The sequence below is a fragment of the Phenylobacterium sp. LjRoot219 genome, from assembly GCF_964252995.1.
Taxonomy (GTDB): Bacteria; Pseudomonadota; Alphaproteobacteria; order Caulobacterales; family Caulobacteraceae; genus Phenylobacterium.
Genome location: NZ_CAXUQI020000002.1, coordinates 1,023,911 through 1,079,080, shown reverse-complemented (window position 1 = coordinate 1,079,080; position 55,170 = coordinate 1,023,911). Strand labels below are relative to the sequence as shown.

55 protein-coding genes (2 of these 55 only partly in view) are annotated in these 55,170 nt (G+C 69.3%); 27 read left to right on the top strand and 28 right to left on the bottom strand.

Annotation, left to right across the window (positions count from 1 at the left end):
- Both ACSQ14_RS23025 and ACSQ14_RS23020 read right to left on the bottom strand, forming a co-directional pair.
- On the bottom strand, positions 1-973 hold the 5' portion of the coding sequence (locus ACSQ14_RS23025; RefSeq protein WP_436016904.1) for a glycosyltransferase family 4 protein. It extends 110 nt beyond the left edge of the window; only the first 973 of its 1,083 coding nucleotides appear in the window; the start codon lies at positions 971-973; its stop codon lies off the left edge, out of view.
- Positions 970-1,854 (bottom strand): glycosyltransferase family 2 protein, encoded by an 885-nt coding sequence (locus tag ACSQ14_RS23020; protein WP_436016902.1) that lies wholly within the window; start codon positions 1,852-1,854, stop codon positions 970-972. The genes ACSQ14_RS23025 and ACSQ14_RS23020 overlap by 4 nt, the downstream gene beginning before the upstream one ends.
- A 583-nt stretch (positions 1,855-2,437) precedes the next feature.
- Between ACSQ14_RS23020 and ACSQ14_RS23015 the strand changes: the two genes are divergently transcribed.
- Positions 2,438-4,648 carry a GumC family protein gene (locus ACSQ14_RS23015; protein WP_436016900.1) on the top strand — a complete coding sequence of 737 codons (2,211 nt, stop codon included), beginning with the start codon at positions 2,438-2,440 and terminating at the stop codon, positions 4,646-4,648.
- Positions 4,649-4,684: 36 nt separating this feature from the next.
- On the opposite strand, the gene ACSQ14_RS23010 is transcribed toward ACSQ14_RS23015, so the two are convergent.
- On the bottom strand, positions 4,685-5,572 hold the full coding sequence (locus ACSQ14_RS23010) for a LysR family transcriptional regulator (RefSeq protein WP_436016898.1): 888 nt from the start codon (positions 5,570-5,572) through the stop codon (positions 4,685-4,687).
- A gap of 119 nt (positions 5,573-5,691) precedes the next feature.
- On the opposite strand from ACSQ14_RS23010, the gene ACSQ14_RS23005 reads away from it, so the two are divergent.
- Positions 5,692-6,486 carry an alpha/beta fold hydrolase gene (locus tag ACSQ14_RS23005; protein WP_436016896.1) on the top strand — a complete coding sequence of 265 codons (795 nt, stop codon included), beginning with the start codon at positions 5,692-5,694 and terminating at the stop codon, positions 6,484-6,486.
- Between the two features lie 36 nt (positions 6,487-6,522).
- Here ACSQ14_RS23005 and ACSQ14_RS23000 read toward each other — a convergent pair whose 3' ends face one another.
- Positions 6,523-7,122, bottom strand: a complete 600-nt coding sequence (locus tag ACSQ14_RS23000) for a TetR/AcrR family transcriptional regulator (protein ID WP_436016894.1) — start codon at positions 7,120-7,122, stop codon at positions 6,523-6,525.
- 63 nt (positions 7,123-7,185) lie between these two features.
- Positions 7,186-7,605, bottom strand: a complete 420-nt coding sequence (locus ACSQ14_RS22995; RefSeq protein ID WP_436016892.1) for a nuclear transport factor 2 family protein — start codon at positions 7,603-7,605, stop codon at positions 7,186-7,188.
- A 138-nt stretch (positions 7,606-7,743) separates the two neighbouring features.
- Between ACSQ14_RS22995 and ACSQ14_RS22990 the strand changes: the two genes are divergently transcribed.
- The gene (locus ACSQ14_RS22990; RefSeq protein WP_436016890.1) at positions 7,744-8,403 is read left to right on the top strand and encodes a carboxymuconolactone decarboxylase family protein; all 660 of its coding nucleotides are present in this window, start codon (positions 7,744-7,746) and stop codon (positions 8,401-8,403) included.
- 108 nt (positions 8,404-8,511) lie between these two features.
- Here the strand turns inward: ACSQ14_RS22990 and ACSQ14_RS22985 are convergent, their stop codons facing one another.
- A complete protein-coding gene (locus ACSQ14_RS22985; RefSeq protein WP_436016888.1) occupies positions 8,512-9,153 on the bottom strand; it encodes a carboxymuconolactone decarboxylase family protein in 642 nt (213 codons plus the stop codon).
- Positions 9,154-9,323: 170 nt separating this feature from the next.
- Between ACSQ14_RS22985 and ACSQ14_RS22980 the strand changes: the two genes are divergently transcribed.
- Both ACSQ14_RS22980 and ACSQ14_RS22975 read left to right on the top strand, forming a co-directional pair.
- Positions 9,324-9,488, top strand: a complete 165-nt coding sequence (locus ACSQ14_RS22980; protein ID WP_436016886.1) for a hypothetical protein — start codon at positions 9,324-9,326, stop codon at positions 9,486-9,488.
- Positions 9,489-9,495: 7 nt separating this feature from the next.
- Positions 9,496-9,678, top strand: coding sequence for a DUF3606 domain-containing protein (locus tag ACSQ14_RS22975; protein ID WP_436016884.1), 183 nt, complete (start codon positions 9,496-9,498; stop codon positions 9,676-9,678).
- Between the two features lie 4 nt (positions 9,679-9,682).
- Here the strand turns inward: ACSQ14_RS22975 and ACSQ14_RS22970 are convergent, their stop codons facing one another.
- The gene (locus tag ACSQ14_RS22970) at positions 9,683-10,132 is read right to left on the bottom strand and encodes a winged helix-turn-helix transcriptional regulator (RefSeq protein WP_436016882.1); all 450 of its coding nucleotides are present in this window, start codon (positions 10,130-10,132) and stop codon (positions 9,683-9,685) included.
- 104 nt (positions 10,133-10,236) lie between these two features.
- Between ACSQ14_RS22970 and ACSQ14_RS22965 the strand changes: the two genes are divergently transcribed.
- Positions 10,237-11,514 (top strand): MFS transporter, encoded by a 1,278-nt coding sequence (locus ACSQ14_RS22965; RefSeq protein WP_436016880.1) that lies wholly within the window; start codon positions 10,237-10,239, stop codon positions 11,512-11,514.
- Here the strand turns inward: ACSQ14_RS22965 and ACSQ14_RS22960 are convergent.
- From ACSQ14_RS22960 to ACSQ14_RS22945, 4 genes are all read right to left on the bottom strand, one after another.
- Complete coding sequence (locus ACSQ14_RS22960; RefSeq protein WP_436017604.1) at positions 11,471-11,683, bottom strand: alkylphosphonate utilization protein; 213 nt, start codon at positions 11,681-11,683, stop codon at positions 11,471-11,473. The two genes, ACSQ14_RS22965 and ACSQ14_RS22960, sit on opposite strands and share 44 nt — an antisense overlap.
- Positions 11,684-11,867: 184 nt before the next feature.
- A complete protein-coding gene (locus tag ACSQ14_RS22955) occupies positions 11,868-13,223 on the bottom strand; it encodes an aromatic ring-hydroxylating oxygenase subunit alpha (RefSeq protein WP_436016878.1) in 1,356 nt (451 codons plus the stop codon).
- Positions 13,224-13,486: 263 nt separating this feature from the next.
- The gene (locus tag ACSQ14_RS22950) at positions 13,487-13,954 is read right to left on the bottom strand and encodes a hypothetical protein (RefSeq protein WP_436016876.1); all 468 of its coding nucleotides are present in this window, start codon (positions 13,952-13,954) and stop codon (positions 13,487-13,489) included.
- Positions 13,951-15,348, bottom strand: a complete 1,398-nt coding sequence (locus tag ACSQ14_RS22945; protein ID WP_436016874.1) for an aromatic ring-hydroxylating oxygenase subunit alpha — start codon at positions 15,346-15,348, stop codon at positions 13,951-13,953. The genes ACSQ14_RS22950 and ACSQ14_RS22945 overlap by 4 nt, the downstream gene beginning before the upstream one ends.
- Positions 15,349-15,567: 219 nt before the next feature.
- Here ACSQ14_RS22945 and ACSQ14_RS22940 point away from each other — a divergent pair, with 219 nt between their 5' ends.
- A complete protein-coding gene (locus ACSQ14_RS22940) occupies positions 15,568-16,224 on the top strand; it encodes a TetR/AcrR family transcriptional regulator (RefSeq protein WP_436016872.1) in 657 nt (218 codons plus the stop codon).
- 666 nt (positions 16,225-16,890) lie between these two features.
- On the opposite strand, the gene ACSQ14_RS22935 is transcribed toward ACSQ14_RS22940, so the two are convergent.
- Positions 16,891-18,093 (bottom strand): patatin-like phospholipase family protein, encoded by a 1,203-nt coding sequence (locus ACSQ14_RS22935; RefSeq protein WP_436016870.1) that lies wholly within the window; start codon positions 18,091-18,093, stop codon positions 16,891-16,893.
- Between the two features lie 415 nt (positions 18,094-18,508).
- Complete coding sequence (locus ACSQ14_RS22930; RefSeq protein WP_436016868.1) at positions 18,509-20,353, bottom strand: flavin-containing monooxygenase; 1,845 nt, start codon at positions 20,351-20,353, stop codon at positions 18,509-18,511.
- Between the two features lie 198 nt (positions 20,354-20,551).
- On the opposite strand from ACSQ14_RS22930, the gene ACSQ14_RS22925 reads away from it, so the two are divergent.
- From ACSQ14_RS22925 to ACSQ14_RS22895, 7 genes are all read left to right on the top strand, one after another.
- On the top strand, positions 20,552-21,364 hold the full coding sequence (locus tag ACSQ14_RS22925) for a TauD/TfdA dioxygenase family protein (protein WP_436016866.1): 813 nt from the start codon (positions 20,552-20,554) through the stop codon (positions 21,362-21,364).
- A complete protein-coding gene (locus tag ACSQ14_RS22920; protein WP_436016864.1) occupies positions 21,364-22,122 on the top strand; it encodes an SDR family NAD(P)-dependent oxidoreductase in 759 nt (252 codons plus the stop codon). The genes ACSQ14_RS22925 and ACSQ14_RS22920 overlap by 1 nt, the downstream gene beginning before the upstream one ends.
- Positions 22,123-22,182: 60 nt before the next feature.
- Positions 22,183-23,880, top strand: a complete 1,698-nt coding sequence (locus tag ACSQ14_RS22915) for an FAD-binding protein (protein ID WP_436016862.1) — start codon at positions 22,183-22,185, stop codon at positions 23,878-23,880.
- Positions 23,881-23,890: 10 nt separating this feature from the next.
- A complete protein-coding gene (locus ACSQ14_RS22910) occupies positions 23,891-24,454 on the top strand; it encodes a CoxG family protein (protein WP_436016860.1) in 564 nt (187 codons plus the stop codon).
- Between the two features lie 17 nt (positions 24,455-24,471).
- A complete protein-coding gene (locus ACSQ14_RS22905; protein WP_436016858.1) occupies positions 24,472-24,903 on the top strand; it encodes a nuclear transport factor 2 family protein in 432 nt (143 codons plus the stop codon).
- A gap of 258 nt (positions 24,904-25,161) precedes the next feature.
- Entirely contained in the window at positions 25,162-25,818 is a 657-nt protein-coding gene (locus tag ACSQ14_RS22900) for a TetR/AcrR family transcriptional regulator (RefSeq protein ID WP_436016856.1), read from the top strand.
- Between the two features lie 73 nt (positions 25,819-25,891).
- The gene (locus ACSQ14_RS22895) at positions 25,892-26,806 is read left to right on the top strand and encodes an SDR family oxidoreductase (RefSeq protein WP_436016854.1); all 915 of its coding nucleotides are present in this window, start codon (positions 25,892-25,894) and stop codon (positions 26,804-26,806) included.
- 206 nt (positions 26,807-27,012) lie between these two features.
- Here ACSQ14_RS22895 and ACSQ14_RS22890 read toward each other — a convergent pair whose 3' ends face one another.
- Both ACSQ14_RS22890 and ACSQ14_RS22885 read right to left on the bottom strand, forming a co-directional pair.
- Positions 27,013-27,306 (bottom strand): hypothetical protein, encoded by a 294-nt coding sequence (locus ACSQ14_RS22890; RefSeq protein ID WP_436016852.1) that lies wholly within the window; start codon positions 27,304-27,306, stop codon positions 27,013-27,015.
- 194 nt (positions 27,307-27,500) lie between these two features.
- The gene (locus tag ACSQ14_RS22885) at positions 27,501-27,815 is read right to left on the bottom strand and encodes a hypothetical protein (protein ID WP_436016850.1); all 315 of its coding nucleotides are present in this window, start codon (positions 27,813-27,815) and stop codon (positions 27,501-27,503) included.
- A 918-nt stretch (positions 27,816-28,733) separates the two neighbouring features.
- Here ACSQ14_RS22885 and ACSQ14_RS22880 point away from each other — a divergent pair.
- Positions 28,734-30,134 (top strand): selenium-binding protein SBP56-related protein, encoded by a 1,401-nt coding sequence (locus ACSQ14_RS22880; protein WP_436016848.1) that lies wholly within the window; start codon positions 28,734-28,736, stop codon positions 30,132-30,134.
- A 13-nt stretch (positions 30,135-30,147) separates the two neighbouring features.
- A complete protein-coding gene (locus tag ACSQ14_RS22875; protein WP_436016846.1) occupies positions 30,148-30,807 on the top strand; it encodes a hypothetical protein in 660 nt (219 codons plus the stop codon).
- Here ACSQ14_RS22875 and ACSQ14_RS22870 read toward each other — a convergent pair whose 3' ends face one another.
- From ACSQ14_RS22870 to ACSQ14_RS22860, 3 genes are all read right to left on the bottom strand, one after another.
- Positions 30,808-31,929, bottom strand: a complete 1,122-nt coding sequence (locus ACSQ14_RS22870) for a CaiB/BaiF CoA transferase family protein (RefSeq protein ID WP_436016844.1) — start codon at positions 31,927-31,929, stop codon at positions 30,808-30,810. It lies immediately after the preceding gene.
- Positions 31,930-31,931: 2 nt separating this feature from the next.
- The gene (locus tag ACSQ14_RS22865; protein WP_436016842.1) at positions 31,932-32,270 is read right to left on the bottom strand and encodes a nuclear transport factor 2 family protein; all 339 of its coding nucleotides are present in this window, start codon (positions 32,268-32,270) and stop codon (positions 31,932-31,934) included.
- A 72-nt stretch (positions 32,271-32,342) separates the two neighbouring features.
- Positions 32,343-33,602, bottom strand: a complete 1,260-nt coding sequence (locus tag ACSQ14_RS22860) for an amidohydrolase family protein (RefSeq protein WP_436016840.1) — start codon at positions 33,600-33,602, stop codon at positions 32,343-32,345.
- 216 nt (positions 33,603-33,818) lie between these two features.
- Here ACSQ14_RS22860 and ACSQ14_RS22855 point away from each other — a divergent pair, with 216 nt between their 5' ends.
- From ACSQ14_RS22855 to ACSQ14_RS22830, 6 genes are all read left to right on the top strand, one after another.
- Positions 33,819-34,454, top strand: coding sequence for a hypothetical protein (locus ACSQ14_RS22855; protein ID WP_436016838.1), 636 nt, complete (start codon positions 33,819-33,821; stop codon positions 34,452-34,454).
- 95 nt (positions 34,455-34,549) lie between these two features.
- Positions 34,550-34,984 carry a nuclear transport factor 2 family protein gene (locus tag ACSQ14_RS22850; RefSeq protein ID WP_436016836.1) on the top strand — a complete coding sequence of 145 codons (435 nt, stop codon included), beginning with the start codon at positions 34,550-34,552 and terminating at the stop codon, positions 34,982-34,984.
- A 56-nt stretch (positions 34,985-35,040) separates the two neighbouring features.
- A complete protein-coding gene (locus ACSQ14_RS22845; protein WP_436016834.1) occupies positions 35,041-35,970 on the top strand; it encodes a DUF7065 domain-containing protein in 930 nt (309 codons plus the stop codon).
- Between the two features lie 35 nt (positions 35,971-36,005).
- Positions 36,006-36,698, top strand: coding sequence for a phosphotransferase-like protein (locus tag ACSQ14_RS22840; protein WP_436016832.1), 693 nt, complete (start codon positions 36,006-36,008; stop codon positions 36,696-36,698).
- A 96-nt stretch (positions 36,699-36,794) separates the two neighbouring features.
- Positions 36,795-37,742 (top strand): helix-turn-helix domain-containing protein, encoded by a 948-nt coding sequence (locus tag ACSQ14_RS22835; RefSeq protein ID WP_436016830.1) that lies wholly within the window; start codon positions 36,795-36,797, stop codon positions 37,740-37,742.
- A gap of 38 nt (positions 37,743-37,780) precedes the next feature.
- Complete coding sequence (locus tag ACSQ14_RS22830) at positions 37,781-38,251, top strand: DUF1801 domain-containing protein (RefSeq protein ID WP_436016828.1); 471 nt, start codon at positions 37,781-37,783, stop codon at positions 38,249-38,251.
- Positions 38,252-38,308: 57 nt separating this feature from the next.
- On the opposite strand, the gene ACSQ14_RS22825 is transcribed toward ACSQ14_RS22830, so the two are convergent.
- Complete coding sequence (locus tag ACSQ14_RS22825) at positions 38,309-39,169, bottom strand: DMT family transporter (RefSeq protein WP_436016826.1); 861 nt, start codon at positions 39,167-39,169, stop codon at positions 38,309-38,311.
- A gap of 121 nt (positions 39,170-39,290) precedes the next feature.
- Between ACSQ14_RS22825 and ACSQ14_RS22820 the strand changes: the two genes are divergently transcribed.
- Both ACSQ14_RS22820 and ACSQ14_RS22815 read left to right on the top strand, forming a co-directional pair.
- Complete coding sequence (locus ACSQ14_RS22820; protein WP_436016824.1) at positions 39,291-40,688, top strand: PLP-dependent aminotransferase family protein; 1,398 nt, start codon at positions 39,291-39,293, stop codon at positions 40,686-40,688.
- A 91-nt stretch (positions 40,689-40,779) separates the two neighbouring features.
- Positions 40,780-41,598: an NAD(P)-dependent oxidoreductase gene (locus ACSQ14_RS22815; RefSeq protein ID WP_436016822.1), complete on the top strand. Its 819-nt coding sequence runs from the start codon at positions 40,780-40,782 to the stop codon at positions 41,596-41,598.
- A gap of 114 nt (positions 41,599-41,712) precedes the next feature.
- Here ACSQ14_RS22815 and ACSQ14_RS22810 read toward each other — a convergent pair whose 3' ends face one another.
- The 6 genes from ACSQ14_RS22810 to ACSQ14_RS22785 all read right to left on the bottom strand — a co-directional run bounded on the left by ACSQ14_RS22810 (position 41,713) and on the right by ACSQ14_RS22785 (position 48,918).
- Positions 41,713-42,576 (bottom strand): SDR family NAD(P)-dependent oxidoreductase, encoded by an 864-nt coding sequence (locus ACSQ14_RS22810; protein WP_436016820.1) that lies wholly within the window; start codon positions 42,574-42,576, stop codon positions 41,713-41,715.
- Between the two features lie 120 nt (positions 42,577-42,696).
- Positions 42,697-43,350 (bottom strand): DsbA family oxidoreductase, encoded by a 654-nt coding sequence (locus ACSQ14_RS22805; RefSeq protein WP_436016818.1) that lies wholly within the window; start codon positions 43,348-43,350, stop codon positions 42,697-42,699.
- Between the two features lie 69 nt (positions 43,351-43,419).
- Positions 43,420-44,979, bottom strand: coding sequence for a transglycosylase SLT domain-containing protein (locus ACSQ14_RS22800; protein ID WP_436016816.1), 1,560 nt, complete (start codon positions 44,977-44,979; stop codon positions 43,420-43,422).
- Between the two features lie 148 nt (positions 44,980-45,127).
- Entirely contained in the window at positions 45,128-46,015 is an 888-nt protein-coding gene (locus tag ACSQ14_RS22795; RefSeq protein ID WP_436016814.1) for an amidohydrolase family protein, read from the bottom strand.
- A 30-nt stretch (positions 46,016-46,045) separates the two neighbouring features.
- Positions 46,046-46,600 carry a carboxymuconolactone decarboxylase family protein gene (locus ACSQ14_RS22790; protein WP_436016813.1) on the bottom strand — a complete coding sequence of 185 codons (555 nt, stop codon included), beginning with the start codon at positions 46,598-46,600 and terminating at the stop codon, positions 46,046-46,048.
- Between the two features lie 2 nt (positions 46,601-46,602).
- Entirely contained in the window at positions 46,603-48,918 is a 2,316-nt protein-coding gene (locus ACSQ14_RS22785) for a xanthine dehydrogenase family protein molybdopterin-binding subunit (protein ID WP_436016812.1), read from the bottom strand.
- Positions 48,919-49,096: 178 nt separating this feature from the next.
- Between ACSQ14_RS22785 and ACSQ14_RS22780 the strand changes: the two genes are divergently transcribed.
- Positions 49,097-50,077 (top strand): TauD/TfdA dioxygenase family protein, encoded by a 981-nt coding sequence (locus ACSQ14_RS22780; protein ID WP_436016811.1) that lies wholly within the window; start codon positions 49,097-49,099, stop codon positions 50,075-50,077.
- A 64-nt stretch (positions 50,078-50,141) separates the two neighbouring features.
- Here ACSQ14_RS22780 and ACSQ14_RS22775 read toward each other — a convergent pair whose 3' ends face one another.
- Positions 50,142-51,614 (bottom strand): Nramp family divalent metal transporter, encoded by a 1,473-nt coding sequence (locus tag ACSQ14_RS22775; RefSeq protein ID WP_436016810.1) that lies wholly within the window; start codon positions 51,612-51,614, stop codon positions 50,142-50,144.
- A 166-nt stretch (positions 51,615-51,780) separates the two neighbouring features.
- Positions 51,781-52,308: a CinA family protein gene (locus ACSQ14_RS22770; RefSeq protein ID WP_436016808.1), complete on the bottom strand. Its 528-nt coding sequence runs from the start codon at positions 52,306-52,308 to the stop codon at positions 51,781-51,783.
- Between the two features lie 580 nt (positions 52,309-52,888).
- Here ACSQ14_RS22770 and ACSQ14_RS22765 point away from each other — a divergent pair.
- On the top strand, positions 52,889-53,983 hold the full coding sequence (locus ACSQ14_RS22765) for a phosphotransferase (protein ID WP_436016806.1): 1,095 nt from the start codon (positions 52,889-52,891) through the stop codon (positions 53,981-53,983).
- 298 nt (positions 53,984-54,281) lie between these two features.
- On the opposite strand, the gene ACSQ14_RS22760 is transcribed toward ACSQ14_RS22765, so the two are convergent.
- Positions 54,282-54,515 (bottom strand): hypothetical protein, encoded by a 234-nt coding sequence (locus ACSQ14_RS22760; RefSeq protein WP_436017624.1) that lies wholly within the window; start codon positions 54,513-54,515, stop codon positions 54,282-54,284.
- Between ACSQ14_RS22760 and katG the strand changes: the two genes are divergently transcribed.
- Positions 54,408-55,170, top strand: the beginning of a protein-coding gene (gene katG, locus ACSQ14_RS22755; protein WP_436016804.1) for a catalase/peroxidase HPI. Its footprint extends 1,427 nt past the window's final position; only the first 763 of its 2,190 coding nucleotides appear in the window; the start codon lies at positions 54,408-54,410; its stop codon lies off the right edge, out of view. The genes ACSQ14_RS22760 and katG overlap by 108 nt on opposite strands.

The window sequence follows — 55,170 nt, the reverse complement described above, 5'->3', positions numbered from 1 at the left end:
CGCCGGCGAGCGCGCCGATCGCCGCGGCCCACGCGGCGGCGTCGTCCGGCGGCGCATAGCTGGCCGCCGCGCCGCAGACCTCCGGCATGGCGCCCGCCGGCGCGACGACCGCCGGGCAGCCGAGGATCATCGCCTCCAGCGGCGGCAGGCCGAACCCCTCGGTGGTCGACGGACAGGCCAGGCAGACGGCGGCTTCCAGCAGCGCGCGGATCTCGCCGTCAGTGAGCCGGCCGGCGAACAGCACGTTGCGGCTCGGCGCGATCTCGAACGCCTGCTCGACGGCGGCGGAGTCGAGGCCGCCGCTGACGACAAGCCGCAGGCCCCGCAGTTGCGGCCGGGCGAAGGCGCGCAGCAGCACGCCGAGATTCTTGTGCGGCTGCAGGCTGCCGAAGGCGAACACGTAAGCCGCCCCGGGCGGCAGACCCAGGCGGGCGAGCGCCCCGGGTTCGGCGGCGACCTCGAGCATGTGGTCCGCGCCGTTGGGGACGACCTGGATGCGCTCCAACGGCGCAACCCCGAACCGCGCCAGCATGGCCTTCGAGAACTCGGAGACCGTGACCACGCAGCGCGAACTCGCCGCGAGGCGCGGCAGGGCCAGCCGATACCAGTGGGCGAAGGCCGGCGAGTAGGACTGCGGCGAGAGATAGACCTGGGCGTCGTGGATCAAGGTCAGCGCGCTGGGCGCCATCAGCGGGCCGATATTGCAAAGGTTGATCAGCCCGGCCCGGTCCGCCGACAGCGGCAGCTCGAGCTGTTCCCAGGCCTGGCCCTTGAGCAGACTGTCGCCCTGGAACCGCATCGCGCGCAGCGGTAGCCGCCGGTGGGTCCCGCGCGGAGCCTGCAGCACCCATTCGCCGGCCGCGCCCCGCTGCTCGGCGAGGAGACGGTCGAGGCCCAGGATGAGGTTCGAGGCGACCCGCTGCACCCCAGTCTGCGGCGCGCCGAGAAAGCGGCCGTTGATGACCCGCCTCACGCGCGGATCTCCGCAATGCGCTCGGGCTCGAGCCGGCCGCTCGCCAGATGCAGGATCCCCGCCCAGTTTCCGGCCAGTCGGCCGCGGCGATCGATGTGCGGCTCCGGCGTCAGCGCCTTCAGGTGGTTGGCGATGAAGTTGCCGCCCATGATCCGCGCCGCATGGGCCGGCCGCATGGTCCCCTTGCGGACGAGGTAGACCGGATTGACCATCTGCGAGAAGCCCAGCCGGGCGCCGGGCGTGCGGCTCTTGGCGACGCCGAGGTGCACGCCGGCGAAGGCGTTGGTCTTCACCACCCGGCCGCGCTGCGCGACCTGGCCGGCGAAGTCCACGTCCTCCTGCCAGCCGTAGAGCGGCAGGCGCTCGTCGAAGCACAGCCCGTCGAGGGCCCGGCGGCGGAACGCCATGTTGCAGCCGTAGGCGGTGCGCAGGTCGGCGAGGATCGCGGGCGGCTCGGGCGGCGCGCGGTCATAGGCCTCGACGATCGCCTCGCCCGCCGCAGCGGCGATGCCGCCTTGGCAGACGCCGTCGGCCAGCACCAGGCCGGTCGCGCCGGCCACGTCGTCGTGCGCCGCGAACAGCGCGCCCAGCCCCTCGAGGCTGCGCAGGCTCGGCAGGAAATCGTCGTCGTAGAAGACGACCACGTCGCAGTCGCCGTCGAGGCAGGCCATGCCGCGGTTGCGCTGGGCGCAGAGCCCGCGCGGCCCGAACACCGCCTCGACGTCGTCGTCCGCGGCCGCCGCGAGCGGCGGGAGATCCGTGGGCTTCTCGACCGAAAGGACGATCCGCGCCGGCGGCAGGGACTGCCGCCGCAGCCGTGCGAGCAGCAATGCGGCTTCAGGCGCCCGGCCGATCGTCGCGATCACCACGCCGATCCTCATGCTGCCCCTCCGTTGGCAAGCGGGAGATGCTGCGACGAGGCTCCGCGCGGCGATCCGGCGCAACGCCGGCCCGGCCGCGCGGCGATTTCCAGGGGGCGAGACGCTCCGGATCGGGCAGCGACCGGCGGCTATGCCGACATCCGGGCTTTTCACGCCGAGGCCCCATGCACGCGCCATCCAGGCGGTGGCCAAGGCCAGCAGGTCGCGGCCTAAAGAGTGCGCGACGCTGGTGATCTCCACCGAGCGTCGAGAGCAGACGCAGGTGTCCTCCGATGATGGTCCTGGTGCTGACGGCCAGCCTGGCGATGATCGCCTTCCTGCTCATCGACCCGGTCAAGCAAACGCTGCAACGGCGGCGCGGCCGCGGTTGGCACGGCTACTTCCGGAACTGACGGCCGAGCCGGTGCGGCCCGCGGCCCGCGGCCCGCCTGATCCGGCAGATGCCGAGGACGCAGCATGGAGCGCAAGCCAGCGCCCTGAATCCAACAACCGGCCTCAAGCCGTCGGCGGCGCTGCCCCGCCGCTTGGCCGATCCCGCGACCTGAGCGCCGACTGGCGCCAACGCCACCTGCGGAGATCAGGCATGTACTTGGTTCCGAACGCCACGCGCGCCGTCGCATCGCCGGAGCAGATCCTCGATCTGCCCCGCGTCATGAGGGTCGCCCGCCGGCATTTCCGGCTGATGGCCATCATCTTCCTGGCGGTGGTCGCCGCGGCGGCGGCCGTGACGATGATGATGACGCCGGTCTACTCGGCGAACGTCGAGCTGATGATCGACAAGCCCGGCGGGTGGCTGCTCGCCCGCGGAGAGAACCCGGGCGAAACCAGCCAGGAGGCGCTCGACGCCAGCACCGTCGAGACCGAAGTCGAGGTCCTGCGCTCGCCGGCGGTGGCAGAAACGGTCGTCCGCCAACTCAGGCTCGACCTTGATCCAGAATTCAACAGCGCCCTGCGACCGCCGGGCCCGCTCGACCGCCTGCGGGGCTTCCTGTCCTCGCTCGGCGAGGCGGCGGGCGGGACGTCGGAGGCCGAGCGGCGCAATCCGATCGTGAATGCGGTGCGCAGCCACCTGAAGGTGGGCCGCGTCGGCGCCAGCTACATCATCCGCCTCAGCTTCGTCAGCCGCGACCCCAGGAAGGCCGCGCGCATCGCCGACGCCTTCGCCGCCAACTATCTGCGGCTGCAGCGGGAGGCGAAGCTGGAGGCCTCGCGGGACGCCAGCGCCTGGCTCTACGGCCGCATCGGCGAAATTCGCCATCGGGTGGTGACCGCCGAGACCGCCCTGCAGGCCTACCGGATCCAGAACAACCTGCTGAGCGCCCAGGGCGCGACCCTCACCGAGCAGGAGATCTCGAGCCTCAACCAGCAGGCGGCGCTGACCCGCGCCCAGCAGGCCGAGGCCCAGGCGCGGCTCAGCACCGCCATGAGCCAGCTCAAGAACGGCAGCCTGGGAGACGATGTCGGCGAAACCCTGACCTCGCCGGTCATCCGCGACCTGCGCGAGCAGCGCGCCGCCGTCAGCCAGCGGCTGGCGAACATGACGAGCCGCTACGGCCCGCGCCACCCCGACCTCGTGAAGGTCAAAAGCGAGCTCGACGATCTCGACGAGCAGATCAGGGCCGAGATCAAGCGGATCATCTCCAACCTGCAGGCCCAGGCGAACGTCGCCCGCGAGCGCCACGCGTCGCTCGGCCAGAGCGTGGCGGAATCCCGTCAAGGGCTGGCTGACAGCAATCGTTCGCTCGTCCGGCTCAACGAGCTGAAGCGCGACGCGGACGCCGAGCGCATCCTCTACGAAAGCTTCCTTGGCAAGTACAAGGAGCTGAGCGCCGAGGCCGGCCTCGTGCGGACCAACGCCCACGTCGTCTCGCCGGCGCGAACGCCGGCCATGCCGAGCTCCCCGATGAAGTCGCTGAACCTGGCGCTGGGCGCGGTCCTCGGCCTGGCCGCGGCGGTGACCGCGGCCTTGGTCAAGGAGATCTCCGAAAAGGGGCTGATCGACGCCGTGAGCGTCGAGCGCGAGCTCAACATCCCCTATCTCGGCTCGATCCCGAACCTGGATTCCATCGCCGCGGCCGACGATCCGTTGCGCGAGCGGCCGATCGACTACCTGGTCGACAAGCCGCTTTCGGGCTTTGCCGAGACCTTCCGCAGCCTGCGGGCGGGCATCGAGTTCTCGCGCCTGGGCTCGAAGGTGAAGGTGCTGGCGGTGACCTCGTCGGTGGAGGACGAGGGCAAGACCACCACCTCGCTCGGCCTCGCCCGCAGCGCCGCGCTCGCCGGCGTGCACACCGTGGTGGTCGACTGCGACCTGCGCCGGCAGACCGTCAACCACTGGCTCGACGCCCCGCCGGCCGTAGGCCTGGTCGAAGTGCTGCGGGGCACGGCCACGCTCGACGAGGCGCTGACGCCGGATGTCGCGAGCGGGGCGATGATCCTGCCGCTGGCGGACGCCCACTTCACGCCGGAAGACCTGCTCGACTCCCGCGCAATGCGCGAGTTGCTCGGCGATCTGCGGCGCCGCTTCGACCTGGTCATCCTCGACACCGCGCCGGTGATCCTGGTCACCGAGACCCGCACCGTGGCCCGCCAGGCCGACGCGGTCCTGCTGCTGGTGCGCTGGCGTCGCACGCCGCGGGCGCTGGCGCAGACCACCGTGCAGCTGCTCGCCGCGGCCGGCGCGACCCTGGCCGGCGTGGCGCTGACCCGCGTCGACCTGCGGCAGCAGGCCAGCCTCCACCCCGGCGACCCGACCGCCCACTACCTGGGCCACAAGAAGTATTACCAGCAGTGACGGACTTCGGAGCCGGCCCGGAGCTGTCGTCTGGATTCAGGCCCCGGACGGGTCCTGCAACCAGACCCAGAGCCGTTCGGCGACGGGCCCGTGCGGCCGCTCGCCCAGGCGCGCGGCCGCCACCGCCTCGACGCGCCCGGGCAGGCGCGGACCGGCGAGCGACTGCAGCCGTCCGTCGCGCAGATCGGCCTCGATCAGGAAGTCCGGGAGGTGGCCCCAGGCCAGCCCCTGAAGGATGAGTTCTCGCTTGATCAGATGATCCGGCGCCGAGCACTGATGGGCGCCCTCGATCAGGAAATGGCTCTCCGCCCGCGGCCGTCGCGCGGTGTCGCGGATGACGCACTGGGTGTAGGGCCGCAAGGTGTTCGGGCCGAGGTCGGCGGGCGGGACCGTCAGGAGCCCTGGCGCGGCGACGGGAACCAGCGCGACCTCGCAGAGCGTCACGAGTTCCAGCCGCGGCTCCGCCGTCTCGACCCGATGCAGGATCAGATCCGCCTCGCCGTCGAGCAAGCGTTCCAGCGGCCCGCCGACAGTTTCATAGCTGAGGTGAAGACGTGTCGCGGCGGCCTGGAGGCGGAAGAAGTTGCTGAGCCGCGCGAGCAAGGGCGGCGGGCAGAGGTCGCCGACGACGACCCGCAGAATCGGCTCCTCGCCGGTCGCCAGTTGCTCGGCGAACGCTTCGAGATGGTCCAGTTCGCCCAGCGCTCGCCGGGCCTGATCGTGAAAGGCGCGGCCAGCGCCCGTCAGCCCGACGCGGTAGCCGCTGCGGTCCAGCAAGCTGAGGCCCAACCGCCCCTCCAGCCGCGCCACCGCCGCGAACACCGCCGGGTGGGAGCGATGGAGGGCCGTCGCCGCCGCCTGAAAGCCGCCCTCGCGCACGACGGCGTCGAAACAACGAAGATCATGCAGGGTGAAACCCGACATTGTCCTCCCTGACTACAATGACCATGCAAGATCTGTAATATATTTGGCTGATCCCGGCGTCTAGCTTCGTCCTTGCCGCCGCCGCCCGGCGGAGCGTGAGACCAGAAGAGCGCAGTCAGATGAGCGAGATCTCCCATTTCACCGCCGGCGACGGCGCCCGCATCGCCTACCGGCTCGACGGCCGGCCCGACCTCCCCGTGCTGGTGCTGTCGAACTCCATCGCCACCGACCTGCACATGTGGGATCGGCAGGTGGCGCCGCTGAGCGAGCACTTCCGCTTGCTGCGCTACGACACCCGCGGCCACGGCGGCTCCGACGCGCCGGCCGAGGCCTACTCCCTCGACCGCCTCGGCCGCGACGTCGTGGAGCTGCTGGACGGCCTGGGCCTCGAGCGCGTGCACTTCTGCGGCCTGTCGCTGGGCGGGCTCGTCGGCCAGTGGCTGGGGATCCGTGCGCCGGAGCGCCTCGACCGCCTCGCCCTGGCCAACACCTCCGCCTACCTCGGACCGGCGCCGCAATGGGACGAGCTGATCCGCAATACGCTGGCGGCGGACGACATGTCGGCCACCGCGCAGATGTTCCTCGGCAACTGGTTCCCGCCCGCCATGTTCGAGACCCAGCCTGCAGTCGTCGAGGACTTCCGGGCCATGATCCTGGGCACGCCGCCGGCCGGCCTGGCAGGCTGCTTCGCCGTCGTGCGGGACACCGATCTGCGCCGGACCATCGCCCTGATCGACAAGCCGACGCTGGTGATCGGAGGCCGCGACGACACCGTCACCCTGGCCAGCCACAGCGAGGCCATCGCCGCGACCATCCCCGACGCTGCTCTTCGCATCCTACCGGGCGTCCACATGCTGAACGTCGAACGACCCGCTGAATTCCTGCGGACGCTGACCGAGTTCCTGCTGCCCTGAGCTCAGCGGCGGCGGGGCGGACAGACCACTCGCGGATCAGGGCTCGAGGGCGGTGATGAACTGCTCGATCAGCGCTTCGACTTCGGCATGGCCCATGGAGACGCCGAGCGCGGCCTCGCGCGTCAGGGCGAGCGCGACGCTGGTCGCCAGGAAGGTGGCGGCGAGCGGCGGCACGGCCGGCGCCGCCTTGCCCGACTTGCGCGCGATCGCCTGGGTCAGCGCTTCGACCTGCAGCCGCCGGGACGCCTCGATGAAAGCGATCACCTCGGCGCGCACGCCCTCGCTGCGGTTGGCCAGCGCCATGAACTCCGAGATCAGCCGGGCGTCGTTGGTGTTGACGAAGATGCCCCAGACCTCGTGCAGCGGACGCTCGGCGCTGACCGCCGCCCCGAGCCGCTCGAGCTCGCGCTTGGACAGCCGTCGGAAGGCCTCGACCATGAGCTCGTCCATGGTCCGGAAGTAGTAGTAGACGAGCTGCTGCTTGATCCCGACGCGATTGGCGATCCGCCGCGAGGTCAGCTCCGCATAGCCTTCCTCGCGCAGAATGGCTTCGGCGCCGTCGAGCAGCAGGTTCCAGGTGGCCGAACCGTTCGGGCCCATCCGCCGGGTCGGCGTGATCTCGGAAATCGTCGTCATCGGCAGCACAAGTGCGGGTCCGCCGCGCCGGGGTCAAGCCGGCCGGCCGCGCGGGCCCCGATGTCAGGCCGGGCCGATCGCGCCCTCGTCCATGAACAACTGGTAGGTGCGCCGGGCGAACAGCCAGACGCCGCCGTCGCGGACCAGCTCGTCGTCGTAGACGCCGACGACCTTGCGCACCGCCCCGCCCTTCAGGACCAGTATCTCGCGGCAATAGCAGCGCGCCGTCGCCCGCTCGCCCCGCACCTCGATCGCGCCGATCTCGGCGAAGAAGGCCATCTTCTCCAGGCCTTCCCAGATCTTCTCCCACTGTGCACGCAGCGCGGCCTTGCCCTGCACCTCGCGCCCGGCCCACACGCGGACGCCGTCCTCCGCCCAGCAGTCCAGATAGCCGGCCACGTCGCCGCGGAACACCGCGTCGCTGTAGGCGCCGAACCGCTCGCGGATCAGCTGCCGATGCTCCAGGGGGCCTTCGAACGGCATCGTTTTCCTCACCTTGCCGGGCCTCACGCGGGCGCCGTGAGCCCCCTTGATAGGCTCGCCGGGCCGCGGCGTCGATTGACAGCGCTCCGGTCTGCTAACAAAATGACAAACAACAACGGCGCGGCGGCGAGGCAGGCGATGACCGACACACATCAGACCGGCCCGACGCGCGCCGGAGGCGTCCGGGACGCCCAGGCGCGCGAGGCGCAGATCCTCGGGGCGCCGCCGCGGATCGCGCCGCTGAAGCCGGACGAGGCGTTCGACCTGGCGCTTGAGAACACCGCGAACCTGCGCAAGGCGGCGTCGCGCAGCGCCGACAACCTCTCGGTCGCCGACATTCCCGAGCTGGTCTTCACCCTGCTCAAGCACCCCGACCTCTACCAGGCCATCGCCGGGCTCTCGATCCAACTGCTGGGCCGCGGCCGACTGTCGGCGCGCGACCGCGAACTGGTGGTGCTGCGGGTCGCGTGGCTGTGGCAGGCGCCCTACGAGTGGGGCGAGCACGTCAAGCTGGCGAAGGCCGCGGGGATCACCAGCGAGGAGATCGAGCGGGTGACCGCCGGCTCCGCAGCGCCCGGCTGGGACGACCATGAAGCCGCCCTGCTCCGCGCCGCCGAGGAGCTGTGCGCCGACGCGATGATCAGCGATGCGACCTGGGCGGTTCTGGCCCAGCGGCTGGACGAGCAGCAGCTCTTCGAACTGCCGGTGCTGGTCGGCCAGTTCACCAACGTCGCCTACTTCCAGAACGCGCTGCGGCTGCGGTTGGAGTCGCACAATCCCGGCCTGCACGCGCGCTAGACCCTGTCCCGCCTGACTTGAGGCCAGTCAGGCGGGACAAACAGGGTCGCCGCTATGGCCGGCCGAGCCCACCCCGAAGGGTTTCGGCCCGGCCGGGAAGCCTGCCCCTTAGCGGTAGGTCAGGCCCGGGTTGCCCTCTTCCAGCCGGATGCGCAGGGTGTTCTGCACGATCGCGGTGCAGACGTACTGGCCGACCATCATCGGGAATTCGAGCAGCTGCTGCTCGTCCCAGCTCTTGGCCAGCGTCGCCCAGGTCGCATCCGAGACGGTCAGGTTGGCGAGGATCTCCTCGACGGCGCGCAGGATCGCCGCTTCGTGCTCGCTCCAGCCGGGCGCGCCGGAGCCTTCGATCACCCGCAGGATCTCGTCCTTGGTCACGCCGTAGCGCTGGCCGATGTCGACGTGCTCGCCCCATTCGTAGGGCGCGCGCAGCAGCCAGCCGATCCGCAGCACGGCGAGCTCGCGTTCCCGCGCGGACACCTTCCCGCCGAAGATCGCCATGCCCATTTCCAGCTGGCGGCACATGATCTGCGGATGCTTGGCCATGGTCAGGCCGTAACCGGGAATGTCCGTCGCCGGCGGCAGGCCGATGGTCTTGCGGATATCGTTGACGATGTCCCAGGTATCCTGACCGACCTCATCGAGCTTCAGCGCGGGAACCCGCTGCGGCTTGCCGAGGATCTCCGCCTCGCGCGCGGCGATCGCCTCGGCGTCGTATCCGCTCTGATCGGCAACAAACGAAACAGCCATCCCTCTCCCTCTCAAACTTCATCGCACGGCAACCGGCGTGGGGCGGGAACATAGCCTCCGAACGGCGCCGGCGGACAGGGGCGTTGACGCCGCCCGGCCGCCGAAACGCCGCGGCGATGGCGGCGCGCAAAGGCGTCCCGGCCGCGCGCGGTCTGTGCTAAGCCGTGCGCATGAGTGATGGACCGAAAAGCGACGAGACCCCGATCGAACGCGCCCTGCGCCTGAAGAAGGCCGCGCTCGAGGCCCGGCCGAAGGCGCCCGGCAGCGGCAAGCACCAGCGCGAACAGTCGGCCGCCATGCCGTCCGGCGCCTCCAAGCCGTGGATGAAGAGGTAGACGCCGCATGGCTGGCCTGAAGGACAAGCGCGGCTTCATCGACAAGGACCGGCTCGATCTCTCCGAACGCAAGGCGGTCGAGTACTGGATGAAGCGCTGGGGCGTGACCGCCGACCAGATCACCGCGGCCCACCGCAAGGTCGGGCGGCTGACCAAGGACATCGCCGCCGAGCTCGGCAAGAAGCGCTGAGCGGCTAGCGCTCCAGGGGGTCCGGTTTGACGATCATGGCGTCATCCGGGCCGATCGGACGGCCATTGGCGGCCCGCACCTCCAGCCGCACCACCTCGCCGGTATCGCGCTCGACGAGGCGCGAGCGTCGCTCGCCGCTTTCAAAAAGGTGCTGTTCGCCCCATTGGCGCAGCGCAACCATGACCGGAAAGAGGTCCCGGCCCTTGGGCGTCAGCTGATAGCTCATGCGACCGGCCTCGGCGGGCGAGGTCTGCAGAATACCCCGCTGCACCAGACTGCGGAGCCTGGCGGCGAGGATGTTCTTCGCAATCCCAAGACTCTGCTGAAACTCGCCGAACCGCGAGAGACCGTCGAACGCGTCCCGGACGATCAGCAACGACCACCAGTCGCCGATGACGTCGAGCGCGCGGGCGCTTGGGCACACATCGTCTTGCAGGCGTTTGCGCTCGACCATCGCACCTTCTTAGCACCCAGCGATCCGCCGAACAATTCCTAGGTTGCAAGATGAAACCTTCGTCGATATCGGATGAGTTTCATCTTGCAACCATAGGGCCGCCCATGCTCAAGCGATACTCCGCCAGGCGGCCCGCCGCGGCCGGCGTCGTCCGCAGCCTGCATGGCCAGACGAGACTGCTCATCGCAAGCGGCCTGGCGGTGGCCCACGCCTATCTCGCCCACCCCATGCTCGATCTGATGTCCGCCGACGTCGGTTTGCAGGCCTCTCAGGCAGGCTGGATCGTCGGCGCGACCCAGGTCGGATACGGCCTCGGATTGCTGCTGCTCGCCCCCCTGGGCGATCTGATGGACCGCCGCCGTCATGTCGTGCTTCAGAGTGCGGCGCTCGGTTTGGCCGCGTGCGCGGTCAGCCTGTCGCGCTCGCCCGCGACGCTGCTCGGAGCAGCGGCTGTGATGGGCCTCCTGGCGGTGGTCACCCAGGCCTTCGTCGCTCTCGCCGCCGTTCTCGCCGACGACCAAGAGCGCGGCCAGGTGGTTGGGCAGGTGACGAGCGGCATCGTCGTGGGACTGCTGCTGGCGCGCACCGCGGCCGGCGCCTTGGCCGACATCGTCGGCTGGCGTGGCGTCTATCTCACCTCGGGCGCAGCAATGCTGCTCTGCGCCGGCGTCCTGTCTGCGCGCCTGCCGCGCCGCGATCTGCCAAGGAGCGAACTCTCCTACGGCCGGCTGATCGCATCGATGGGGGATCTCATTCTCAGCGAGCCGACGCTGCGGGTGCGCGCGACGCTCGCAGCGCTCATCTTCGCTGCCGTGACGATCGTGCTCACGCCGCTTGTCCTGCCCCTCAGCGCTCCGCCTTACGCCCTGTCGCACGCGGCGATCGGCGGGTTCGGTCTGGTGGCGGCGGCCGGCGCCGTCGCGGCCGCCGCAGCTGGACGCTGGACCGACGCCGGACACGGTCAACGGGCGACCTTCGCAGGGCTGCTGCTGATGCTCGTCGCGTGGGGCGCCATCGCGTCTCTGCCGAGTTCTCTCGGGCTCCTCGCGGTGGGCCTGCTGATGCTGGATTTCGGCCTACAGACGGTTCACGTCGCGAGCCAGGGGCTAATCTATCGCGTGCGCCCCGATGCTCAGGGCCGACTCACCGCCGCCTACATGGTCTTCTATTCCGCCGGCTCGGCAGCGGGCTCCTCCACATCCACCTGGGTCTACGCCGCGCATGGCTGGACCGGAGTCTCGATCCTGGGCGCGTCGGTCAGTGCGGCGGCGATTGTCTTTTGGGCGGTGACGCGCCCGGGCGGCGAACGCGGCCCTCGCGGTTGGCCAGGTTGGCCAGCTAGTTCTTGCGGACGAACTCCGCGCGCAGCACCAGGCCCTTGATGCCCTCGTAGCGGCAGTCGATCTCCTGCGCGTCGCCGGTCAGCCGGATCGACTTGATCACCGTGCCGCGCTTGAGCGTCTGGCCCGCGCCCTTCACCTTCAGATCCTTGATCAGGGTGACGCCATCGCCGTCGGCCAGCAGGTTGCCGACCGAGTCGCGCACCTCCACCGCGTCCGGCGCGGCCTTGGCCGCCAGTTCGCTCGCGGCGACCCACTCGCCGGTGACTTCGTCGAACACGAACTCTTCGTCGCCTGCAATCATCACACGCCCTCGCGCCGTCAACCGGCGGCGCGAGGGTTAGAGCTTCCGGCCGCCAAACGCCAGCGCGGGCGTCGGCGGCCGCGGCCCGGCGTCAGGCCGGGCCTGCGAGATAGCGGTCCACGACGCCGTGGAACCGGGCGATGCAGACCTCCTCGCGCGCCAACGACAGGTGGGTCAGCGCCTGGTTGCGCAGGCCCTTCTGCTGGCGCGGCATCTGCTCGTAGTCCTGCTGCAGGGCGAGGAAGTAGGGAAAGCTGCCCGGCTGCTCGACCTCGACCAGCGGCGCCCTGAGCTGCGACCGCAGCGCCTCCGGCAGCCAGATGTAGCTGGTCACCTGCCAGACGCAGCGGTTCGGGTCGCCGTCCGGGTGCGGCGTCGACATGATGACGGTCGCCTCGCCGGCGCGGATCGTCATGAAGAAGTTGGGGAACAGGAACCAGCCCTGGTTGTCGCTCATCTGGTCGTCGCTGAGCGCGCTGACGTCCAGCCCCTTGGCCGTCAGGGTGTCGCGGGTCGCCTGCTGCAGCAGGGTGCGCGCGGTGACACCGTCCGGGAACTGCAGCGCGCCGTCCGCGCTGCGGTGGGCGGCGACCAGCTGCTCGAACCTTGGCAGCACCTCGGCGACGCTGGGGAAGGTCACCGGCAGTTCGCGGATCCCCTCGACCTGCTGCTCGGGGCCGAACCCGGCGACGTTCACCTCGAACGGCGCGCAGGCGACGCCGTGATCGCCGAAGAAGCCGAAGCGGTTCTTCCCGGCCTCCAGGACGATCACCTTCAGCAGCTCCGGATGGACGCCGACGATGTGATAGCCCTCGGAGAAGGCGTCGATCACCACCTTCCAATTGCAGTCGAGGCTCTCGCGGACGTTCAGCCCGACCGGGGTCATCTCGTCCAGCCGATAGGGCGCGAGCAGCTCGACCACTTCCGGCCCGAGGCAGTCGGCGAGCGGCGCCGCATCGGGGTCCGGATTGAGGAAGATGAAGCCGGCGAAGCTGTCGACCGGCACCTGCAGCAGGCCGTGTTCGGCCTTGTCGAGCGGGCCGACCAGATCCGGCCGCGCGACCGACAGCAGCCGGCCGTCGAGCCCGTAGGACCAGAGGTGATAGGGGCAGGTGAACTTCCGCGCCTGGCCCTTGCCCTCGCACAGCTTGTTGCCGCGATGGCGGCAGGAGTTGACGAAGCCGCGCAGCACCCCGTCGGCGCCGCGGACGATCACGTAGGACTGGTCGAAGAGGCGATACTCCTTCCAGTCGCCCGTCTCCGGCAGCTCGTCCACACGGCCGACCACCTGCCAGACCCGCGTCCAGATCGCGTCCCGCTCGTGCTGCTGGAACGCCGCCGAGGTGTAGCGGTCGGTCGCGATGCGCATGTTGAAGCGGTCGAAATCGAGCTCTGGAAACAGCTTGGTGTTGCTGAGCCAGCAGCTCAGGGTCTCCGGCGTCGTCATCGCGTTTCGTCCTTCCTCGCGCCCCGGGGCTCGTCCTCGGCGGCGGCATTATTCGTACCGATCGGTTCGCTTTATGCCTGACGCCGACACCGCCGATTGTCAAGACAATCGGGCTGAGCTTTCCGCCCCAATACTTTGAGTTTTCGCCGTTTTCTCCGCACCCAATCAAGCCACACGGCTCCGCCCGGAGGGCCAGGGCCGTCCGGGTGTTTCTAGGCCTTCAACGACGACCGGCCGCGGCTCCGCCGCCGGTCGTCCTGTCGTCAGGAGGCGGACGCCTCCAGCGCGCCGTGCGCCGCCTCGACGATCCAGCGGCCGGTGTCCTTGGCCTGCTCGTAGATATCCAGCCGCTGGATCTGGTCGCGGTCGTTGAAGGCGTAGACCGCGATGACGTTCTTGCGGATGAAGTCGTCGCCCTTGTAGTGGCGCTCCTCGATCTCCTGGAACACGGTCCGGCCGAGCTCGCTGATCCGGAACACGGTCGCCTCGAACCGCGTCGAGCCGGCCCACGCCGACAGGAACCGGACGTACTCGTCCCAGGTCATCACCTCCTGGTAGGCGCCGACACGCTGGAAGGTCTCGACCGCGACCAGCTCCGCAACGGGCCTCCAGTCGGCCGGCGTCGAGCCGCTCGCGGTCGCCCGGCTCTCGATCATCTCGGCGTACTTGAGGACGATCTGCGCCAGCGGGCCCAATTCGGCGACGCTGGCCGTGGCGGTGACGACGTTCATGGTGCTCTCTCCGCGAGAATGGGGGCTCGCCGGCGGTCGGCCGAAGCGCCGTCGAGCCAACTGTCCAGAATGGAATGGAAATAGGCGAGGCGGACTTCCTGCCGCGACAGGGTCATGTAGCCGAGCCCGCGCTGGCGCAGCCCGTCCTGCTGGCGCTGCATCTGCGCGTAGTCCTGCTGCAGCGCCAGGAAGTAAGGGAAGTCCTTCGGCTCATCGACCAGGGCGGCGCGCTGCGCCGCGCGCTGCTCCGGCGGCAGCCACTGGTAGTTGACCACATGCCACACACAACGGTTCGGATCGCCGTCGGCATGCGGCGTCGAACTGATGAAGGTCGCCTCCCCGGCGCGGATCGTCAGGAAGAAGTTGGGGAACAGCAGGTAGAACTGATTGTCGCTCATCTGGGTGTCGGTCAGCCCGCTGACGTCCAACCCCTTGGCCGCCAGGGTGTCGCGGGTCGCCTGCTGCAGCAGGCTGCGCGCGGTGACGCCCTGGGGAAACGCCAGCTCGCCGCCCGCCTCACGGTAGCCGGCGACCAGCTGTTCGAAGCGCGGCAGCACCTCCGCCACCCCGGGGAAGGTCTTCGGCAACTCGCGGATGCCCTCGATCGCCCGCTCCGGGCCGAACGCCGCTAGGTTGGCCGAGCCGAACGGCGCCGTGGCGACGCTGTGGTCGCCGAAGAAGCTGTAGCGCTCCTTGGACTCGTCCATCGCGGGGACCAGCTCGGGGTGGATGCCCTGGATGTGATAGCCCTCCTGGAAGGCGTCCATCACCACCTTCCAATTGCAGTTGAGGCTCTCGCGGACGTTCAGCCCGACGGGGACCATCTCCTCCAGCCGGTAGGGCGCCAGGAGTTCGACCATCTCGCCCAGGTAGTCGGCGAGCGGGGCGGCGGTCGGATCCGGGTTCAGGAAGACGAAGCCCGCGAAGCACGCGACCGCGACCGGCCGCAGCCCCAGGTCCTCGATCGGACCGATGAAGTCCTCGACCGATCCCTCAAAATCGGGCCGCGGGACGTGCAGCAGCCGCCCGTCGAGATCGAACTGCCAGCGGTGGTACGGACAGGTGAACCGCCGCGCCCGCCCCCGGCCCTGACAGAGCGCGTTGCCGCGGTGGCGGCAGGCGTTGACGAAGCCGCGGATCACCCCGTCCTTGCCGCGCACCAGCACATAGGACTGGTCGAAGATGCGGTGCTCCAGCCAGTCGCCCGGCTCGGGCAACTCGTCGGCGCGGCCGGCGACCTGCCAGACCCGCGACCACAGCAGCTCGCGCTCCCGCGCGTGATGCTCGCGCGAGCAATAGCGGTCGGTCGACACGCGCATCTGCAGGCGGCTGAAATCGAGTTCGGAGAGGTAGCGGCCGCGATCGACGCGTTCGCCGGGCCTGGCTGGCGGCATGGGCTTCCTCCTCGTCGCGCTCTGAGTTTGGCGACTTAATCGTACCGTTCGGTTTCGTTCATCACGTCCCCGCCGGCGGCCGATGTCAAGAGCACGCCGCGAAAACCCCTGCTGCGGGGCGCCGTTCACCGCGCCGATGGAAATCGGACCGGCCAGGCGCTAAAAGGCGCAGGTTGGGGCGTGGCGCCGGGCGCTGCGGGGCAGAACGCGGCGAAGGTCATGTCCGAGAACACAAAAGCCGTGGTCGAGCTGGAGCCCAGGCGCGCGCGCGGCCGGCCGAAGGCCGAGGACCTCGCCGCCCTCGAAGCCCGGCTGGTCCGGGTGGCGCTGGAGACCTTCCTGGCCAAGGGCTACGGCGCGACCTCGATGAACGAGGTGGCCCGGGCGGCGCGCGTCTCCAAGGGCACGCTGTGGGCCCGGTTCCCGACCAAGGCCGACCTGTTCCGCGCCATCATCGACGACCAGATCCGCCAGACCGACGTCCGCTTCCGGCTGCCCGGCCCGAAGCCGAAGACGCTCGAGGCGATGCTGCGGGCCTTCTCCGAACGCGCGCTGCAGGACAGCCTGTCCGAGGAGATCATCCAGCTCAACCGGCTGATCTACAGCGAGGCCGGGCGGTTTCCCGAACTCGGCGAAGCCGCCTGGATGCGCTCGCATGTCGGCGTGCAGCAGGTCGCCGACTGGATCGCCGAGTATGCGGTGAAGGAAGACGTGCCCTGCCGCGACCCCGACGCCGCCGCGCGGGTGTTCACCACCCTGCTGCGCGGCTTCTACGGCGACGTGATGCTGAAGGGCCGCATCGCCGCGGTGGCCGAGATCAAGGCCTGGACCCAGGACATGCTCAAGGTGTTCCTCGCCGGCCGCAGCCACTGGTAGGCGCGCCGGCGGCCAGGGGCCCGGTCGGCCAATGATCGAAGGGCCCAACTGGGCTTGTCTCCCACACCGGGACTTCGTGGCACTTGCCGAATTGGGCGGTCGAATAACCATTCAGCCGTAGTATCTCCGCCAGCGGCGCCATCGAATTCGGACGCATGGAGCTGGATCCCGGCGCAGAAGTCGCAAGCTCAGTGCAGCCGGCCATGCCAAGTGATGGTTCCGGCCGGACAGCATCGCAGCTCGCGAGGGCGAGCAAAGCGCGGTATTGTGAAAACGCGAGTGGCTCAATCCGCCCGCGGCGAGACGCTCGGCGGTGGGGGTCCCACACGGGCCGCGCGGGCATCTAGGTAGCGGATCAGGTCGCCGGCCATGCGGGTTCGCTGCGGCTCGGGTACGATGAGCAGCCGCCTGAAGTGCGCGCCGATGGCGGATGCCTCCTCGGTCACAGCGTGCGGCGGGTGTTGTAGCGCTCCATCGACATGCCGAAGGTGAAGCCGACCAACAGCGCCAATAGGCCGAGCGCGGCGCCAAGTGGCCGCCGACGGCGTCCTCCTCCTCAACCTGATCCTTGGAGCGGGCGCGGACCAGCCGGCGGAGTTGCACGCCCGCCTCGTGCGCCCAGCGACAGGTGCTGGATCGGGGGGCCGGACATCGTCGCGACGTCTGTCAGGGTGCCGGCGCGAAGCCAGGCGGGAATTTTTGCCAGCGGTAGCCCGCCGCGGCGAGGCTCCGGCCGGTCTCGAACAGCTCGCGCATGTAGTGGGTGTCGAACTCGCTCTTGTGAGGCGTGGTGAAGGTGGGCGGGATGAAGGCGAGGTTGTAGTCGATCCCGTCGCGGGTCGCGGTCATGTAAAGGCGGTCGAGGTCGCCGACGCCCTGCGTCGCGATCAGGGACGAGACCGATCGATTGGCGATGCTGAGGGTTCGCCGGTCGACGCTGGCCCAATCGGGATCCAGCCGGGCGTTGCGGATCAGATAGACGCCGCGCTTGCGCCCAGCGTGATACTCGCGCGACAGCGCCCCGGCCTGCAACTGCGGCGGGTACAAGAACACTTGGCGGGTAGCGCCGCCGTCGACGTGCATTTCCTGGTAGCGCCGACCGTCGACATCCACATCAATCATCACCGGCGGGAAGGCGCCAGGAATGGACGCGGAGGCGACCATGATGCGCCGGAACAGGTCCAAAGCGTCGGGGTCGCCGCTGGCAGCGATGGCCGTCATGTTCCAGACGACCGGCACGCGCGCGTCCAAGTTGGTGGTGCCGACCAGCAGCAGGCGACCCTTGGCGTACTCGGCGGCGATTTCGCTCAAGAACTCGGGCGTGACGTGGCGCTTGACCAGCGCGGCCAACGGCGAGGTGTCGGCCATGGCGTCGTTGAACAGCGCCGCGGTGAAATTACGGGTCTTGAAAATGTCTTTCTGGGAGATCTGCGTGTAGACCTCGCGCAATACGGGATCGTACCTCGGGCCCAGGAAGGCGAAGGGCGCGATCAGGGCGCCGGTCGAGACTCCGGTGACCACCTTGAACTCCGGCCGGTCGCCGTGCTCGGTCCAGCCGACCAGCAGTCCGGCGCCAAAGGCCCCGTCATCGCCGCCGCCAGACACCGCCAGGAAGTAGGCCGGGGGCAAGGGACCTCGATGCCCCTGCTGGGCCAGCAGGGCCTGCTCGCGGCGCAGGGCGTGCTCCAGAATGGTGACGTACGGCGTGACGTCGCGGTCGGGCCAGAACCGCGCGTCCGAAACCGGGGCCTCGGCCCGGGCGGTCTGATCGGCCGGCACCGCGGGCAGGCGGCCCGGGGTGGCGCACGCCGCCGCCATCACCAGCATGACGATCGCCGCGACCCAGCCGCACCCTCTTCCTGGGCCCATAGAGGCCTCCTGTTGTCGCTCTTGGATGCGAATGATGGCCATCATGGCCATCGCCGATCCTGGCTTGGTCATCGCGACGCGGAAGCGCTTTGGGGCGAAGTAGGCGGAAATCTCGTGTCCGGGGCCTTGGCGTCGTAGGCCAGAGCGGAGCGGAAGCTAGCGTCGCGTTGGGCAGTTATCTATCGGGTATTGTACGGACCTGCATCGGCGGATCAGTCGTGATCGACCTGCAACCGCGGATGGACAGCGATCCTCGTCGGTGGCGTTTCGATATTGCCGAAAGCCCCATGATCAAAGGCCCTCATCCTGGAGCGCCGCTACCGTCCGATTAGGATCCGTGAGCGGAAGTCCGATCCAGCGCGCCAATCGGATGTTCCCGAGGCGCTCCACGCGACCGCCTCGGGACCCCGGCGCCTCAGCCGGCCGCGGCCGGCTCTGGGGCCGCGAGGACCAACCCGTCCAGGTCGCCGGTCGCGCGCCATTGCTCCAACAGCCGCTCGAAGGCGTCGAAGCCCGGGCCGTAGGTCTCGCCGAGGTACCAGCGGATCTTCGCCTCGCCCTCGTTGTTCAGATAGCTCGGTGTGCATTCGCGCTGGATCGCCGTCAGGTCGACGGCGGTCTCGCGGATGTGCTGCACCCAGGCGTCCTGCGCCGCCTCGCTCGGCTCGACCATCGTGGCCCCGCGATCCAGCGCCGCCTTGATGATGTGGGCGATGTGCCGGCCCTGATGGCCGAAGGTCACGGTGGTCGTGGCGTTGAACCCGCCCTGGTAGAAGCCGACGAAGAACTGGTTCGGGAAGCCGTGGGTGGTCATCCCGTGCAGCGTCCGGTAGCCGTCGTCCCAGTGGTCGTAGAGCGACAGCCCGCCACGGCCCTCGATCACCTCGATGCCCCAGCGGCGCTTCAGCTCGCTGGTGACCTCGTAGCCGCTGGCGAAGATCATGCAGTCGATCTCGTACTCGACGCCGCCGGCGACGATCCCCTTCTCGGTCATGCGCTCCAGGCCGCGGCTGTCAGAGACGTCAAGCAGCTGCACGTTCGGGCGGTTGAAGGTCTGCAGGTAGTCGTTGCTCGAGCACGGCCGCTTGCAGAGAGAGCGGTACCAGGGCTTTAGCGCCTCGGCGGTCGCCTTGTCGGCGACGACGGTTTCGATGCGCTGGCGGATCCGCTCCATCACCCGGTAGTCCTCGGCCTCGCGCAGCGCCATGGCCTGGGGCAGGGTCAACGCGGGCCAGCCCTGGGCGTCCAGCTTGGCGTTCAGGTTGCGGCCGATCTCGGTCCAGAAGTCGCAGATCAGGTCCGGCTCGCCCGGTCGGAAGCCGTCGATCGCCCCACGATGGAAGTTGGCCTGGCGCTGCGCCTGCCAGCCCGGCTGCAGGCTGTTCGCCCAGTCGGGATCGGTCGGCGGATTGCGCCGCTCGTCGACGCTGGTCGGCGTGCGCTGCACGACATAGAGCTGCTGGGCGTAGCGGCCGAGGTGCGGAACCGCCTGGATCGAGGTCGCGCCGGTGCCGAGGATCGCCACCCGCTTGTCGGCCAGCTTGTCGAGCACCGGGGTCTTGTTGTCGCCGCCGGTGTAGTCGTAGTCCCAGCGCGCGGTGTGGAAGATGCGGCCCTGGAAGTCGCTCATGCCGGGGATCGCCGGCAGCTTCGGCCGGTTCAGCGGCCCGCTGGCCATCACCACGAAACGGGCCCGCAGGTCGTCGCCGCGGTCAGTGCCGATCCGCCAGCGCTGGATCGCCTCGTCCCAGCGCAGCGACGTCACCAGGGTGTGGAAGATCGCCCCCTCGTAGAGGTCGAACTGGCGGGCGATCCGCTGAAAGTGCTGCTGGATCGCCCAGCCGTCCTCGAACTGCTTGGACGGGATGAAGCCGGTCTCTTCGAGTAGCGGGATGTAGCAGTAGGCGTCGTTGTCGCACTGGATCCCCGGATAGCGGTTCCAGTACCAGACGCCGCCGAAATCGCCGGCCTGGTCGATCACGTGCACGCCGCGCACGCCGGCCTGGCGCAGGTGGTAGGCGGCCTGGATCCCCGACCAGCCGGCGCCGAGCACGGCGACGTTGAGGTCTTCCGAGCGCGGGGCGCGCGGCTGCACCGGCATGTGCGGATCGACGTCATAGCCTTGCGACAGCGCCTGGTCGGTCGGCACATACTGCGCCTGGCCCTCGGGCCGGACGCGCTTGTCGCGTTCGCGAAGGTAGCGCGCCCGCAGCGCCGCTATATCGATGTCGTCAGGCGTCCGGGTGGGCTTGCAGCTCATTCTCAGTCCCTGTCGTCCCGCGCCGGCTTCCCTGCCGGCGCGGTCCATATGATGATCGCAGCTGTCCGATCGCGGCAACCACAAAACGAACCGATAAGGTCATTTTCCTGGGGCTATTGACAGGGACCGGCGGATGGAGCGACCTAATTAAACGAACATATATGTTCGATTTAATCGGGACCGATCGGGAGGGAGCGGATGGCGTTCGAGGTGGTGAACCTGAAGGAGCGGATCGGGTCGGAGATCCGCGCCGACGTCGACGCCCTGCTGACGCCCGAGGTCGCCGCCGAGGTCCGCCGGCTGTTGATCGCCCGCGGCGTGCTGGTGTTCCGCGGGCTGCACCTCACCGACGAACAGCAGGTGACGCTGGCGCAACTGCTGGGCTCGGTGCGCGAGGAAGGCGAGAAGGGGATCTTCAAGATCACCCTCGACAAGTCGGCCAACGACCGCGCCGACTACCTCAAGGGCTCGTTCAACTGGCACCTCGACGGCACCCATGACGAGGTGCCGGTGTTCGCCTCGCTGCTCACCGGCCGCAAGCTCTCGGCGGTCGGCGGCCAGACCGAGTTCGCCAACTCCTACCAGGCCTACGAAGAGCTACCGCAGGCGATGAAGGACCGGATCGCCGACCTCAAGGGCGTGCACAGCGTCGAGGTGTCGATGCGCCGCGGCGGCGTCGAGCCGACCGAGCAGAACCTGCGCTACTGGCGCAGCCTGCCGGACAAGACCCACAACCTGGTCTGGACCCACCAGTCCGGCCGCAAGTCGCTGGTGATCGGCTGCCACGCCTCGCATGTCGCCGGCATGGACCGGGCGGAGGGCGAGGCGCTGCTGCAGGAACTGCTGGCGTGGGCGACCCAGCCGAAGTTCGTCTACCGCCACGAATGGACCGTCGGCGACCTGCTGATCTGGGACAACACCGGCGTCCTGCACCGGGCCGAGCCCTACCCGCTCGACAGCGGCCGGATGATGCACCGCACGACCCTGCTGGGCGAAGAGGCCTTCGCCTGATGGCCGGGCTTGCGAAAACCGCGCTGGTCACCGGCGCGGCCGCCGGCATCGGCGCGGCCTGCGCCCGGCGGCTGGCGCGCGACGGCGCCCGGATCGGCGTGCTGGACCTCGACGCCGAGCGTTGCGCCGCCACCGTCGGCGAAATCACCGCGGCCGGCGGCCAGGCGATCGCGCTCGGCGCCGACATCTCTGACCGGACGCAGGTCGAGGCCGCCATCGCGCGGCTGCGGGAGGCGTTCGGGCCGGTCGGCGTCCTGGTCAACAACGCGGCGATCACCGGCTTCACGCCGTTCCTGGAGATGACCGACGCGCAGTGGGAGTCCGTGCTGAAGGTCAACCTGACCGGCACTTTCATCGTCACCCAGGTGGCGCTGCCGGACATGGTCGCGGCCGGTTGGGGGCGGATCATCAACATCGCCTCGTCGGCGGCGCAGACCGGGGCGAAGCATATGGCGCACTACGCGGCCTCGAAGGGCGGGATGATCTCGCTGACCCGCACGCTGGCGGTGGAGTTCGGCCCCGCCGGGATCACCGCCAACGTCATCCCGCCGCGCTTCATCACCGGCACCATCATGTCGGAGCAGTCGTTCGCCGATCAGAAGCAGCCGATGGGCCGCGAGGCGCTGGCGCAGTCCGGCCCGATCTGCCGCGAAGGCCGCCCGGACGACATCGCCGGCGCCGTGGCCTGGCTGGCCTCGGAAGACGCCGGCTACGTCACCGGCCAGGTGATCGGCGTCAACGGCGGCCGCTATATCTGAGATGCTGAGAGATCCAGGCGCGCCCGCGCCTCAAGAACAAGATCGCACAGGGAGCGAGACATGATCCGGAACCTTCCAGCCAAGTGGGACCTCGAGGCGGATCTGGTCGCGGTGGGCTCCGGCGGCGGCGGTCTGGCGGCCGCGATCACCGCCCACGATCATGGCGCGAGCGCGATCGTGCTCGAACGCGACGAACAGGTCGGCGGGGTGACCGCCTATTCGATGGGCGAGGTCTGGGTCCCCGGCAACCACCTGGCCCAGGCGCTCGGGATCACGGACTCGCCCGAGAGCGGCTATCGCTATGTGAAGCGGCTGTCGGTCGGCTACGCCGACGACGCAGCGGTCGCCAATCAGGCGGTCCACGCGCCGGAGGCGCTGAAGTATTTCGAGGACAGGATCGGCCTCCGGATGCGGGTGATCCGGGACTGCCCGGACTATTACCACCCGTTCTCCAACGACAGCGTGGCCGAAGGCCGGCTGCTGGAGGTCGAGCCTTTCGCCGCTGAGAGCCTCGGCGAGTGGCAGTTCAAGACCCGCGTTTCGCCGCACGTGCCCTACGGCCTGACCCACGCCGACATCTTCCACAACGGCGGCACCGCCAACATGCTGAAGTGGGACTACAGCGTGATGTCCGAGCGCCTCGGCAAAGACGAGCGCTGCCTGGGCCCCGGCCTCGCCGCCTACTTCGTCAAGGGCGCGCTCGACCGCGGGATTGGGATCCACACCGGGGTCAACGTCGAGGAGCTAATCGGCGACGGCGAACGCATCGTCGGCGTGCGGGCGACCAAGGACGGCAAGGATCTGTTCGTCAAAGCGGCCAAGGGCGTGGTACTCGCGGTCAGCAGCTTCGAGCGCAACGCCGAGTTCTCGAAGACCCTCGGCGCGCAGCTCGAACCGGAATCCATGGTGATGTCGAGCGTCGACGGCGCCCATCTGCGGCTCGCCGGGCCGTTCGGCGCGCGCATCGCCCGGGTGCCCGACGGCTCGATCCTGGGCCTGCACACGCCCGGCGAGGAGCAGGAGGGCGAGCTGCCGCTGTGGCGCGGCGCCCTGCCCTTCATGGGCCTGCCGCACACCATCGTCGTCAACCGCGCCGGCAAGCGCTTCGGCGACGAGGCCTTCTACCGCTCGATCGCCCTGGCGCTCGACCGGATCGACGGCGCGACCCAGACCCACCCGAACTATCCCTGCTGGGCGATCTTCGACAGCCAGGCGCGCGCCAAGTACCCGTTCGGCGGCGCCATGCCGGGCCAGGAGCTGCCGGAGGGCATGGGCGTCAAGGCCGACACGCTGGCCGAGCTTGCAGCCAGGATCGGCGTCGATCCGCAGGGGCTGGCGACGACCGTCGAGGCGTTCAACGGCTACTCCGAGACCGGCGAGGACGCGGAATTCGGCCGCGGCACGCGCCCCTGGAGCGTGGTGATGTGCGGCGACCCCTTCCAGAAACCGAACCCGAACCTCGGGACTCTGCGTGAGGGGCCGTTCTACGCCGTCGAGCTGCACCGGATGGCCGGCGGCGGCATCACCTCGACCGGCCTGCTGATCGACACCCACTGCCGCGCGCTCGGCTGGGACGGCAAGCCGCTCGACGGCCTCTACGTCGCCGGCAACTCCGCGGCGCGGACCGACAACGGCGCCGTCATGCAGAGCGGGATGACCAACGCCCGCGGCATGACCCACGGCTACCTCGCCGGCCGTCACGCCGCCGGCGAACCGAGCCCGCGGCTGGCGGCGGAGCTCGGCCGTTTCGGCCTCTGAAGCAGTTCCCATGATCGAAACCGAACAGACCATTTCCATCGACGTCCCGATCGACGACGTCTGGACCTACGTCCGCGACATCGAACGGTGGGCGAACCTGATGCCCGGCCTGCGCGAATGCGAGGTCCTCAGCGACAACGACTCGCGCTGGACGCTGAAGGTCGGGGCCGGCGGCATGGTGCGCACCGTCAAGGTGCTGGTGCAGGTCGACGAATGGGACGGCCCGGAGCGGGTGCGCTTCTCCTACAAGCTCGAGGGCGATCCGGTGGAGGGCGGCGGAACCTACGTCGCCGTGCGCAAGAGCGCGCGCGAGACCGAGGTCACCCTCAAGGTGCAGGTCGTCGGCGGCGGGCCGATGGCGCCGATGTGGGAGGCGATGGGCAAGCCGCTGCTGCCGCAGTTCGCCAAGGCCTTCGCCGGCCAACTGAAGACCGAGATCGAAGCGACCGCCGCCGCCGCGCCGCCATCGGCCGTGACGCCGAAGCCGTCGTCGCCGCTCGCCGCGCTCGGCCAGTGGCTGCGATCGGTCTGGCGCGCGCTGGCCGGGGCGAAGTCGCCGCAATCCACACGCTAGAAAAACGGGAGGACTCCATGAGCGAGCAGAACAAAGAGGTCGTGCTGAAGTTCATCAGGGCGTTCAGCGACGGCGATGCGGAGACCGCCAAGACCTGCCTGGCGCCGGACGCCTTCACCCTGGCCAAGGGCTTCGGCAAGCTCTCCGGCCCGCGGCCCTACGAGCTGATCATCGCCACGACCGCGGCGTTCAAGGAGCTGATCCCCACCGGCCTTAGGCCCACCTTCCACACCGTCACGGCGGAAGGCGACCGGGTGGCGGTCGAGTTCGAGGGCGACGCGACCCTGGTCAACGGCGAGCGCTACTGCAACCAGTACTGCATGGTGTTCACCCTGGCCGACGGGCTGATCAAGCACGTCAACGAGTACTACTGCACCATCCTCGCCGACGAGAAGGTCCTGCCGCTACTCGCCGAGGTCGAGGCCCAGCGCCAGAAACCCGGCGCCTGATCGCAGAGTCCCCTGCCCCCGCGCGAGACCGATGGGAATCGTACGGGGGCGGAGCTAGTGTCCCGATTCCGAAGTTCGCATGCGCCTTTTGGCGAGCTTGAGCGAACTTCGGAATCGATCAGGACACTAGCAAGTATCAGTTTCTAGTGTGCTTTTCGGATCTGAAGTTCGCTCGGGCGCATGACCGACGTGCTGGCGAACTTCAGATCCAGCACACTAGAAGCGCCGACAGAGCAGCCGAAGGTCAGCCGTCAGGTCATGTCCGAAACCGGAAAAGCCGCCGTCGACCTCGAACCTCGGCGCCCCCGCGGCCGGCCGCGGACCGAAGACCTCCAGGAGCTCGAGTCCCGGCTGATCCGCGCCGCCCGGCAGTGCTTCATCACCCTCGGCTACGGCGCGACCTCGATGGCCGAGGTGGCTCGCGCCGCGCGGGTCTCGAAGGGGACGCTCTACGCGCGGTTCGCCTCGAAGGCCGACCTGTTCCGGGCGATCCTCGACGACCAGATCGCCAACTCCGGCAGCGCGGTGCGCCTGCGAGGACCGAAGCCCAAGACCCTCGAAGCGGTGTTGCGCCTCTATGCCGAGCACATGCTGCAGGAGAGCCTCTACAGCGACATCCTGCAGCTGAACCGGCTGATGTACAGCGAGGCCGGGCGCTTCCCTGAACTGGGCGAAGGCGCCTCGGCGCGCGGGCGCATGGGCGTGCGGCAGGTCGCCGAGTACATCCGCGACTATGCGGTCGAGGACGGCGTCCCGTGCCAGGACCCCGAGGCCGCGGCGGAGATGTTCATCACCCTGCTGCGCGGCTGGTACAGCACGGTGATGCTGCGCAGCCAGGTTCCGACGGTTCCGGAGATCAAGGCCTGGACCCGCAGAATGCTCAAGCTGTTCCTTGCCAGCCGGCCCAGCTGGTAGTCAGCTGTCCGCACGCGGACCTTCCGCGGCGAATCCAAGACTTGCCGGCGCGCTGAACACCAAGGGGGACGACTTGGGCTGGACTGTTTCCGATCTGCCGTCCCAGCGGGGCCGGACCGCGGTGGTCACCGGCGCCGGCGGGCTCGGCTACGAGACCGCGCTCGGCCTGGCGCAGGCCGGCGCCGAGGTCGTCGTCGCCGGGCGCAACCCCACCAAGGGCGAGGCGGCGGTGGCGCAGATCCGCAGCCAAGTTCCCCAGGCCCGTGTCGCCTTCGAGCCGGTCGACCTGGCCGACCTCGCCTCGATCGCGGCCTTCGCCGAGCGGTTCAAAAGCAGCCGCCGCAAGCTCGACCTCCTCGTCAACAACGCCGGCGTGATGGCCCCGCCGAGCCGGCAGACGACCGCCGACGGGTTCGAGCTGCAGTTCGGCACGAACTACCTCGGCCACTTCGCACTCACCGCCCGGCTGCTGCCGCAGTTGCTGAACGGCGAGCGGCCGCGGGTCGTCAACGTCTCCAGCCTGGCGCACCGCAACGGCAAGCTCGACTTCGGCGACCTGCAGACTGAGCGGCCCTACAAGCCGTTCCGCGCCTATTCGCTGTCCAAGCTCGCCCAGGTGGTCTTCACCCTCGAGCTGCAGCGGCGCAGCGAGGCGAACGGCTGGGGGCTGACCAGCGCCGCCGCCCACCCCGGCTTCGCCACCACCGAACTGATCGCCAACGGCCAGGGCGCGAACAGCCTGATGGCCCGGGCGATGGGCGTGATAAATCCCTGGCTGTCGCAGTCGCCGGCGGCGGGCGCGCTGCCGACCCTCTACGCCGCCGCCGCAACCGACGCGACCGGCGGCGCCCTCTATGGCCCCGACGGGCTGATGGAGATGAAGGGCGCGCCGAAACGCGCCTGGATCGCGCCGGTGGCGATCCAGGCGGACGCTGCGCGGCTGTGGAGCGTCTCCGAACAACTGGCCGGGGTTCAGCTGGCCCCGTAGCCTCGACGACTTTGCACGGCGAGGTTCCGCTTGCGGCTGTCGCGCTGAGCTGCGTTCGCGACCCGTGGCGGAAGTTCCGAACGTCCGCTCTTCGGAGGTGGTCGACGGGCTGGCCGCAGGTGGTTCGCCTTTGCAAGTGCGTCCGATCAGGGCAATTCTGTCCAGGTGTCCACGTCGCTCAAAGCCAGCGAAAAGCTAGCAGCACTTCATGGGTGGTCTGAGTCGACAGGGGCGAGCACCTTTGCTTCCGGGTGGCGATGCAGGAACCGTCTGAGCGTCAGCAGCAAGCCTGCGGCGTGCGAGCGGTCGCCTCTGGCCAGCGCCGCCCGAAAGTCCTCGACGATCATCTGCCGGACCGCAACCGCGCCAGCAGCCTGATGCAACAGGTCAAAAGCGATTTCAGTCGCCATGATTTCCGATACGTGTTCATGCTCGGCCACCGCCGCGACCTCGTCCTCTTCGAGCCCGCAGAACCCGATACAATTTTCGAGCGAAATCACCTGTCGGTCCTCCCGTTCGCGGGGCGTAGGCGCTCTCTCCCCGCTGAGCCTCGTCAATCGGTTTTGTGCGTGGTCATGCGGCTTGCGAACCGCCAAAGGCCGTACGCATCTTGCTCTTCGTCAGAACGCGAGGGCCCGCTAGAAGGTAGCGCCCCAGGCCCGTGCGCCCGGGCTCGTGAATGTGCGACACCTAGCTAGGCGGCGGAGCTCGTCTTCGCCGCCTCGTGCGCCATTGGGCCCGACATCTCCGCGAAGCTGAACAGCCGGAACGCGCGGGCTCCATCGAAGTCCAGCACCCTTAGGTCGTCCGTCTCCGCCAGGCTGCGCGCCACGATATCAAAATGCATGCCGTAGCGCGCTTTGGCCAGACCAAGCGGGATCTCGTAGGCGAGGAACCGGTCGACACCCTTCCCGGCGAGTTTCTCGAGCAGGCCGGGCTCCTCGATCGAGGCGTGGGATGTAAGGATCACCAGGGGGCCACTGCCGGTAAACAGCATGAAAACGTTCATGGCCGACTCCTTCGTTCGGATGGTAGCTCCCCGCGAGCGCGCTCCTGGGTCTCGGCGCCGCCATGGTGTTACCTAACCCGATCGCGTCCGTTTCCCCTTCCCCATCCGTCGCTCGCCCGGACTTTGAGACCCTAGCGATTTAGAAGGCGGCGTGGATTCAGGCCGCGGCAGAAGCGCGCAATAGGACGTGCAAGCGCAATAAGTGCGGTGCGCATCTTCCAGGCGCGGGGGCTTCCAGTGTGCGGGAGGTGAAGATGGGGCGCATGAATGTGAGGTGTGTGGACGTGGGGAAGGTGGAGGTTTCTCATCCGAGTACTCGCGAGCAGGGCGAACAGACCAACTAGTAAAAAAACGTGCACCTTCTATGAACAGTTCCACCGGTCCGATGTTACGCGCCCCTTGCAAGACACTCCTTCATCCAGTTGATCAAACCGCCGCTGAGACGGCCCCATCCCTTCCGGCATTCGTCGATCAAGCAAGGCGGCATCCCCACGGTCCTCAACGGATGGTGCTGCGTCGACGTGGCCAAACATCGTGCAAGCCAGAGCCAACGCGGCAGCGATAATGCGGGCAATCATTCGCTCATGATGAAGCAGTTCCTGATCCGGGAACTTCCGCAAACCACCACCCTTAGCCGAAGTTCGGAATGTCCGCTTGCGGGGGCCACGCTTAGCTCTCCGCTCGCTCCGCCCTACGCGATCCCGACGCTGAGCCGCGGTGCTCCGATGATCCCCGAATGGGACCACTTCGCCTCGCCTTGCTGCGCGTTGTTGCGGCCGGCGCCCCTCCGGCCGCACAATGTCGGGCGCGGCAGGCCAGGCCCTCGCCGCGCCAGTTTTCCAGGAGGACTTCCAGAGCCCCCGCCGGCGCGTGCAGGCCGGCCGCTCGGGGCATTGCAGCGCGGCTAGGGAGATGACGATGTCCATTCGCCCCGATCCAACCTTCCACGCCACCGCCAAGCTGGCGATGGAGGCGCCCGTCGAGACCTACGCCTACACCCTGATGCTGAGCCCGGACTTCTCGCAGCCCGACGCGCTGGCGGTGGTCAATGTCGACCGGACCTCCAAGGACTACGGCAAGGTGGTCCACACCGTCGTCATGCCGAACAAAGGCGACGAGTTTCACCACTTCGGCTGGAACGCCTGCTCCTCGGCGCTCTATCCGCTGGCCGGCCACGCCTTCCTGGCGCGCCGCTTCCTGATCATCCCCGGGCTGCGCTCCTCGCGGATCTATGTGATCGACACCGAGGGCGGGCCGACCGCGGCCAAGATCCACAAGATCATCGAGCCGGAGGAGGTGTTCCGGAAGACCGGCTACTCGCGGCCGCACACCATCCATTGCGGCCCGGAAGGCGTCTACGTCTCCACCCTCGGCGGCGGCGGTCCGGACGGGACCGACGGACCGCCCGGCGTCTTCATCATGGACTGCGAAACCTTCGAGGTGATCGGCCGCTGGGAGATCGACCGCGGCCCGCAGGAGAAGCACTACGATTTCTGGTGGAACCTGCCGCGCGACTACATGGTCTCCAGCGAATGGGGGCTGCCGCCGCAGTTCGAGAACGGCATCGTCCCGGAGGATCTGCTGGCCAACAAGTACGGCCACCGGCTGCACTTCTGGGATCTGCGGGCGCGCAAGCACGTCCAGACCATCGACCTGGGGGCCAACCACCAGATGGCGCTGGAGGTCCGCCCGGCGCACGACCCGGTAAAGGAGTACGGCTTCCTCGGCGTGGTGGTCGACACCACCAACCTCGAAGGCTCGATCTGGACCTGGTGGCGCGAGGGCGGGAAGTTCCACGCCAAGAAGACCGCGACCATCCCGCCGGAGCCGGCGGAAAAGGACGAGCTGCCGCCGCTGCTGCAGGGGTTCGGCGCCGTCCCGCCGCTGGTCACCGACATCGACCTGTCGCTCGACGACCGCTTCCTCTACGTCTCCTGCTGGGGCACCGGCGAGATGCGGCAGTACGACGTCAGCGATCCGCTAAACCCGACGCTCGCCGGCTCGGTGCACACCGGCGGGATCGTGCGCAAGGCCGACCACCCGAGCGGCAAGGCCTACGCGGGCGGGCCGCAGATGGTCGAGATCAGCCGCGACGGCCAGCGCGTCTACTGGACCAACAGCCTCTACTCGACCTGGGACGCGCAGTTCTATCCGGCCGGCGTGCCCGGCGCGATGGTCAAGGCCGACGTCGGCGCGAACGGCGGGCTGACGCTCGACAAGGACTTCTGGGTCGAGTTCCCGCAGGGCTACCGCACCCACCAGATCCGGCTCGAGGGCGGCGACTGCTCGACGGAATCCTTCTGCTACCCGTCGGTCTGAGGGGCCGCGCCCGGTGACCACGGCCGGCCTCTGGGCGAGCGTGGTCGCCAGTGGAATCTTCCACGGGCTGAACCCGGCGATGGGCTGGCCGCTGGCGGTGAGCGCCGGGCTGATGGGCCGCAGCCGCCGCGACCTGTTCGCCGCGCTCGGCCTGCTGGCGCTCGGCCACTTCCTGGCCATGGCCGCGATGCTGCTGCCGTTCTCGCTGATGATGGCGCTGGTCGAGTGGCAGCGACAGATCCGCATCGGCGCGGCGCTGCTGGTGATCGCGGCGGGGGTCTGGCTGCTGGTGCGCCGCCGCCACCCGCGGTTCATCGCCCGGATCCGGCCGACGCAACTGGCGCTGTGGTCCTTCGCCGTCGCCACCGCGCACGGCGCCGGCCTGATGCTGGTGCCGATCTACCTCGGCCTCTGCCGGGCCGCGGATCTCGACCGCGGGCACCAGGCGGCCGGCGCGCTGATCGGCGGCGACCTGGCGACCGCGGTTGCGGTGTCGGTCGTCCACACCGCGGCGATGATCCTGACCGGCGGCGCGATCGCCCTGCTGGTCCAGGGCTGGCTCGGCCTGAAGTTCCTGTCGCGCAGCTGGTTCAACCTCGACACGGTTTGGGCGGTGAGCCTGATCGTCGTCGGCGTCGCCTCGCTGCCGTTCGCCTGGCTCAGCGCGATGTGATCAGACCACGCCGGCGTCGGTTAGCGCCTGCAGCTCGCTGGGTGAGAAGCCGGCCGCGGCCAGCACGGCTTGCGTGTCGTCGCCGACCTTGCCCGGCGGGGCCGTGGCGGTTTCGCTGCGGGCGCCGTCCGGGGCGGTGAGCCGGACCGGACTGGCCGGCACCGGCGTGCCCGCGCAGTCGACCACCGACCCGCGTTCGCGAACATGCGGATCGTCCAGCAACTGGCTGGCGTGATTGACGATCGTCACCGCCGCCCCGGTCGGGGCGAGCCGTGCGACCCACTCGGCCGCGGGGCGGGTCAGGAAGGCCGCGGCCAGCGCCTGCGCCGCCCGCTCGGCGTCGGCCGGCTTGTGCAGCGCAGCCTTCAGCTCAGGCAGATCGAGGCCGTCGCAGAGCGCCTCCCAGGTCCGCCGCTCGGCCGAGGCGACGGCGACGAAGCGGCCGTCGGCGCAGGGGTAGAGCCGGCGGTCCGGGGTGCTCGGAACTGCGTAAGGATGATCCGACAAGGGATTGATGCCGCAGGTCAAAAGCCAGCTCGCCGCCTCGGAGAGGCTGATGTCGAGGAAGGCGCCTTCGCCGGTCCGGCCACGCTGCAGCAGCGCCGCCTGGACGCCGACCACCGCCGCCAGCGCGCCGGCCTGCAGCGCCAGCGGCAGGTCGGGCTGCCACGGCAGCTCAGAGCTCAGCGCGCCGAGCAGGCCGGAGTGCGCCAGATAGGACAGGTCGTGTCCGGCGTACTCGGCGTAGGGGCCAGTCTGGCCGAAGCCGGTCAGCGCGCACCAGATCACCTTCGGGTTCGCCGCCCGAGCGTGATTGTAGCCGAAGCCGCGCGCCTCCATGGCCCCGGGCTTGGCGTTCTCGACCACCACGTCGACGGTCGGGATCAGCCGGCGCAGCACCTCGCTGGCGGCCGGGTTGCGCATGTCGAGGCTCAGCGAGCGCTTGCCGCGGCTCAGCGCCACCTGGCGGACCACCAGGCTCGGCTCGCCCTTCTGCGCTGGCGGCTCGACGCGGATCACCTCGGCGCCCAGGTCGGCCAGCACGACGGTGCAGAAGCCGCCCGGCGGCATGGCGGTGAAATCGAGGACGCGGACGCCTTCGAGCGGTTTGAGGGGCAGCATGCTTACCAGTCGCCGCGCTTGTAGATGCTGAGGCGGGCGATCCGCCCGTCGGCGTCGAGGTGGAAGAAGTTCGCCGTCCGCCGGCTCGTGCCGTCCGGCAACCTGGCTTCGATCTCGGTCGCCGCGCCGTTCGGCCCGGCGATGGTCGCCAGCGGCGTCGGCGACGGCGCCCCGGCGCCGAAGATGTGCTGGTACATGCCGCGGATCGCGGCGAGCCCTGCGACCTCGCGCCCGTCCGGCAGGATCATGGCCGCCTCGTCGGTGAACAGGCTCGCCAGACCGTCGAGGTCGCGGCTGCGCATGTGGGCGAAATAGCGGTCGACCGTATCCGTCGGGTTCAAGCACCCCTCCATTCAACTAAATTGCGTGCGGGGGCGGCGCCGCAACCGGCGCCGCCCCCTGCCCCTGCGCCCCTAGAACGGCAGGTTGTAGAGTTCGACGGCGTTGCGCTCGAGGACGCGCTTGCGCACCTCCGGCGTATAGCCGCCGAGGGTGTCGACGATGTGGTCCTGGACGCCCGGATAGAGCGCGGTCGGGTGCGGGAAGTCGGTTTCGAACAGCACCTTGTTCACGCCGACCGTCTCCAGCAGCTTCTTCGGGCCGACGCTCTCGAACCAGTAGGTGCACCAGAAGTTGTCGCGCCAGTAGTCCCACGGCCGGCGCTGCGGCGCCTGGGCCTCGTCGGCCAGCATCTCGTCGAACTGGTGCTCCATCGCCTCGACGCCGAACGGGATCCAGCCCATGCCGCTCTCGATCAGGCCGATCTTCAGCTTCGGATGCTTGTCGAGCAGGCCGGAGACCATCCAGTTGCCCATGGTCGCCAGGTTGCCGATGTAGAACATGTTCGAGGCGACCGAGATCGCCTTCTCGAACGAGAAGCTCTTCCACACCAGCTTGTTCGGATCGATCGCCGCGTTCAGGTGGAAGTTGATCGGCGTCCCGGTGTCGTTGCAGAGCTCGAGGAAGGCGGTCCAGTAGGGGTCGTCGAACGACGGCACGCCGAGCGTCTCAGGCGTGTCGGGCAGCACGAAGCCCTTGATGCCCATGTCGACGCAGCGCCGCGCCTCGGCGTCGAGCTCGGCCTTATTCCACAACGGCAGGTGGCCCATGGTGAACAGCCGCTGGCCGGACTCTGCCTGCCGCTCGGCGGCCGCGTCGTTGTACATCTTGAGGACGCTGACGCCGACCTCGTCGCCTAGCTTCATCAGCGAGCCGGCCTGGGTGACGCCGGAGTTCTGGTAGCAGATCTGGGCCCAGATCCCGAGGTCGTCCATCGCCTGCAGCCGCGGCTTCACCTGCCAGGCGGCCGGGGTGCCCTCGTCGATCGTCGGGAAGGCCAGCCGGCCGAGCAGCTTGTTCTGGTCCTTGCGGATGACGTTGCCGCCGACGATGCCAAAGTCCTGGTCGCCGACGAACCAGCGGGTCACCCCGCCGGAGATCTTCTGGTAGGGCACCTTGTCCTTCAGCCGGGCCGGCGCGCGGCTGGTGAAGATGTCCGCCGGCTCGGTGAAGTGGGTGTCGCAGTCGACGATCTTGATGCCCTGCAGCTGCGGATGCAGGCCGGTCGCGTACTTGGCGTAGTCGACCTCACGGATGATCCCGCCCGGCGCGTAGCCGGTTTCGCTCCAGTAGTTCTTCGCCGCCTTCGCAAGCTCGGTGTTGTCGTCCGCCATCGTTTCCTCGTGTCGTCGTTGGGCTGGCCCCGCTCGATTGAACGGTATGTTATCAGCTGATCACATGGCGGGCGAGGGCGACGGGGCGCGGTAGCGCGGCAGCGATATTCGAGGTTCGCTGGGCGCGCCCTCGGACGCATCGCTGTGCGCCGGCAGTCAACTGACTTAGGTTTAAGGCGATTGCCTGCGCGCCAAGTTTGCGGCGTGCTGTCGCCGATGAAGCGGGCCCTGAGTTCCACGATCCATGTGCCGGTGGCCGACCGGCTGATCGCCGCGGGCGAACGGCTGATCGGCTTGCATGGGCTCGACGGCGTGACCCTGCGGCAGCTGAGCCTGGAGGCCGGGACCGGGAACAACTACGCCGTCCAGTATCACTTCGGCGACCTGCCGGGGCTGGTCGACGCGATCCTCGCGCAGCGGATGCCCGAGGTCGAACGGATGCGCGGGCGCCTTCTGGCGCAACTCCGGGCTCAGGGCGCGCTCGACCTGCCGGGCCTGGTGCGAGCCCTGCTGCTGCCGCCGCTGGAGCTCTATGACGAAGCCGGCGAACGCAGCTACGCCCGCTTCACCGGCGCGATCATGGCCTCTGGACAGGGCGTCGAATGCATCACGCGCGCCCTGCACCTGACCCCGGTCTCGGACGAGATCATCGCCCTGATCGCCGAGGCCCTGCCTGGCTTGCACGGCGACCTGCTGCGCGAACGCCTGCGGCTGGTGTTCCTGATGGTGCTGACCAGCGTCTTCAACCGGTGGCCGGCCGTTCCCGATCCCCTGCTCGACGGCGTGCTGATCGAAAACGCCCTGTCCATGGCGAGCGCCGCGCTCGCCGCGCCCGCGCCGGCGGGCCCGTGATGCTGCAATCGCGCATGACCAGACCGGCAGGACCAGCCAAAGAGCCCTGCAGCCCGGCCGACGACAGGCTAACCCTTGGGGGAGAGGATTTGCCCGTGGACCCGATCGCACGCGTCGAAGCCGTCGAAGAGATCCGGAACCTGAAGGCGCGCTACTTCAGGCTGATGGACACCAAGCAGTGGGACGCCCTGGTGGAGGTGTTCACGCCCGACCTGAAGGTGCTGGCGCCCACGGGCGAGGTCTGGCTGGAGGGCGGACCAGCGTTCGCCGCCAGCCTGCGAACCTCGCTGGAGAACGCCGTCTCGCAGCACCAGGGGTTCACCGCCGAGATCGAGATCACGGGCGCCGATGCCGCCACCGGCGTCTGGGCGATGCAGGACGTTATCGCCTGGGAGGACCGCCACCCGCGGGAGGGCTGGAAGTCCATCGTCGGCCGCGGCCACTACCACGAAACCTATCGCCGCATCGGGGGTCGCTGGCGGATCGCCACCCTGATGCTCACCCGCCTCAGCCTCGACGTGGTCCGCTGAACGGCGACCGGCGAGTGACGCATAACGACAAGACGAACAGGGAGGAGACCAGAGCCATGAGCGAGTTGCCCCAGGCCGACCGGTTCTGCGACGAGCGCGACGCCAACCCCTACTGGAACGAGAGCGTCTGGTTCTCCTTCTCCAAGCCGGAGGACCACATCCACGGCCTGATCCAGTATTACTTCCGCCCGAACATGGGGATGCTGAACGGCGGCCCGGTGATGTGGGACCCGAGCGGCCTGACCCAGTGGGACTGCCTGCACTACAACTGGAGCCACCTGCAGGCGCTGCCGCCGGGCGCGCAGAAGTTCGACATGAAGGCGAACAACTCGCTGGAGGTGAAGGTCCTCGAGCCGCTGACCCGCTACGCGATCAAGTACAGCTACGACGGCTTCGAGATCGACCTCGTCTGGCAGGCGATCGGCCCGGTGCACGAACTGAAGACCGGCGACGCCGGCCAGCAGGCCACGGCCAAGTTCCACATCGAGCAGCCCGGCCGGATGAAGGGCATGGTGCGTCGCGACGGCAAGGAATATCCGATCGACTGCTTCTCGATGCGCGACACCTCCTACGGCCGCCGGGACTACGCCTCGCTGGCGACCGGCGGCTACTTCTGGGGCATCGCCGCCGAGAGCTCCTTCCACGCGATCGCCATGGGCGACGCCGAGCAGAAGGTGATTGGCGGCTACATCTACAAGGACGGCCAGCTCTCCAGCCTGGCGTCGGGCGTCCGCCGCATCACCGAGTTTGGCCGGTACGGTCCAAGCCGCGCAGTCTTCGAGGCGACCGACAAGCTCGGCCGCATCATGACCGCCACCGCTGAGATCGATCCCGGGCTTATCTTCACCGGCTACACCGACCACACCGTCGTCTGGTCGCTGGTGAAGTGGGATTGGGACGGCGTCACCCACTGGGGCGACAACCAGGAATTCTGCTCCACCGAGCGGTTCCGCAAGATCGCCCGCGGCGAGCTCGCCCTCGGCTGAGCACGGCCCGACAACAAGACCATCAGGAGGAAAGCGTGCCCGGGCAGATCATCATCGTCTCCGGCACCTCGGGGTCGGGCAAGTCCACGACCTGCGAGCTGTTCGCCAAGCGGTCCGAGGACTTCTGGCTGCTGTACGGCGTCGACCACTTCATGGCCGGGACCTTCCCCGCGAAGTTCGGTCACCACGGTCCGCGCGCCCGCGACGGCGTCTACGCCCATCCGCTCGACGAGGCCGATCCCGAGGGTCCGCTGCGCTGGAGCTTCGGCGAGAACGGCCATCGCGCGTTCGCGGCGTTCCACGAATGGGTCGCCAGCGCCTCGCGCGAAGGCTGCAACATCATCGTCGACCATTTGACGATGATGGACCCGCCGCTGTTGCAGGACTGCGTGTCGCGGCTCCAGGGCCTGCCCGTACTGTTCGTCTCGCTGAAGCCGCCGTTCGAGGTGCTGATGGAGCGGGTCGCCAACCGGCAGATGGACAAGAAGCTGCCGACCGCCGAACTGGGCGCCGACGATCCCATCCGCCGCATCATCGAACGCCTCAGCCGCTTGCGGCCGTGGTTCTACGGCGCGGTCTACGCCAACGACTGCTACGACCTGCAAATCGACACCGAGGCGCATGGCCCGGAGGTCGTGTGCGACCTGATCGAACGGCGCTTGGCCGAAGGTCCTGGAACCGCCTTCGATCAGCTGCAACGGCGCTTCACGGCCGGGACGACGGAATGAACCGGTCAGCATAACGCGACGGCCTTCCCGCTTGCGCCTGCGATCCCGTCGTCCGAAATAACCCGCCAGGCGTGGCGGCGAACGGAAAAGCTGGACGTGATCAGCGCAGCTGGAAGGACGGTCCAGACGGCAGCGGCGCCCGCCGCCGGCGTCATCGGCGAACTGGTCCGCCCGGCGCGGCGGCTCGACGTCCGACGCATCGACACGCCGACCCTGACCGCGGCGATCCTCGACCTGGAGCGCGACTTCGCGGTCGCCGGGCACTGGCATTCCCCGGAGGTCCACTACTTCGACATGAGCCTCTCGCCGCGGCCGGCCCGCTCGCGCGGCTGCTTCCTCGACTTCTTCACCGACCGCCAGACCTATGGGCGCACCTTCCTCGCCCCGGCCGGCTACCGGCTGCGCGGCGAAGGCCCGGAGTGCCGGCAGCAGAGCCTGAACGTCTTCGTCCGCGCCCAGCCGCTGTTCCCCGATGAGGCCGATCTTGGCGAGGGCCTGGCCGACCTGCTGCGCGACTGCCTGCGGCTGGAGGGCGACGGCGTCCGCGAGACGCTCGAACGGATCGCCCGCGAGGTCGCCGCGCCCGGCTTCGCCGCGGAGATGCTGGTCGAAGGCCTCGGCCTGGTGCTGGTCGCCGAGAGCGCGCGGGCCCTGCAGACCCGGCGCGACAACCGCGGGCGCAAGGGCGGGCTGCCGCTCTGGCGCGTGCGGCTGATCGAGGATCGGGTGCGCGGCGGCGAGACGCTGCCGACCCTGGCCGAGTTGGCCGAACTCTGCGGCCTCAGCCGCCGCCAGCTGACCCGCGCCTTCCGCGAGGAGACCGGCCAGACGGTCACCGCCTTCGTCCGCGATCTGACCCTCGAGCGCGCGCAAGCCTTGCTGGCCGACGGCGACCTGCCGGTGGCGGCGATCGCCGCCGAGGTCGGCTTCGCCAACCCGACGGCCTTTGCCGCGGCCTTCCGCCGGGCGACCGGACAGAGCCCGCGCGCGTACCGCGCCACCCGCCGCGCACGGCGCTACGCCGGTCCCATCGGGCCGGCCTGAACGCCGCCCGGTGCGGCCCCAACGAGGAGCGAACGAGCTTGTCGGATCGAAAGCCAAGCCCCAGGAGCCTCAAGCCCGCCGCGAAGGCCAAGCCAGGTGCGGGTGAGGTCGTGCTGCTCTCGGGCGGCAACCCGCAGATCGCCAAGGCCGACGGCGACGCCCCGGTGCAGGCCTACATCGCCGCGATGCCGGGCTGGAAGCGCGAGCTCGGCCAGCGGCTCGACGCGCTGATCGTCCAGGCCGTGCCCGACGTGCGCAAGGCGGTGCGGTGGAACTCGCCCTTCTACGGCGTCGAGGGCCAGGGCTGGTTCCTGTCGTTCCATTGCCTGACCCGCTACGTCAAAGTGACCTTCTTCAAGGGCACGTTGCTGCGGCCGCTCCCGCCGGGCGGCACCGAACGCAGCGGAGAGGGCCGCTGGCTCGACATCTACGAAGACGGCGCGTTCGACGGGCCGCAGCTGGCGGACTGGGTGAAGCAGGCGGCCGCCCTGCCCGGCTGGGTTCCCTAGGCGCGGTCTACGGGTCTTGCGTTCACGGCCTGTGGGAGCCGGCTGACCGGCCGTCGCTCAGGCGAAGCGCTTGGCGCCGGCGACGCACAGCACCACCACGCCGGTCGCCGCCAGCATCGTCCAGGCCACCGGCTCGTGCAGCAGCCAGCCGGCCAGCGCCAGGCCGAGGAAGGGCTGGAGCAACTGCAGCTGGCCGATGCGGGCGATGCCGCCGAGCGCCAGCCCGCGGTACCAGAAGACGAAGCCCACCAGCATGCTGAATACCGAGACGTAGGCGAGGCTGGCCCAGACCGGCAGGCCGATCCCGCTCAAGCTCCCCGGCCGCGTCGCCAGGGCGAGGATCGCCATCATGGGCGACGCCAGCACCAGCGCCCAGGAGATCACCTGCCAGCCGCCCAATCGCCGTGAGAGCGTCGCGCCCTCGGCGTAGCCCAGGCCGCAGAGCAGCACCGCCGCCACCATCAGCAGGTCGCCGCTCAGCGACCCCTCGCCGCTGCGGCTGAGCGCGAAGCCGACGACGGCCGCAGCGCCCAGGACCGAGAACAGCCAGAAAGCCGGGCTCGGCCGCTCGCCGCCGCGCACGACGGCGAAGATCGCCGTCGCCAGTGGCAAGAGGCCGATGAAGACGATCGAATGCGCGGAGGTGATGTGCTGCAGCGCCAGGGCGGTAAGCAGCGGGAAGCCGACCACCACGCCGGCGGCGACGATGGCCAGCGAGCCGAGGTCGCCGGCGGCCGGCCGCTTCTGCCGCAGCACGCCGAGCAAGGCCGCGCCCAAGAGGGCGGCGATCACCGCCCGCGCCGAGGTCAGGAACATCGGCGTCAAGCCGCCGACGGCGATGCGGGTGGCCGGCAGCGAGCCGCTGAAGATGATCACCCCGAGCAGGCCGCTGCCCCACCCGTCCGTCGCGCGCTGCATCGCCGGTTCCTTTCCTGCTGCCCGGGACGTAGCGCGAGGCAGGCTGGCGGCGACAGCCACAGTTCCGTACAGTTCGACCGAACTGTATGGCTCAAATGACCCACACGCTTGAGAGGCCGAGATGAACGACGTCTCCGGCGCGCGCACCCAGCAGGTGATGGACGCGATCCGCCGCAAGCTGGCGAGCCGCGCGCTGAGCGCCGGCGAGAAGCTGCCCTCGATCCGCAGCTTCGCCGGCACGATGCGGGTGTCGCCGTCGACCGTCGTCGAGGCCTACGACCGGCTGGCGGCGGAAGGGGTGATCCGCTCGCGCCCCGGCTCCGGCTTCTACGTCTCAGGGCCGCTGCCGCCGCTCGCGCTGGCCGAGGTCTCGCCGCGCCGCGACCTGGCGATCGACCCCTTGTGGGTGTCGCGCCAGTCGCTCGACACCGGCGCGGAGATGCTCAAGCCGGGCTGCGGCTGGCTGCCGGCCGACTGGATGCCGAACGCCGCCATCCGTCGCGCCATCCGCAGCCTCGCCCGCGCCGACGACGCAATCCTGGCGGACTATGGCGCGACGCGCGGGGCCCTGTCGCTGCGCCGCCTGCTGGCCCGCCAGTTCGCCGAGGAAGGGATCGAGGCCGGCGCCGACCAGATCCTGCTCACCGCCTCGGGCACCCAGGCGATCGACCTGATCTGCCGCTACCTGCTGCAGACCGGCGACACGGTGCTGTTGGACGATCCCTGCTACTTCAACTTCCAGGCGCTGCTGCGCGCCCACCGGGTGCAGGTCGTCAGCGTGCCCTACACCCCGACCGGCCCGGATCCGGCGCGGTTCGCCGAGGCGCTCGCAACCCATCGGCCGCGCCTCTACATCACCAATTCCGCGCTCCACAACCCGACCGGCGCCAGCCTCTCGCCGCAGACCGCCCACCGGCTGCTGAACGCGGCCGCCGCCCACGACCTGACCATCGTCGAGGACGACATCTTCGCCGACTTCGAGCCCGAACCCTCGCCGCGGCTGGCCGCGCTCGACGGGCTGTCGCGAGTGATCCGGATCGGCAGCTTCTCCAAGACCCTGTCGGCCTCGATCCGCTGCGGCTACATCGCCGCGCGTCCCGACTGGATCGAGGGCCTGGTCGACCTGCAGGTCGCGACCAACTTCGGCGGGCCGAGTCCGGTCGCCGCCGAACTGGTGTTCGGAACGCTCAGCGACGGCAGCTACCGCAAGCACCTGGAGGCGCTGCGCCGCCGGCTCGCGAAGGCGCGCCGCGAGGCCGCCGCGGCGCTCGCCACGCTCGACGTCCAGCCGTGGCTGGCGCCGCGCGGCGGCTTCTATCTGTGGTGCCGCCTGCCGGACGGGCTGGACGCCGCCGAGGTCGCCCGCGCCGCGCTCGACGAGCACCTGGTGCTGGCCCCCGGCAACGTCTTTAGCCCCGCGCAGTCGGCCGCCGGGTTCATGCGCTTCAACGTCGCCCAGATGGCCGATCCCCGTGTCCTGGACGGGCTGGCCCGCGCGCTGGCCATCCACCGACACTAAAACGGCCCGCTGCCTGGGCTACGGCCCGCTCGCGCTGATCAGCACCGTCGCTCGGCGCTATAGTCGCGGCGACGCATTAGGGAGCGGATGCATGAAAGTCGGTTTTGTCGGTCTGGGCAGCCTCGGCGACGGCATGGCGCGCAGGCTCGCGCGGACCGGGTTCGAGCTGGTGGCCTGCGACATCAATCCGGCGACGCTGGCGGCGTTCGACGAGCCGGGGGCGGCGCGCGAGGCTGACCCGATCAGGACCGCCGAGCAGGTCGAGGTGCTGTGCGTCTGCGTGCGGATGGACGCCGACGTAAAGGCCCTGGTCGCCGACGGCGCGCTGTTCCAGGCGCTGGGCGACGGCGGCCTGTTGATCATCCACTCGACCGTCGCGCCCGAGCTCTGCCAGGAGCTCGCGGCCCAGGCGAAACCCTATGGCGTCGGCGTGCTCGACGCCGGCGTCTCCGGCGGCTCGCCGGCGGCGCTGCGCGGCGAGCTGTCGATCTACGTCGGCGGCGAGGACGCGACCTTCGCGCGCGGCCGCCCCGTGCTCGACGCCTACGGCAAGTCGGTGCTGCACCTGGGCCCGAGCGGCCGGGGCATGCAGGGCAAGCTGCTGAACAACCTGGTCAGCATCGCCAACTACGGCATGGCCGCGGCGATCCTCGACCTCGGCGAGAAGCTGGACTTCGACCGCGAGCAGCTGCGCCAGGCGCTGATGGCCGGCTCCGCCGACGGCTTCGCCCTGCGCGCCGTGGTCGGCCTGCTGCGGCCGGAGAGCGCCGAGGCGATGCGCCAACTGCTCGGCAAGGACCTGGCCCACGCCCGCGAGCTGGCCCCGCAGACCGATCCGTCGATGGCCGCCCTGGTGCAGGCCGCCGAGTCGATGATCGACCGGCTGGGGCGCGCCGCGGACGCGCGCTAGCCGCTCGTCCCCGCGAAAGCGGGGATCCAGGCCTTTGGTCCGCGGTCACAGCCTCGAAACAACAAAAACGCCTGGGCCCCCGCTTTCGCGGGGGAGAGCGGGAGTTAGGAGAGGTCAGTCCGCGTAGGCGCTGACCAGCGTCTCGCTCGCCGCCCACAGCCGCTCGGCCAGTGCGTCGTCCTGCGCAGCGGGGCTCATCGGCACGGCCTGGCGCTTGTGGAAATAGCCGCCGGTCGAGCGGCCCGGCTCGTCCGCTGTGGCCAACCAGACCAGGGTGTCGGCCCCCTCCTCCGGCGTCATGCCCTCCAGGGTCTGCATGTAGCGCTGCATGCCCTCGTCGGCGTGGCTGACGAAGTTGGAGTGGACCACCCCGGGGTGCATGGCGTGGGCCACGATCCGGTCGTCGGCCAGCCGCCGCGCCAGCGCCCGGGCGTGCAGCACGTTCGCCAGCTTGGCGTTGCAGTAGGCGCGGCCGGAGATGAAGCCCTGCAGCATCTGCAGGTCGTCCCAGTCGAAGCCGGGCGCCTGTTCGTGGCCGCTCGACGAGGTGTTGACGATCCGCACGCGTCCGGCCGGCGCGCTGGCCGCCGCCGCGCGCAGCAGCGGCAGCAGGCGGTTGGTCAGCAGGAACGGGCCGAGATGGTTGCCGGCGAAGGTGCCCTCATTGCCCTCGGCGGTGACGACCCGGTCGGCGGTGACGCCGCCGGCGTTGTTGAGCAGCACGTCGATCCGCTCGACGCGGGCGGCGATCCCGTCCGCGGCGCGGCGCGCCTCGCGCAGGCTGGCGAGGTCGGCGCGGATCATCGCCACGTCGCCCGCGGCGCGAAGGTCGGCCTCCGCCGCGCCGGTGCGTTCAGGGTCGCGGCCGACGCCGATCACCCGCCAGCCGCGGGCGGCCAGCGCCCTCGCCGCCTCCTTGCCGATGCCCGAACTTGCGCCGGTGACGACCGCGACGGACGTTTCAAGGTTTGACGGCATCGGCGGGCTCCTGGCGGTGTGCTCATTCCTAGAGGCCGCGGACGGGCGTTCACAAGCCGGGTCGGATCGCCCCGCCCGCGCCGGCGCGCCATATCATCGCCGGCGGGCCGCCGAATGCGCTTAGGCTTCCGGCATGGCGGCGATCTTGCGGATCGCCTGCTCGAACGCCTCGGGCGGCTGGCCGCCGGAGATCAGGTAGCGGCCGTTGATGATCACCGCCGGCACCGAGTTGATGTCGTTCTCGCGCCAGAAGGCTTCGGCCGCGCGCACCTCGGCGGCGTAGCGGTCGGACGCGAGCACCGCGCTGGCCTCCGCCCGGTCGAGGCCGGCCCGCGCGGCGACGTCGGCCAGCACCTCGCGGTCGGAGACGTTCAGCCCCTCGGTGAAGTGGGCGGCGAACAGCGCCTGCTTCAGCTCAAGTTGCCGGGCCTCCAGCTTCGCCCAGTGCAGCAGCCGGTGGGCGTCGAAGGTGTTGTAGATCCGGCTGTCGTCCGAATAGCGGATCGCAAAGCCCACGGCCGCGGCGCGCTCCTGGATCCGGTCGCGGTTGGCGGCGATCTCCGCCGGGCCTGACCCGTACTTCTGCATGACATGCTCGACGGTGTTCTGGCCTTCCGGCGGCATCTGCGGATTGAGCTCGAAGGGCTGGAAGGTGATCTCCGCGGCGACCAGGTCGCCGGTCCGCGCCAGCGCCTCCTCGAGGCCGCGCAGCCCGATCACGCACCAGGGACAGGAGATGTCGGACACGAAGTCGATCTTCATGGGCTGGGTCATGCCGCCTCCGCTGCTGCGCGGTATGCAGATGCGGTCCGGCGGCGCCGCCTGCAAGGGCCGCGCGCCCGCCTACTTCAAGGCCTGGGTCTTCAGCGCCTGGCTCGCGGCGACCCGCTGCGCCCGGCGCTCGACGACCAGCTGATAGGCCACATAGTATTTGTAGATGTTGGCCACGTAGGTGACGGTCTCCTGGCCGACGCGCTCGGCCGCGATCTGCTCGACATTGCCGAACCAGACGTTCGGGTTCAGCCCACGCGCCTCGGCCTCGCGCCGGAGCTGGCGGACCCGGCCGGGGCCAGCGTTGTAGGACGCGAAGCTGAACAGCGCCTTGTTCAGATCGTCCATCGGTTCATCCTTGTAGTACCGATCGATCATGAAGCGCATGTACTTCACGCCGGCGTGGATGTTCGGCTCCAGCTGGCGAATGTCGCCGACCTTCTGCTCGGCGCCGGTCGCCGGCATGATCTGCATGACGCCGATGGCGCCGACCGCGCTCTTTGCTTTCTGGTTCAGCTGGGATTCCTGGAATCCCTGCGCCGCCATCAGCAGGTAATCCACGTCGTACTCGTCGCTGTACTTCCGAAACAGCTCGGCCATCGTCAGGAACTTCTTCCGTTCCGCGTCGGAGGTGGCGTCCGTCACGTATTTCGTGCTGACGAGGTAGCGCTGCTCGATGATGTTGCCGAACGCCGTGCCGAGGCCGAATTTCGCAAGGAAGGTGTTGAGCGCGGCGGCCAGCTGCGGACTGCCGTGGCGCATGGCCAGCCCCAGGCTGCCGCCGGTGCGCAGGGCCGCCGCATCGTGGACCGTCAGGTTGGGGAGGATCTGCTTCCAGAACTGCGCCAGGTAGTTGTCGACGACGGTGATCGGGATCAGGCCGGCGTTGACCATCTCCAGCAGGTCCTCGTCTTCGAGGTTTCCCGGCGCATCGCGGATCACCACCGGCGGACGGCCCTTCGCCTTCAGCCGGCCGTTCAGCGCCACCAGGCTGTCGTAATACTTGCTGTCGCGGCGGACCCAGACCTGCTGGCCGGACAGGTCGTCGACCGAGGCGATCGGCGGCGCGCCGGGGCCGGTCACGACCACTTCGCTGACGTTGGTCCGGGTCGGGTTGCTGAAGTCCACCCGCGCCTGGAGCTCCGGCCGAACGGTGACCTGGGCGGCGACGACGTCGATCCGGCCTTCCGCCAGCGCCGCGGCCAGCCGGTCGCGCGGCAGCGGCATGAAGACCACGTGGACCTTGGTCGCGTCGGTGGTCTTGAGCCGCTTGTTCAGCTCCTCCTCAAAGGCCTTCCCCAGTTCGTAGGCGACGCCGCGCTGGGCGCCCTTGTCGACGAAGTAGAAGGTGCGGTTGTAGGGGACGCCGATGCGGATCAGGCGTCGCTTGATCATGCCGTCCAGGTCGCCGGTGAACGGCGTGAACCGCATCATCCGCAGCTCTTCCGGCAGGCCGGCCACGTTCGCCGCCGGCGGAAACGGCGCTTCGGCCGGGGATGCGGCCGGGGTGGCGGCGGCCGGCCGCACCTTGGTGTCGGAAGCCTTCGGTGCGCCGCGGTCGCAGCCGATGATCGCAGTCGTTACGCCGAGGAGCGCGAGAACGCGCCGCGCGATGGCGGTGCGGACGGCCATGACGAGGTCCTCCGGTTCACCGGAGGCGACGCACGTGAGACGGTAAAATCATACGCCCCGGACAGCGCTGCCGCCATTGCGGGTCTCCCGCGGCGGCGGTGCGGGATTCCACTAGGCCGCGGGTGGAGGTCGCCAGGGTCGGGCCATCTCAGGGCGCCGGGGTGACCGGTTCCGCTGGCCAGTTGAGCAGCTGGCGGGCCGAGGCCCCGAGGATCCACGCCTTCTCCTCGGCGGCGAGCTCGGGATCGTCGCGCAGCGCGAACAACATCTCCGACCAGCTGTGCCCGGGGATGACGGTGTTGTCGCTGGCCCACATCAGCCGCTGCGGCCCGAACGCTGCGATCGCTTGGCGCAGCAGCGGGCGCAGGCCTTCGTAGGGATAGGTTTTGACGCCGAACCCGTCCTGCGCATGGCTCCACTTCAGCGCGACGTTCGGGAAGTCCGCCAGCTTGAGGACCTCGGCGAAATAGCCGACCTCAAGCGCTCTCTGCGCCTCCGGGGCCGGACGCCCGGGCGGGATGTTGGGGAAGCCCATCCCGCAATGGTCGATGATGAAGGTCTGCCGCGCGAACTTCCGCACGTAGGGCCTGAGCAACTCGACGTAGCCAGGAATGAAGACGCACACCGGCAGGCCCAGGTCCTGGGCGAGCTCCAGCAGCGGCTCGTAGGCGCCGTTGGCGAAGGCCTCGACCTCGTCGAGCGTCCAGACCGGCTGCAGGCGAAAGGCCCGCGCATTCGGCGACGAGGCGACGGTGCGCATGACGCTCTCGAGCTCGGGGTCGCGCGGGTCGATCCGCACGAGATAGGAGAACCGGTCGGGATAGCGAAGGCTGGCTTCCTCGGCGGTCGGCGACGCTGCGCGCCAGGCGCCGTTGGCGAGACGATAACCGGGCTGGATGTGGGTCGGGTGCCCGCCGCCGAACTCGCCCCAGAACTCGTCGATCAGCACCGAGCGGACGCCGAGCGCATCCATCGCCTCCAGTGTCGCCTCGATCTTGCCCCGGCCGAGATGCAGCTGAGCGTCGACGATGTCCATCGATCCGGACTCCTGGTTTCGCGTGTCGACCTAGGTGTAGGTCCGCAGTTCCGAGAATCGGCGGAAGGTCTCGGCGTCCTCCAGCGGGATCCCGTAGCTCTTGGTCAGCATGGCCATCAGCGTGTAGCCGCCGACCAGGGCCGTGACCTCCATCAGCTGGACTTCGCCGTAGCGTTCGGCCAGCGCCCGCCAGGTCGCGTCGCTGACCGCCTGGTCGCGCACCAGCTCCTCGGCGGCGCGCGCCAGCGTCCGGTCGAACGGCGCAAGGCTGTCGGCGCCCTGCTGCGCCGCGGCGATCTCGGCGTCGGTCAGGCCGGCCCCGCGGGCGATCAGCACATGGTGCGCCGTCTCGTAGGTCTCGTCGCACAGCGCCAGCGTCCGCAGCACCAGCACCTCGCGGTCGCGCGGCGGCAGCTCGGACCCGGCGATCAGCTTGGCGATCAGCGGCATCAGCGCCCGGTAGAGCGCCGGATGGGCGACGATCACCCGGGCGAAGTTCATCGCCGACCAGTCGCCGACCAGCGACCGCTGCTCGTCGGTGAAGCTCTGCGGCTGGACCGGTGGAATGCGCGGCGGCTGGTCCATGCTCAAGCGCCTTCCATGACCGCCAGCAGCTTCGAGGGCGTCAGCGGCAGATCGAGCGGCAGGTCGCCGAAGGGCGCAAGCGCGTCGGCGATAGCGTTGACCAGGGTCGGCGGGCCGATGATCGCCCCGCCCTCGCCGACCCCGCGGAACCCGCCCTCGGCCGCGGAGGGGGTGACGATGTGGGTGAACTCGAACACCGGCACGTCGCTGATCGCCGGCAGCAGATAGTCCTTGAAGGTCGCCGCCGTCGGGTTGCCCTGGGCGTCGAAATGCATCTCCTCGAGCAGCACCTCGCCGATGCCCTGGGCGAGGCCGCCGGCGATCTGCCCCTCGACGATCGCCGGATTGATCACCACGCCGCAGTCCTCGCTGCAGACCCAGCGCTTGATCGTCACGAACCCGGTCTCGGCGTCGACCTCGACGATGCAGGCGTGGGCGGCGCTGGTCCAGGTGACCGGCGGGGCGTTGTAGCGGTACTGCGCCTCCAGCCCCATTTCCATCTCGGGCGGCAGCCGGGCCGGCTCGTTGTAGGCGATCTCGGCGATCTCGCGCAGGCTGCGGCTCATCTCCGGCGCGCCGGCGACCCGGATCATGCCGTCCTCGAGCTGAACGTCGTCGGGGTTGGCGTTCAGCACATGGCCGGCGATCCGCTTGATCTTGTCGACCAGGATCCGCGCGGCGCGGATCGAGGCCCCGCCGCCGGACACCGCCTGGCGGCTGCCGGCCGCGCCGGGCCCGAAGCCGCTGCGCGAGGAGTCGTCCTCGTAGATGGTGACGTCGTCGAACGGCACGCCGAGGCTGTCGGCGATCACCTGGGCCATGGTGGTCTGGGTGCCGTGGCCCTGGGAGTGGGTGGTGAGGATCGCCGAGACCTTGCCGCTGGGCTCGACCCGCAGGTGCGCCACGTCGCTGGCCAGCACCGAAAACCCGGTCGCCGCGGTCGGCTCGATATAGGCGGCGAAGCCCAGGCCCAGATAGCGCCCCTGCTTGCGGGCGGCGGCCTGCTCGGCGCGGAAGGCGGCGACGTCGACCTTCTGCAGCAGGGCGTCGAGGCACTCGTTCGGGGTGATGTCGGCGAGCACGAAGCCGAAGCCCTTGTCGGCGTAGGGCTGGTCGGCGGCGGTGATCAGGTTGCGCCGGCGGATCTCGACCGGATCGATCCCGATCTGTTTGGCGGCGGCGTCGAGGAGGGTCTCGCGCGCCAGGGTCTCGATCGCCCAGGGCCCGCGATAGCCGCCGAGCCCGATGGTGTTGGTGAACACCCCGCGCGCCCGATAGCCGAACCGCGGCAGCTTGTAGGCCGGCCACATGAACATCATCGCCGCCAGGTTGGCGTCGGGGAACTGCGGGTAGGCGCCGTTCTGCTGCAGGTAGTCGGCGTGGGCCCCGAGCAGCCGCCCATCCGCGTCGAAGGCGAGCTTCAGGGTGATCTCCTGCTCGCGCGCCAGCAGCGCCGTGGTCAGGTGCTCGAAGCGGTCCTCTATCCATTTCAGCGGCCGGCCGAGGACCAGGCTGGCGGCGATCACCGCCATCTCCTCGCGGCCCGGCTGGTTCTTCAGCCCGAAGGCCCCGCCGACGTCCTTGGCGATGGCGCGAATGCTGGTCTGCGGCAGGTTGAAGGCCAGCGCCAGCAGGCGGGCGACGATCGGCGGGCTCTGGCAGGAGATGTAGACGGTCAGCTCGTCGCCGGCCTTCGAGACCACCACCCCGCGGGTCTCCATCGGCGACTGGCAGATGCGCTGGTGGCGGATGGTCCGGCTGACGACGTGCGGCGCGGTCTTGAAGATTGCATCGAGCTCGGGGTCTGGCCTGGCCTCGGTCGCGGCGATGTTGCCGTCCGAGTCCGGATGGACGCCCGCGGCGCCGACGGCGAGCGCCGCGTGCATGCCGACGACCGGCGCTTCCGGCTCGATGTCGACGACCACCAGGCCGGCCGCGTCCTCGGCGATGTAGCGGTCGTCGGCGACCACCAGGGCGATCGGATCGCCGACGTGCGCCACCCGCCCGCTGGCCAGCGGATGGACCTTGGGGCCCGGCGGCGGTGAGATCAGGAAGAAGCTGACCATCTGGACGTCGAGCGGCGCGAGGTCCTCGGCGGTGATGACGGCGTGCACGCCGGGCAGTTCGCGCGCCGCCGAGGCGTCGATCGCCCGGATCCGGCCGCGGGCGACGGGGCTGCGCACGAAGGCGGCGTGCAGCATCCCGGGCAACACCACGTCGTCGACGAAGCAGCCCTGGCCGGTCAGCAGCCGCGCGTCTTCCTTGCGCGTCATGCGCTTGCCGATGAAGCGGGGCACGGCGAGCCCGGCGGTGTTCATGCTGCGGCTCCGACGTTGTCTGCCGGCCAGCCTAGCAGCTGGGCAGGCTTGGCGGATCGACACGCCGCGCCCGTTCATCTGCAGGCGGCGCTTCACCGCCAAGCGCGGCGCAGGAGGCTTTCCACCGCGCGCACAACGGGTAAGCTGCTGGAAAATCAAGCGCTCAGGGAGGATGCAAGTGGCCAGGATCACAGTCCGCGATCTGCGGGACGACCTGCCGTTCGGCGCGCGCGTCGGCGGGGTCAACTGGGAGACGCTCGCCGACGAGGCGGTCCGCGCCGAGATCAACCAGGTGTTCGAGACCCGCGGCATGATCGTCTTCGAGGACGTCGAGCCGAGCTCGAAGATGCAGGTCGAGCTCAGCAAGGTGTTCGGCCCGCTGAAGGACCACCCGACCAAGGCCACCCCGCGCGACAGCGACAGCGAGGACCTGGCCGCGGGCGTGATCGACATGCACCACGTGCCGAGCGACGACCCGGCCAACGTCGACGGCCTGGTGGAGATCGACGGCCGGCGGCTGGCGCGCTTCTCGCCCTGGCACTTCGACCATTGCTACAACGACGAGCTCAACCGCGCTGGCGTGCTACGGGCGCCGGTCAACGCCCCGGTCGGCGGTCGCACCGGCTTCATGGACGGGGTCCAGCTCTACGCGCAGTTCCCGCAGGCGCTGCGCGACCGGCTGGAAGGCCTGAAGATCATCTACACCCTCGACACCCGGCTGACGAAGATGCGCTTCGGCGTCAACTTCACCCCGCTCGGCGACCCGCCGCAGACCCGCGAGCTGCTCAAGGAGGTGGCGATCTTCCCGCGGGCGATGCACCCGGCCGTCTGGACCCGGAAGTCCGGCGAGAAGGTGCTGCACATCGGCCCGTGGATGTCGGTCGGCGTCGAGCACCACGAGGACCCCGAGGGCGAGGCCTTCTACGAGGAGGTCTGCCAGGCGATCAACCGGCTGGGCGCGGAGGGCTGCGCCTACTGGCACGATTGGAAGCCGACCGACATGCTGATCTGGGACAACTGGCGGATGGTGCACGCCGTCGAGGGCTGCGACGCCCGCTACGAGCGCCGCACCCTGCGCACGACGATCAAGGGCGACTACGGCCTCGGCTATTTCGAGGACGGCAAGAAGATCGGCGAGGTCTACCGCGACGTGGCCTAGGCGTGCGGCCCGGCGGCGTGGCCGCCGGGCATCCTCGGCGGGCGACGACGTCGCTGGCGGGCCTTCACCCGAAGAGCCAGAGTGCGACGAAGAAGCCGTAGAACAGCGCCATCGCGACCAGCGCCGCGCGGCGCCAGAGCGGCGGGCGCAGCTCCAGCGGCAACATGGTGGTGTTGACGTAAAGGATGTGGAGCGACGCCACCACCATGACGAAGCCGGCGATATTTGCGCCCAGCTGCAGCAGGATGATCGGCTGGGCCAAGCCCAGCGCGACCAGGGCCCAGACGACGAACAGGCCGAGCACCCCATAGTAGACCCAGCGTACGTCGCCGTTACTCCACCGGCGCACGCGCCCGCTGCCCGTCCAGAGAATGTCGGTGACGGCGCGCACCATCCCTTCGAGGCTGTTGAGCTGCGTCTTGAACAGCATCCACGCGCCCATGAAGGCCACCATGAGCGCGAGCCAGGAGCCGCCGCCAAGCGATTGGGCAAGCTTTGCCGCGATGCCGGGGCCGCGGATATCTTCGCCGGACGCGATGACGGAGGTGTAGAGGATCGCCGGCAACGCCATGCCAAGCAACGCGCCGCAGAAGAACACGCCCCACTGGTCGACGCGCACAATCCGCCACCAGCCGCGCCAGCGTTGCATGTTGTCGGCGGTCGGCGGAAACACGCAGCCGGTAGGCGCCAGCGCGACCTCGTGGCCGCCGACAGCGGCGGGTATGTAGCCGACGACGCGGCCCATCCCGAAACCCTTGTCGCGCGACCAATTGGACAGCGACAGGTTGCCGACGCCGCCCGTGCCCGAATAGGCGGCGAAGGCCCCGATCAGGAACCAGTCGGCGCCTGGCGGCAGCAGGGCGAAATGGCCGCGATCCCAATCATATCCGGCGAAGCCCACCACAGCGCCGATCCACTTGCTGGGGGGCGCGACGAGCAGACACAGAAGCAAGAGACCGCAGAGGATCACTGCGACCATCACCCAGTTGAGCAATTCGAGCGTCCGCTCGATCCGCCGGCCGACGAGCAGGATGGCGACACACAGCAGATAGACTCCGACGCCGATCCAATAGACTTGCTCTACTTGGCCATCGCCGGCGAGGTTGCCGGTGGCGAGAAAGAAGATGGCGCCCGCCGCCGCACCGGCCCAAGCTGGCCAGCCCGATTGCAGCAGATACATCAGCGCATAGAAGACTGCCCAGAATCCGGCGTGCGGCCGCGTGCGCATGAAGCCGACGACTGCCGGCTCTCCAGTATAGAGGGTGTAGCGGACCAGCTCCATGTTGAACACGGTCTGGAAGAACACCGCCACACCGGTCACCCAAAGCAGAGCGAGGCCGTATTTGACGAAGGTGGCGGGACCAAGCAGCCATTCGCCGCTGCCAAGGGCCGCGCCGAGCAGGATGACGCCCGGACCGATCACGCCCAGCAGTTGGAAGCCCTTGGTCGGCGGCGGTTCAGGCAGTTCTGCTTGCCGCCAGCGCCCCAGCCCCGAGCGCCCCTCATCGCGGGTATCGGAGAGGAAGGTGTCGGGCATCGGCGCTTACCGTGTGGGCAGCTCAGATCACGCGTACAGCTTAGCGCTCACCAGATCACGCCCCTACAACTTGAGTGTAGGATCGCCGCGTGTGCCCGTTCTGGAAGTTGGGTGACGCCAGACCGGAAGACGCCGCATGCGCTGAGAGCGCGGCTCGACGGCCGATCTAGGGGTGCAGAACGCCGAGCGCCAACTCGAGCGCGCCGCCCAGGCATCCTCGGCAGATCGCGGCGTGGCCGACGTCGCCAAATCGGGCTGACCGCGTCCAGGTCAACTCGCCGCGACGCGCGCAGCCGAACCACGCCATGCCGGCCGCGTCCTGCGGATAGCGGCCCGGCTCGGCCGAACAGGTGATCGCCAGCGCGACGTCCGCCTCGGATCGCGCCAGCGCCCCTTCCGCCATCAGCCGCGCGACAGGTTCGGAAACCACGCCGGCGGCGCTCAGCAATTCCAGGGGCACGCCCAGCAATTCGTGCTTCGTCGCGTCGGTGGCGACGACGAATCCGCGGACGAAGACGTCGCCGTGGTCGCCGGCGTCCGCGAGCAGCGACGCCAACAGCCCGCCGGTGCAGCTCTCCGCGGTGGCGATCCGCAGACCCGAGCGGTCGGCCAGCGTCAGCATCCGCTCCGCCAGCGCCGCAATTCGAGCCGAGGGAACGAGCGCCGGCCATTCCGGCGCTGTGGCGAGGTTCACCGCACCAGCCTCAAGCAGCGGTGCGGAGAACCGGCGGTTTCAGGAATTCCTCAATCGTCGCCTCCTGGGCGGTCCAGGTATGCACCTCCTTGCACACCGTGCAGCGAAATGACCGCGGGGCGTTCATCGTTGCGAGGTCGAGCTCAAAGGTGCGGTGGCCGGTCGGCACAAGAGCGCCGGAGGTTGGGCAGGTCGTCATGATACGGGACATCCGCCCACAACGTCGCGGTCAGGATATGGTTGCGAAGCCCCAAGTATCCGGACCCATTGTGGGCGGCGATTAAAGCCACGGTCTCGCCGCATTTGTAGGAAACCCGACACACGTCCCGCCGCGACTTGGCTTGAGCTTTTCTCGAGCGATCTTGCTTGCAGAAGTTGAGCGATAGGACTTCCAGAACACGGGCCTGAAGAATAACTCGGGCCTAGTCTTGGCGGCGGCCAGGTGAAGACCGACCGCGAGTCCGGCGGCGCGCATCTGCAACCGCCGCCCAGTCCCGGCGTCGCCAGGGCGCAAACTGTCGAGACGGCGTCTGCGGCGGCGTGACCAGCTAGTCTACCTGCAGATCAGCGGATCACGTCCATGCCCCGGCTCAGCCCCTTTCCGTTGCCGATCGCCATCGAGGAGATCACGCCGGACTGGCTGACCGCCGCGCTGAGGTCCCGGGCGCCGGAGGCGACGGTCCGCAGCGTCCAGATCGTCGACGTGATCCGCAGCACGACCACCAAGATCCGCCTGCGGCTGGAGCTGGACGCGGCGGGACGGCGAGCGGGGATCCCGGAGCTGGTGATCCTGAAGGGCGGCTTCGAGCCGCACAGCCGCAACGTCGAGATGACCAACATGCACGAGAAGGAGGTCCGCGGGTATCGCGACGTCTTTCCGGTGATGCCGCTGCCGACGCCGGCCTGCTTCTTCGCCGACTACGATCGCGAGCGGCGCCAGGGGATCATCATCATGGAGGACCTGGTCGCCCGCGGGGTGACCTTCTGCCATGCGTCGCGACCGCAGACGCCGGAGCAGGTCGCCCGGCGGCTCACCGACCTCGCCCGTTTCCACGCCAAGAGCTGGGGCAGCCCCGATGTCGCGCCCGGCGGCCGCTGGGCCTATCTCGACGACTTCCTGGTCAGCCTGCAGCCCTTCTTCGACCACAACGTCGCGCCGGAGAACTGGGCCCGGTTCTGCGCCGCGCCGCGCGGGGCGGCCGCGTCCGTGCGCTTCCACGACCGGGAGTGGATGGTCGCGGCCCACGCCAAGATGGTGGCCTTCTCGCTCACTCTGCCCCACTGCGTGCTGCACGGGGACATCCACCTGGGCAACCTCTACGTCGACCAGGATGGGTCGCCGGGGTTCTTCGACACCCTGGCCAGCCGCGGCCCGGGCATGCTGGAGGTCGCCTATCACGTCTCCGCCTCGCTGGATGTGGCCGACCGGCGCGGCGCCGAGCGCGGCCTGGTCCAGCACTATCTCGACGAGTTGCGACGCTGCGAGGTCGCGGTCCCGGCGATCGACGAAGCCATGCGCCAGTACGCGGTCCTGCTGCTCTACGGCTACTTCATCTGGATGACGACGGAGTCGCACTATCAGCCGGAGGCGGTGAACACCGCCAACGCCGCCCGGGTCAGCGCCGCCATGCTCGACCACGACCTGATCGGCCTTTTCGCGGCGCTGCCCGACTGAGCGAGCGCCGCGATTGGTCATGGCGCGCCATGGGTTCTACGCGCTTGCCTGCGCGTTGAACGAAAAGTTGAGATCGGCGACTTCAGGTTAAAGATGCGCGCCGCGTCAAAATACAAGGTATTCGTCGGCCACTTACGGAGTGTGGCCAGAACGCGCCGATCAACATTCATCTAATCGCGTTTAAACCTGCTTTCGGGATCTAACCCGCCATGCTCAACCACGTGCTCTGTGGAACGTTGATCCACGCGCGTCGCGGCGCGGTGACTGCTGTTCGGCCTGGCGGTGGAGATCGATAGATTCAATCGATCGCCTCCATCTCGAAAATCAATTTTACAAAGTGTCGCAGCAGGCGTCGCCTGTCAGAGGCGGCGAATTTCGCCCAAGCGGCCGGCTGCTGGACAGGCCAGTTCGATGGAGGAACGTCATGGACGACAATGCACCAGGCAAATGCCCTGTGGCTCACGGTCAGCGCGGCAGGGGCAACCGTGACTGGTGGCCGGACAGGTTGCGCCTCGACAGCCTCAGCCAGCATTCGGCGCGATCCAGCCCGTTGGAAGCAGACTTCAACTACACTGCGGAGTTCAAGAAACTCGACCTGAACGCGGTGATCCAGGACCTCCAGGCCCTGATGACCGACTCCCAGGATTGGTGGCCCGCCGACTACGGCCACTACGGCGGGCTGATGATCCGCATGGCTTGGCACAGCGCCGGCACCTATCGCATTTCCGACGGGCGCGGCGGCGCGGGCGGCGGCCAGCAGCGCTTCGCCCCGCTCAACAGCTGGCCGGACAACGCCAACCTGGATAAGGCGCGCCGGCTGCTGTGGCCGATCAAGCAGAAGTACGGCCAGAAGATTTCCTGGGCCGACCTGTTCGTCCTGGCCGGCAACGTCGCCCTGGAGTCGATGGGCTTCAAGACCTTCGGCTTCGCTGGCGGCCGCCCGGACACCTGGGAGCCCGAGGAGCTCTACTGGGGTCCGGAAGGCTCCTGGCTCGGCGACGAGCGCTACAGCGGCGAACGTCAGCTGCACAACACCCTGGGCGCGGTCCAGATGGGCCTTATCTACGTCAACCCGGAAGGCCCCAGCGGCAATCCCGACCCGGTCGCCGCCGCGCATGACATCCGCGAGACCTTCGCGCGCATGGCGATGAACGACGAAGAGACCGTCGCGCTGATCGCCGGCGGCC

Coding starts and splice junctions, on each gene's coding strand:
- ACSQ14_RS23020 (WP_436016902.1), bottom strand. CDS start 1,854: ATGAGGATCGGCGTGGTGATCGCGACGATCGGCCGGGCGCCTGAAGCC.
- ACSQ14_RS23015 (WP_436016900.1), top strand. CDS start 2,438: ATGTACTTGGTTCCGAACGCCACGCGCGCCGTCGCATCGCCGGAGCAG.
- ACSQ14_RS23010 (WP_436016898.1), bottom strand. CDS start 5,572: ATGTCGGGTTTCACCCTGCATGATCTTCGTTGTTTCGACGCCGTCGTG.
- ACSQ14_RS23005 (WP_436016896.1), top strand. CDS start 5,692: ATGAGCGAGATCTCCCATTTCACCGCCGGCGACGGCGCCCGCATCGCC.
- ACSQ14_RS23000 (WP_436016894.1), bottom strand. CDS start 7,122: ATGACGACGATTTCCGAGATCACGCCGACCCGGCGGATGGGCCCGAAC.
- ACSQ14_RS22995 (WP_436016892.1), bottom strand. CDS start 7,605: ATGCCGTTCGAAGGCCCCCTGGAGCATCGGCAGCTGATCCGCGAGCGG.
- ACSQ14_RS22990 (WP_436016890.1), top strand. CDS start 7,744: ATGACCGACACACATCAGACCGGCCCGACGCGCGCCGGAGGCGTCCGG.
- ACSQ14_RS22985 (WP_436016888.1), bottom strand. CDS start 9,153: ATGGCTGTTTCGTTTGTTGCCGATCAGAGCGGATACGACGCCGAGGCG.
- ACSQ14_RS22980 (WP_436016886.1), top strand. CDS start 9,324: ATGAGTGATGGACCGAAAAGCGACGAGACCCCGATCGAACGCGCCCTG.
- ACSQ14_RS22975 (WP_436016884.1), top strand. CDS start 9,496: ATGGCTGGCCTGAAGGACAAGCGCGGCTTCATCGACAAGGACCGGCTC.
- ACSQ14_RS22970 (WP_436016882.1), bottom strand. CDS start 10,132: ATGGTCGAGCGCAAACGCCTGCAAGACGATGTGTGCCCAAGCGCCCGC.
- ACSQ14_RS22965 (WP_436016880.1), top strand. CDS start 10,237: ATGCTCAAGCGATACTCCGCCAGGCGGCCCGCCGCGGCCGGCGTCGTC.
- ACSQ14_RS22955 (WP_436016878.1), bottom strand. CDS start 13,223: ATGACGACGCCGGAGACCCTGAGCTGCTGGCTCAGCAACACCAAGCTG.
- ACSQ14_RS22950 (WP_436016876.1), bottom strand. CDS start 13,954: ATGAACGTCGTCACCGCCACGGCCAGCGTCGCCGAATTGGGCCCGCTG.
- ACSQ14_RS22945 (WP_436016874.1), bottom strand. CDS start 15,348: ATGCCGCCAGCCAGGCCCGGCGAACGCGTCGATCGCGGCCGCTACCTC.
- ACSQ14_RS22940 (WP_436016872.1), top strand. CDS start 15,568: ATGTCCGAGAACACAAAAGCCGTGGTCGAGCTGGAGCCCAGGCGCGCG.
- ACSQ14_RS22935 (WP_436016870.1), bottom strand. CDS start 18,093: ATGGGCCCAGGAAGAGGGTGCGGCTGGGTCGCGGCGATCGTCATGCTG.
- ACSQ14_RS22930 (WP_436016868.1), bottom strand. CDS start 20,353: ATGAGCTGCAAGCCCACCCGGACGCCTGACGACATCGATATAGCGGCG.
- ACSQ14_RS22925 (WP_436016866.1), top strand. CDS start 20,552: ATGGCGTTCGAGGTGGTGAACCTGAAGGAGCGGATCGGGTCGGAGATC.
- ACSQ14_RS22920 (WP_436016864.1), top strand. CDS start 21,364: ATGGCCGGGCTTGCGAAAACCGCGCTGGTCACCGGCGCGGCCGCCGGC.
- ACSQ14_RS22915 (WP_436016862.1), top strand. CDS start 22,183: ATGATCCGGAACCTTCCAGCCAAGTGGGACCTCGAGGCGGATCTGGTC.
- ACSQ14_RS22910 (WP_436016860.1), top strand. CDS start 23,891: ATGATCGAAACCGAACAGACCATTTCCATCGACGTCCCGATCGACGAC.
- ACSQ14_RS22905 (WP_436016858.1), top strand. CDS start 24,472: ATGAGCGAGCAGAACAAAGAGGTCGTGCTGAAGTTCATCAGGGCGTTC.
- ACSQ14_RS22900 (WP_436016856.1), top strand. CDS start 25,162: ATGTCCGAAACCGGAAAAGCCGCCGTCGACCTCGAACCTCGGCGCCCC.
- ACSQ14_RS22885 (WP_436016850.1), bottom strand. CDS start 27,815: ATGAACGTTTTCATGCTGTTTACCGGCAGTGGCCCCCTGGTGATCCTT.
- ACSQ14_RS22880 (WP_436016848.1), top strand. CDS start 28,734: ATGTCCATTCGCCCCGATCCAACCTTCCACGCCACCGCCAAGCTGGCG.
- ACSQ14_RS22870 (WP_436016844.1), bottom strand. CDS start 31,929: ATGCTGCCCCTCAAACCGCTCGAAGGCGTCCGCGTCCTCGATTTCACC.
- ACSQ14_RS22860 (WP_436016840.1), bottom strand. CDS start 33,602: ATGGCGGACGACAACACCGAGCTTGCGAAGGCGGCGAAGAACTACTGG.
- ACSQ14_RS22855 (WP_436016838.1), top strand. CDS start 33,819: ATGAAGCGGGCCCTGAGTTCCACGATCCATGTGCCGGTGGCCGACCGG.
- ACSQ14_RS22845 (WP_436016834.1), top strand. CDS start 35,041: ATGAGCGAGTTGCCCCAGGCCGACCGGTTCTGCGACGAGCGCGACGCC.
- ACSQ14_RS22825 (WP_436016826.1), bottom strand. CDS start 39,169: ATGCAGCGCGCGACGGACGGGTGGGGCAGCGGCCTGCTCGGGGTGATC.
- ACSQ14_RS22820 (WP_436016824.1), top strand. CDS start 39,291: ATGAACGACGTCTCCGGCGCGCGCACCCAGCAGGTGATGGACGCGATC.
- ACSQ14_RS22815 (WP_436016822.1), top strand. CDS start 40,780: ATGAAAGTCGGTTTTGTCGGTCTGGGCAGCCTCGGCGACGGCATGGCG.
- ACSQ14_RS22810 (WP_436016820.1), bottom strand. CDS start 42,576: ATGCCGTCAAACCTTGAAACGTCCGTCGCGGTCGTCACCGGCGCAAGT.
- ACSQ14_RS22805 (WP_436016818.1), bottom strand. CDS start 43,350: ATGACCCAGCCCATGAAGATCGACTTCGTGTCCGACATCTCCTGTCCC.
- ACSQ14_RS22800 (WP_436016816.1), bottom strand. CDS start 44,979: ATGGCCGTCCGCACCGCCATCGCGCGGCGCGTTCTCGCGCTCCTCGGC.
- ACSQ14_RS22795 (WP_436016814.1), bottom strand. CDS start 46,015: ATGGACATCGTCGACGCTCAGCTGCATCTCGGCCGGGGCAAGATCGAG.
- ACSQ14_RS22790 (WP_436016813.1), bottom strand. CDS start 46,600: ATGGACCAGCCGCCGCGCATTCCACCGGTCCAGCCGCAGAGCTTCACC.
- ACSQ14_RS22785 (WP_436016812.1), bottom strand. CDS start 48,918: ATGAACACCGCCGGGCTCGCCGTGCCCCGCTTCATCGGCAAGCGCATG.
- ACSQ14_RS22775 (WP_436016810.1), bottom strand. CDS start 51,614: ATGCCCGACACCTTCCTCTCCGATACCCGCGATGAGGGGCGCTCGGGG.
- ACSQ14_RS22765 (WP_436016806.1), top strand. CDS start 52,889: ATGCCCCGGCTCAGCCCCTTTCCGTTGCCGATCGCCATCGAGGAGATC.
- ACSQ14_RS22760 (WP_436017624.1), bottom strand. CDS start 54,515: ATGCTGGCTGAGGCTGTCGAGGCGCAACCTGTCCGGCCACCAGTCACG.